This window comes from Paenibacillus sp. 3LSP (genome assembly GCF_032465655.1).
Taxonomy (GTDB): domain Bacteria; phylum Bacillota; class Bacilli; order Paenibacillales; family Paenibacillaceae; genus Fontibacillus; species Fontibacillus barengoltzii.
Genome location: NZ_JAWDJI010000059.1, coordinates 1 through 56,433, shown reverse-complemented (window position 1 = coordinate 56,433; position 56,433 = coordinate 1). Strand labels below are relative to the sequence as shown.

Here is a 56,433-nt window from a genome sequence, read left to right as displayed (position 1 = left end):
TAATTGAACCTCTATTTAGAACGGTAGTTCAAAAAGATATCTCCCATTCACGCCTAGTCGATGTCTGATTTTGAGTACAGCCGGTTCCTTACTGTATCGCTTCTTCTTCGATCTCAAAGTCATGCTGATTATTACATAGGCATTGCTTAAAGCCGGTTTCAATATGGTCGCGCTCTTTTTTGCCGCGTAACACAAACCGCTCGCCGCACGCTTTACAAGTAATTCGCACCTTGACGCGCACGAAAAAGGCACCCCTTTCTAACGATCCTGCAGCCTACCTTGGCGTAGACATGCAAATGTTAGAATCAGGATGCCCTATTCTAAAGCAAATTAATCTTGCCCCTTCGCCCCCGGCGTTAAACGGAACGGGGAACGGTTGTTGGCCCGATACATCTTCCCGAGCCCTCCATACCAGAGGAAAGCCATGAGGGGGACGATAAACCAAATCCAATACTGCGTCGTATTGTTAAGAATCCAATCGTATACCCCATGCCAGAACAGCGGGAAAGCTAACGAAAAAATCAGGAACTTTCGAGATTGCCCGCCGCTCGAGAATTTAGCCCGCCCCAGATAGTACCCCATCATCACGCCGAACATCGCATGGCCCGATACGGGGAGCAGAGCTCGAACGAGCATGGTGCCAATCGAAGCGTGACTCGCAAAAGCGTACAATACATTCTCAACCGTTGCGAATCCCAATGAAATGGCCGCCGCATATAATATTCCATCATACGGCTCATCAAATTCGGTATGGTTGTAAATCATATGAAACAATACGAACCACTTCAGCACTTCCTCCACACCGGCCGAAATGCCAAAAGCTGTAACCAGCGGTCCTTCACCCAGCCACATCGTTAACCCTCGCTGGATGATCAGGACCGGCAATACGATCAAGAAACCAAGCAAAAACACCTTGATGACCATATGCAGCGGTTCCGCATCATACTTGTCCTTGAGATAAAAATACGTAAGCAGTGCAATCCCGGGAGCAACCGCTGCGCTTAAAATCGAGAAAAAGAGCAACGGTTATCCCCCCCTTATTGGCTGCTTCCGTTCTTTGTCTCTCTCTCTTCTGATTTGACATGGGTCTGCCTTCATACGAGACGTCATCAATCCTGGCGTTTGAAGTGGTTGCAAATCGTATCCACCGCATGATCAGCCATGATTAATTGCCCGTACTCCTCCAGCATCGCCGTCGTTACGGATGTCGCTTCGCCGAATTCAGCTAATACTGCGATCAGAGCAGGATGTTTGCCATCCTCAATTTCCTCCGGCTCCAGCTGAAGAACCCATTTCCCATTATATTTATACAGTCTGCCGGCTTCGTGAAGCATCGACTTCAGCACGTGTGCCGCTTCGATTACATTCTCGAAATCGTCAAAGGAATACAGAATCGTATCGCTTTGCTCCAGCGTAACTTCCATCTCATAAACTTCTTCCGGCAGTTCATCCTCATAAGGCGAGCCGATCCCATGTTGATGGTGATCGTATTTGCCGCGCGTAACGATGACGACCATTCCTTGTGCAGGAAGGGCGAACACTTCCACAGCCAATGGCCCGGTGGCGTCAAAGCCCACTTCATTATAAGCCTGATCCATCATTTCAGTGAACAGGTCATGGACTTTGGGAATCTCCTGCCACATGTCCTCTTTCTGTATACCGCGTTCGCTTAAATCGTCAAACGTGAGGAAAATCCGTATCTTATCCTGGCCTAGTCTTTCTATCTTCATACAGGATCCTCCTCTCTCTATACGTTGTTATAAAACAGATTATGAAACCTGCTGTCAAGTGTGCTGAAAATGGTTCTTTGTATGTATGTTATCACTTATTTTATCTAAATGCACGCTTTAAAATAGAACAAAAAAGAATCATTTTCTGCGGCCCTGTCAAGGGGGCAGAAAATGACTCTTGGAATGGGGGTTTGAGTCGAATTACAACCCTGGAACCGGGGTTTTCGCCTCTTTGAGAATGTTCTCAACTTCACGGCGCACATCCGGATCGCCTTTAATGAAGTCGGTCAGCTGCTTCAGACTGTATTCCTTCGAATGATTCGAACCGGACGTTGATACCGTGCCGGAACTGGGATACACCTGGGCGTTGTCTGCCCCTTTAGCCTTTGTGACAGATGCAGACCCTGTATCCTCTGTTTTCAGCGCTGCTGAAATATCTTCGGTAGGGCTGTCGTTACGCTTCGAGGTCATCCCTGCAAACTTCAGGGCCGAGCCTGCACCGCTCATCACGGACATCAGGCTTTGCTTCCGTCGCGAAGCCCACATCGCGGCGAAGACACCAACCAATAAACCGCCTAAAAATGAGGAAGATTTCACGTAAAAAACCTCCTTGGTTATGTTAAAATCATCTGTAGTGTTCGCGGATTTCCTTGAACTCATGCGGCATAAATACAGGAAAGCGAGTTGACTTCTTTGCTCCACAAGAAACTCCTGCCCATCGCCGCCGCTTGTCTTATTCTTAGCTCATGCGGCCAAACTGATGCAACCATGACACCAACCACATCTAACCAAAACACCAACGCATCTTCCGAAGTAACCGCACCGGATGGCACCAACGATGGCACCAATGAATCCGGTCAGGTAGACCTGCAGCCTGAGGACCCTTCAGATGATGAGCCAACCTCAACCGAAACGGCTGCCCCTCCCCTGCTGTACCACATTAATAAGGCATATAACGTAGTGCCAAATGATGACACTGTGAACAAGAAGGTGGTTCTCCTGACGTTTGACGACGGGCCGAAGGAGAAGGAAATGATTGACGGACTGATCGATACGTTGGATAAACACCAGGCCAAAGCGATCTTCTTCGTTAACGGATATCGGGTTAAAGCCCATCCCGAGCTGCTGCAGCTGATCCATGAGCGCGGGCAGATCATCGGCAACCACAGCTGGGATCACATCGATTTAAAGAAAGAGTCCGCTGCGAATATGCGCAAGCAAATTGAAGATGTGCAAAGTATCGTAAAGGAAACGATTGGCGAAGCCCCGCGTTTCTTCCGTCCTCCCTTCGGTTCAGGGAACGATACAACGCATCAAATCGCAGACGACAATGAGCTCATCTACATGACTTGGTCCAACGGATCTCTTGACTGGGACAGCAAAAACAAAAACAAGCCCGAGGCGGTCATCGCCAATGTGCTCGAACAGCTTCACGCTGGAAGCAATATCTTGATGCACGAGCTTCCTTGGACTGTTGAGGCACTGGATGAATTGCTCACCCAACTGGAACAGAAAGGGTACGGCTTCGTTGACCCTCGAACTATCGGACCGGCTCCTGAACCTGCGGATGCCGAATCATCAAAATAATTTTGAATCCAAAAAAAACCGTCAGGAGATTTCCTGACGGTTTTAATGTTGCAACCTGTTTTTATAATCCATGGCTTTTTCCCCACGGCGAATCGCTTAAGCCCCACCATAACAGATAAATCAAAATAATAACAAAAGCATAAAGAAGCGAATTATAAAACCACCGGGTCATTTTAACACGTTGTGACGGATATAACTCCTTGCGCGTAGGCAGCTTAGCCAAATCGGGTTCTTCTTCCAGCATGGTTGATAATGGCCCCTGCTCATCCCCAAAATGGTCGAGTTCACTCCGAGGTGGAGAACCCTTCGTTGAATGGGATGGTCGCTGAACCGGCTCTTTAAGTTTCGCCAATGCTGCAACCGCCGCAGACTCAAACTTATTATCATCCGCCGCAACCGTCTTGGGAGATGTCGGCTCCGTTGCCGCTGGAAGCGTCTCCGTCCCTTGCCGAACCGGCTCCTCCGATTTACGCGGAATCAGCAGCCGAACCATCGTCTCATCGCCAATGACCGGCTTCTTCTTAACAGGTGTTGCGTAACGCTCCTCATCCGCGATCAGGGGAAACGGCTCCACCTTTAAGCTGCTCCGGGATCGGACAGCGGCATACGTCGGTTCGGCATTCACCGCCGCAGGTTCCGGCTTGAGTTCAGCCGCCGCCATCCCGGAGGCCAGATTCCGCGATTGTATGGAAGCACTTTGCTTCGTTCGATTTTGCTGACCATATCGGTCCAATCGGCTTAAATGCTCGTTCATGACTCCCTCCGAAATTTAATCACCAGGCCTGATACGAGATCGATCAAGAAGTGACATAAGATCGGCGCCCAAAGCGTCCCCGTTTGAACATAAATGAATCCGAGGCCGTAGCTGCTTGCAAACACCCATGCCGTCGGAATCCAATGCCGAAGATACCGGACATGGATCGCTGCAAACAGGATGCTCGTCCAATACGAACCCAGCCCATACTGGATTGCCCCACGGAACAACAGCTCCTCGCAGACGGCAACAACCGCCGAAATCACGACGATATGCCAAATCGGTCGATGACGGAAGAGCAGGGAATTAATGCCCCCATCATCCATACTTTCCTCCGAGATGAACCGGGACAAAAGCATATCCGCTCCGAACATCACCGCAGCAAATCCTGCTCCCCAGTACACAAATTCGACACTATTCGGAAATTGGAACAGGTGAAATGGGTTTCTTTTCTGAAATAACAAGATCACAAGACCGATAAGTAATGTAAGCCCTTGCGTGAGATATAAATTAATGAGCAACAATCGATCGTTTAACTGACCGGGGTCGACTTTTTGTATTTTTACATCGCGCAATTTGAACTTTTTCATAGTTTTTGTCAAACCCTGTCCTTTATAATATTTTAACGCATTCAAACCAATATAGTAAGGAGCATAAGTATGATTCGGAAAAATAACACCAAATTTGAGATGCTGTTCTCACTCGGATTTCTCGCCTTGCTGATTACTGCGTTTGGGACGTTCTTTCTTGGACTTAATCTTGGCATCGACAAGACGGAAGCCAAATACGCGAATCTCAAAGCGATCACGATTCGAGAGGAAAACGAAACCTCCTACCAGCAACAGGATTTGGTCACATTTTACTATGTGGTTTTTCAGCCGTATCAGCAATTTAAAGAAAATTATCTCACGCTGATCGAAGACATCACCCACAGTTCCAAGTCGGTATCATCGGATAAGCTGAAAGACATCCGTGATCAAGCTAAAGCCAGCTATGAGCAAATTGCCGTACATTCCATTGCCGACTCCTCCCCGTTGCTTAAGGAGGCCCAGACCGACTATTTAAAGAGCCTGAAGCTGTTTGAGGAAAGCATGGACCAGATCAAATCTAAGGCAGGAAACAGAAAAGGCATGGAACTCGCCAAAATCGTCAATCAAGATGAGTTCACGGTAAACGCCAAAAAGTACGGGCTGCAGGCGCAAAAGAAATATTATGCCTCGATGCTGAAATGGACCGCTAAAACCAAGAGCGGCGTTTCTGCTGACTATACATACAAAGAGAACATCGGAACTAAAGAATGGTCCGGTTATACGCTTGCGGTAAAAAACAAAGCCGTCACCGATATGATGGTGAACGAGCAGCTTTATGTATCCTATTTGCCGCAGGACTTCACGGCCAAGATTGATCAGTTAATCAGCAGCGGAAAAGCTGAGGCGCTTCAATTGAACTCCATCGGCTCCATTGTTAAGGTTTTAATTGAAACGGATGCCGTGAAGAGCAAAGAATTTGTAAAATGGAAGTCAACGTATTACGCCTCCGAATCGTTGCCGGAGTTGCCGTTCTTTGCGGAGTACTAAGCTCTTTCGCTGTCCGCCGTTAAAAGACGCTTTTCGACATTAGTAAAATCATAACCAAAATTTTAGAGGGATTCAAGTTTGGGCAAAATCCGAACGACAAACACCTAACTTTGTAAAAATGTTCAGGTTAGTGTTGACACTTGGCCAAGGCCCGTGTTACATTATGAAAAATTACATCTCATGAAACACTTTGAAGGAAAGAAGCCTTCGGAAAGCTTCCAGAGAGTCGGTGGTGCTGCAAACCGGCAGCGGAACGAATGGCTTTAGCGCTCCTGAGTCGCTGCGTCGAAATGAAAGTAGGCGTAGCCGGTGAACCCGTTATCGTTCTTGTCAGCAATGACAACTGAGGCTGCTTTCTGCGAAGGGGCAGCGAATTAGGGTGGTACCACGAATAACTCTCGTCCCTTACTACGGAAGTAGTGTGCGGATTGAGAGTTTTTGATTTATTTAGCGACGCCAACTGCCTCCCAGGCGTCCTTGGTACCTTATTCTTTGGTGCGGTAATCGGGCACAGCGTCAATGAAGAAACTCAACTTAACCACATCAGCTTATGCTTCCGAAGATAGCCACACTTGCTGTCTTTCAAGGAGGCCTTGCTATATAAAACTTTTAGGAGGGTCAAATCAACATGTTTAAAGTTTTAGTATCGGATCCGATCAGCGACTTGGGGATTCAGCAGCTGATGGATGCAGCCGACGTTGAGGTCGATAAGAAGCCAGGTCTCAGCGAAGATGAATTGGTGCAGATTATTCCGCAATATGACGGTCTCCTGGTCCGCAGCCAAACGAAAGTCACCGAGAAAATCATGGAAGCTGGAACCCGCTTGAAAGTTATCGGCCGTGCTGGGGTTGGGGTCGACAACATCGATCTGGAAGCGGCGACGAAACGCGGAATTATTGTCATTAATGCTCCGGACGGCAATACGATTACGACTTGTGAACATGCCTTTGCCATGATGATGGCGCTGGCCCGTCATATTCCGCAAGCCTATGCGAAGACGATCAAAGGCGAATGGGATCGCAAATTCCTTGGCGTCGAGCTGCGCAACAAAACGTTGGGCGTGTTGGGGATGGGCCGGATCGGCAGCGAGGTTGCGAAGCGCGCCAAAGCGTTTGGCATGGACATTCTCGGCTACGACCCTTTCCTTACTGAAGATCGGGCGGAGAAGCTGGGCGTGAAGCTAGCCACGGTGGACGAAATCATCCGGAATGCGGACTTTATTACTGTTCATACGCCGCTCACGCCAGAGACGAAGCATATGATCGCCCGTCCGCAATTTGAAGTGATGAAGAAAGGCATGCGCATCATCAACTGCGCCCGCGGCGGTATCATTGATGAGTTGGCGCTGGTGGAAGCCATTGATCAAGGCATCGTAGCTGGGGCTGCCTTCGACGTATTTGAGAAAGAGCCGCCGGAAGCGGATCACCCGTTCCTTCATCATCCGAAGATCATTGTGACACCGCACCTTGGTGCTTCTACCGTGGAAGCTCAAGAGAACGTGGCCATCGACGTCTCCGAGCAAGTGCTTCATATCCTGCGCAACGAACCGTTTAAAAATGCGGTGAATATGCCGCCGGTTGCAGCCAGCGTCATGAACAAGCTGCAGCCTTATTTCGGGCTTGGTGAGAAAATTGGGGTCTTCCTGTCCCAGCTGAACAATCAGGCCGTCAAAGAAATCCATGTGGATTATGCCGGTGACCTGGCGGAAGTGGATACGCAGCCACTGACTCGTTACATTATCAAAGGCGTGCTGTCCCGTCATTTCGGCAACGACGTGAATATCGTTAACTCGATGCACCTCGCGAAGGTCCGCGACATTAATGTCGTGGTATCGCAAGCCTCGGCTACCAAGGGCTTCACCAACCTGATTTCCGTGACTCTCAAGGCTCAGGACGGAACGGAGCGCCGGGTCGCAGGTACGCTGCTGAACGGTTACGGTGCACGGATTGTGCAAATCGACAAGTTCCCGGTTGACGTCGCGCCAGAAGGCCACCTCATCTTTATCTCGCACAACGACAAACCGGGGATCATCGGGCATGTGGGTACCTTGCTTGGGAAGAACGATGTCAACATCGCCTCCATGCAGGTTGGACGTAAGCTGGTTGGCGGTGAAGCAATCATGGTACTCACTGTGGATAAAACCGTAACGAAGGAAGTTCTGGACGATTTGACGAAGCTTCCGGAAATCAATAAAGCCCAACATATCATTTTCGCGTAACGGCGCGAACCACGAGATCACGAATATTCATTCCGCCGTCAGATCAATCATTGTTCCACGATGAACAAGATTTATCTGCGGCATTCAACAAAAAAACATCCTTCTTCGCGAAGGATGTTTTTTTGTGATTACGTAGTTTGTCCCGATTCGACAGGAAGCAGAAAGTGAAATACGGTGCCCTTGCCAATTTCACTATCGGCCCAAATGGAACCTTGATGAGCTGCGATGATATTTTTGACGATCGAAAGACCTAATCCCGTCCCGCCGTTCTCACCGCGAACCCGTGCTTTGTCGGCTTTATAGAAGCGGTCGAAGATATACCGTAAATCTTCGCTCGGAATGCCTACACCGGTATCCGATACGGCGACGTGAAGCTGCTTGCCCATTTCGCCGGTTTCCATGGAAGCCTTGACCGTCACCTTCCCTCCTTCCGGCGTATGCCGGAAAGCATTGTCCAGCAAATTGGTCAGCACCTGTTCCAAACGGTCTTCATCGGCTTGCAGCTGCAGCTCCCCGTCTTCCAGCTCCAACACAAGCTCAACCCCGTTATCCTTGGCTCGGACCTGAAATTTGCGGTCCACCCTCTCTGCCAACTCACGAAAGTCGACCCTGCGCATAACCATATCCGTATGACCTGCCTCCATCCGAGCCAAGTCTAACAAATCACGAACGAGCCGTCCCATCCGCAGGGACTCTTCATAAATAACTTGGGCGAGCTCCGCGCTCTCTTCCGGCGAAGAAGCCATACCGTCAAGCAGCGCTTCACTGTACCCTTGCATCATCGAGAGCGGGGTCCGAATTTCATGAGACACGTTCGCCACGAAATCGCGGCGCATCTTCTCCAAGTTCACTTCTTCGGTTACATCCCGAAGTACGGCAACGGCTCCGCGAACCTCACCGTCTGAGGACAGCGGCGCCATATGTACGGACCATACCCCTTTCATAACGTGGACGTTCATCTTCTGGTCGCTCTCTTGATCAAGCAAACGACGGAATAACGGAAAGAGCGGCTTCGGTACCATCTGTTTTTCGTTAGCAGAGGCAGGTATTTCTTCCTCGCTCTCCTCTGTCAGATCTCCCCAAAGCTGTAATAACCGATCACCCGGCGGGTTGGTTAAAATGACAGCACCCTCGCGGTCCAACGTAATTACCGCATCATTCATGCTTCTAAGCACACTGGAAAGATGTTCCTTCTCGTGCTTTAAGCTGCGGATCGTATTTTCCAGTTCTTCCGCCATATGGTTAAACGTGATGGCAAGCTCACCGATTTCATCACTCGTGCGCAGAGACAGACGCGTGTCGTATTTGCCTTTGCGCACCGAATCCGCAGCCCGAATCAGCTGCTGCATCGGCTGTGTAATCTTCGTGAACAGAAACAAAGCAAAAAACGTTGTGAGCGAAAACCCGATCATTGCGACGATCACAAATAACCGTTTGACCGCTCCGGAGTTTGTAAAGTTCGTATCGATGTAAGGCAGCAGGAACAGTCCCATTAACATCAGGACGCAAGCTACCAAGCAAATAATCGTAATCCACAGCTTACCAACGAGCGTTCTCCAGAAGTTCACTTACTTTGGAACCTCCAGCTTGTATCCGACGCCCCATACGGTCGTGATCATCGCAGCGGACTCCGGCGACACCTTGTTCAACTTCTCCCGAAGCCGTTTCACATGGGTATCCACCGTACGCAAATCACCGAAAAACTCGTAGTTCCATACATCCTTCAGTAACTCTTCCCGGGAAAACACCTTATCCGGCGAAACAGCCAGATAATGCAGCAGTTCATACTCCTTGGGAGTCAAGCTGACCTCCTGCCCGTTAGCAGTTACCCGATGGGCATCATGTTCAATCACGAGATGAGGGAACACAATATTGTTGCTAGTTCCGCTTTCCTTCGTCAAATAAGCCGTAGCGGAAGCACGGCGCATGATCGCTTTGACCCGATAGATGACCTCGCGTGGGCTGAACGGCTTCACGACGTAATCGTCCGCTCCAACTTCAAAGCCCTGTACACGGTTAATTTCCTCGCCCTTGGCCGTCAGCATCAGTACCGGTGTTGCTTTAACTTGTCTCAATCGATTACAGACCTCGACCCCGTCAATCCCCGGAAGCATGACGTCGAGCAAGATCAAACCATAGTCGTTGGAAGTCGCCAACTTCAGGGCAGTCTCTCCATCCTCGGCTTCATCGATTTCGTAGCCTTCTTTTTCCAAGTACATCTTTAGCAGCCGGCGAATCCGCTCCTCGTCATCGACTACCAGAATGCGGTTTGCTTGATCTGACATTTTAACAACAACCCCTTCATCATCTTACCCAATCAGTTGAGCAGTCCATATGGTATTATTGCCTGAGTTAATCGGTACCCGCGTAAGAGTGCAGCCCCGCTATGATCAGATTTACCCCAACCAGCGTAAACATCACCACAAGAAATCCAAGTACAGCCAGCCACGAAGACTTGCGTCCCTGGAAGCCGCGCGATAAGCGCAAGTGGAGGTAAGCACTGTAAAATAGCCAGGTAATCAGCGCCCATACTTCCTTCGGATCCCAACCCCAGAATCTGCCCCAAGCCTGCTGCGCCCAGATCATGGCAAATATGAGCGCCCCCAGCGTAAAGATGGGAAATCCGATCGCAATTGCCCGGTAACTGATCTCATCCAAATCATCTGGGTCGATGCCCCGTACTGCAGGAGATAACGCGGTGCCAAGCGGCTTACGCAAGATTAACCGGAGCAGCAAATAAAGCACGATACCTGTTAGTATTGCCCAAATTATTGTATTCAGTTTACGGCCGGCCGTTTCCCCTCTCATCCAGGAAGGTGCATCAAACAAAGGCTTCTTCATCCCGAGGAACGGCTGAATGTGCTCCGGCTCACTTTGATGCGGACCAACGATCGGTGGCAGATTATAAACTTCTTTATCTTCTATTGTACTATTCTGCTCCACTTGGGTGTCAATCGTTGTCTGATTTTGTACGAACACAGCTTCATATCCGGCTGCCCGGAAGGCAAAGACGGAAACAATGAAGCCCAATACTATAATAATAGAAAAAAGCGTAAATTCAACCCACCATTTTTGACGGCGGCCTGCCTTGTCCGTCGCCTTAAAATCAACGGCCCGCAGCAGGTACATCAACCCGGCCACAAAACCAACGGCGAAGAACGCCTCGCCGGTAGCCGCCAGCGTCACGTGGATATAAAGCCAAATGGAACGCAGCGATGGAATCAACGGCTGAACGTCCCGCGGGAATACCGCAGCGTACGCCATAATAATAATCGCCAGCGGGAGGGCGAACATTCCCAGTAATATTTTGCGATAAATGATAAAAACGATGGTGAAAGCCACCATAATCATCATAGACAAGAACGTCATAAATTCGTACATGTTGCTGACGGGTACATGTCCGCTGTACGCCCAGCGGGTTCCGCAATAGACAAAATGCGAGAGCAACCCAAGCGAGGAAACGGCAAATGAAATGCGTCCCCATTTTTTCTCATGGCGCTTCGGGTCGCGATTGCGCCACGTCTTGCCGGTTACAGCCACCACATAAAAAATAAAAGCCGCACAATAAAGCAAAAAGGCCGTCATAAATGCGACTCTGCTGATTTCCAAAAAGTTCATGGATGTTTCCCCCTATTTTCCAATGACTTCTCATCCGCTTCAACCCCCATCGATTGGAGGAATGCGGAAACTTCGCGGCGCATGCCAAACCAATTCTTGGTCGTATGTCCGCCCAGCGTCAGCTGGCGGCCATCAACACGCAGCCAGATGCGGCGATGCTGCCAGTAAAATCCAATGACCAGTCCAAGCATCACGATCCCAAGGCCCACCCAAACGAACGGCATCGCCCGGTCGACCCGGATGTTCAAATAACTGGACGCTTCGATAAAGTCGACGTCTTCCATCCCAAGGACGTCCAGCCGCAGCTTCGATTGCACGCCTCCAAGCTGCTCGTTAATCGCATCTTGCTGGAACCGCTCCTTGTCAATCTGTTTAGGGAAATAAATGTACTGTGCGCCATCCTCCGGAAGATCCGGTCCTTTGATCAAAAATAAAAAGGCAGGCGCGTTCGGCTCGCCGGAAATGGATACCGGCTTTCCCTCGTCGTTCAGGGAAAAATCCATATACTTATTTTGCAGCGTTAACCGGTAAGGGCCTACTTTATACTCACGCTCTGGATTTCTCATGTCCAATTTGAACTTGCCGTAGGATTCTCCGGTCTTGACATCTACTAAAGCGGGCTGCACCGATCTAAGCTTCGGGGTGAGATCAAAATCAAATTGATACGCTTGTAGTCCTTTGTAACTGAGCGGATCGTTCACCCGAATAGCATGTCGCTTGACTTCGCGAAGCTGCGGCTCTTTGGAAGGATCGTCGCAATCCGCTGTACATTCATACAGCACGGCTTGGGTTTCAAACAGCTTAGGTACGACCTTCCCTCTCGCTTTAAAATCCTCGGACATTTCGTCCTCGCTGTAATATTCAACCGAAAACTTCTCGTTTTTCAAATAAAGGTTCGTATCGGGAATATGCGTAATTTCGCCTTCAGGGAACCAGTAATGTTTGTCCAGATGCAGCCCCGGCAATCCGCGGAACAGTACCGCCAAGAGAAAAACGATCAGCCCGATATGAATAATGTAAGGGCCCCAGCGGCTAAACCGCTGTTTCTCTGCCAGCAAGGCGCTGCCATCTGTATAAACCCGGTAATGCTTCTTCCGCAGCGGTTGAACGGCACGTTGCACCCATTCCTCGCCATCTTCATTGATTTCCCCTTGATACACGATTTTCTGACGGGTGAGGAAAGCCAGATGCTTGCGCACTTTCTGTTTTGAAAGCGCTTTGTAAAGCGGAAGCACCCGATCCAGACTGCAGATGACAAGCGAAGCACCGATCATCACCAGCAGCAGAATAAACCACCAGGACTCATACGTATGGGACAAACCCAGTCGGTAATAAATCTCGCCGATCGTTCCATACTTGTTCTTGTAATAGGTTGAAGGGTCAAAATTAATGAAGTTGCTCTCCTGCTCGAAGATCGTCCCTAACATCGCACCAATCAAGGTGATGATGATCAAATAAATCGCGACCTTGACGGAGGAGAAGAAGTTCCAGACCCGATCAATAAAATTGGGATTGGCCCGCTGCGAGCGCCGAGCAACCCCGTCATAACGCATCTCCAAAAGCCCGCCCTGCTGCTGATCCTCCTCAAGCAGCGGTTTGCCGCAGGCTTCGCACAATACGGTCCCCACCCGGTTCTGGTGGCCGCATTCACATTTTGTGTTTTCAATCACCGATTATGTCCTCCTCTCGACGTCAAAGCCCCACCAGCTGCCTGATTTGGTCATCCAACGTATCCAAATTCAGCTCGCCTTGATGAATGGAGGTAATTTTGCCGTTCTTGCCGATAAAGAACGTCGTTGGCATCGGCACGATGCCGTAATCGCGCGTTGTCGTATTGTTGGAATCATATAAAATGGGAAAATCCACACCTGTCTGCTTGACGAAATTTTGTACGGTCATCTCGTCTTCGCCCGTGTTGATGCCTAGAACGACGACGCCTTGATCGCGCCATTTTTCCCATTGGGCTTGTAATGCAGGCATTTCTTTGACGCAATAGGTGCACCAGGTAGCCCAAAAGTTTAAGACCACCGATTTGCCCTTATAGTCGTCTAACGTATGTACCTGTCCATCCAAACCGAGCAGTTTAAACGCCGGCGGATTCCCGCCTTGCTTAGGTTTATCGGCCTCACCGCCGGACACTGCAGTCCCGATCGCATATCCGCCCAGGATGACGATCAACAGCAAGATGACGATTTGGATCGGCCGTCTCGCCTTCCCCATAGTTAACTTCCTTTCTATGAAAATTGTCATGAAGTGTTGAACAATTCGTGAACACTCTATGAACATTATAACGAAAAATGCCGCAGTTTCAGCCCGGGGAAATATGAATATTATGTGACGCGCAAGAAATGAGGGGGATATCTTCGGATGGATAATTTCAGATTGAACTAAGGAGCTCATGGGTTGGGGCGACGTGTGAAATGTTCTTACGATCGCTGTTGCTCGCGGATTTCATTGATATCCTAAACTCATACTAAGGGTGAAATCCGCTCACAAAGGCGACCACTGCCGTTTCTCCAGAATCATTTCACACTATGCCATTTTCCACTCTTATGAAGGTCAACGGATACTGATCGTTCCTTAAAATCTACAGTTGCTTCATCTTCAAATTCACCGCTTCTTTACCACGATTCACCACATTTCTAGCGCTTAGGAGTGTGGGGAGTAGTAGTGCGAGCGAGTTTGTAGAGGCTGTCGACTTCTTCTTTGGTTAAATGGCGGTACAGACCGCGTTTGAGGTTGCCCAGAACCAAATCACCAAAAGAAATTCGCTTGAGCCGTGTCACCGGGTGCGAAATTGCATCAAACATGCGGCGCACTTGACGGTTTCGGCCCTCATGAATCGTGATCGAGATGGTTGCGTACTTCTCCTCCGGGTCAATGTCATAGTACTCGACCTCGGCTGGTGCCGTCATCCCATCCTCCAGCATCACACCTTGCTTCAGCTTGTCCAGCGCGGTACCATGCGGTACCCCTTTGACCGTTGCCAGATACGTCTTCGGTACATGATGCTTTGGATGCGTCAGCAAATGCGCAAATTCGCCGTCATTGGTCAGCAGCAGTAGACCTTCCGTATCGTAGTCGAGCCGGCCTACTGGATAAACCCGCTCCTTGATTCCTTTTAAGTAATCGGTGACGATTTTCCGGCCTTGGGGATCGGAAGCGCTCGTGATGACGCCTTTCGGTTTATTGAACATCAGGTACAGCTTCTTCTCCGCGCCGATTGGCTTGCCCTCAACGGTAATCACGTCCACGGACGGATCAGCTTTCGTGCCCAGCGTCGTAACGGTCTCACCATTGACTTGAACCTTGCCGCTTAGAATTAATTCCTCGCATTTACGGCGCGATGCCACACCGGCAGCGGCCAAAATTTTCTGTAATCTTTCCATATTTGCATTAGTCACCTCATACACATGATACCCACCTCATGGAAAAATCACAATAGCAGCCCCCATAAACCGCAAAAACCGCCCCATCAGCGAAGTGCTGCAGGCGGTTCAACGATCATAAAAGGTATGTAGTTATTTAACCGAATAAGAGCAAGCAAACGACGATCGCAGCGATAAAGCCAACGACATCCGAAAATAATCCAACCTTTAAGGCATAACGGCCGTTCCGGATCCCCACGGCCCCGAAATACACCGTCAAAACGTAGAGCGTTGTATCGGTACTTCCTTGAATAGTGGAAGCGATCCGGCCGATCATCGAATCTGGACCATAGGTTTTGATCAGGTCAGTTGTAAAGGCCAATGAGCCCGTCCCGGTCAAAGGCCGAAGAAACCCAAGCGGCAGCACTTCCGGCGGAACATGAAGCCAGGATAGAAAGGGCGTCATCCAACCAACAAAGAAATCGAGCGCTCCGGAAGCGCGGAACACGCTGATCGCCACCATCATGCCAACCAGATGCGGGATGATCCCTATGGCGGTTGAGAACCCATCCTTCGCTCCGTCGACAAACGACTCATAGACCGGTACTTTTTTGAAATAAGCATAAAGCGGAATAAAGGCAATCATCACCGGTACGGCCCAAGCCGAAATAAGATTCACCCAATCGAGCAAAATGCCTCACCCTTTCAGCGAAATATCGGGTGGCGCCGAGATCTGCGGTGGTGTACGATACGTGTTCCGTCTGCGATACCAGCGATCGGCGATGATAGCCGCCCCGGTGGCGATGGCTGTCGCAAGTAGCGTCGACCCCACGATTTCTGCCGGATTCGCAGAATGGAAGTTGATGCGGATCGCAATCAACGTGGTGGGAATCAACGTAATGCTGGCAGTGTTCAGGGCCAGCAAGGTACACATGGCCGGGGAGGCCGTTTGTTTGTCTGGGTTCAGCTCCTGCAACGCCTGCATGGCGCGGATTCCCATCGGCGTAGCTGCGTTCCCAAGGCCAAGTAAATTCGCGCTCATGTTCGATAAAATATACCCCATCGCCGGATGGTTCTTCGGCACGTCGGGGAACAAATAAGCAACAATCGGTCCAAGCAGCTTGGAGATCGTCTTCACCAGGCCAGAATCCTCCGCCAGTCGCATGATCCCAAGCCAAAACACCAACACGCTGATTAATCCAAAGCATACGGTTACGCCGGTCGCAGCCCCGTCAAACGCCGCTTGCGTCACCGTACCGATATCCCCTTTAATAGCTGCAAAGAGAAACCCAATCAAAATAAGTGCAAGCCATATTTTGTTGACCATTCGTTCTGCCCCTCCTTCGCCCAGTCTTGCCTCTCTCCCTTTACCCCACATCAAATATCAAACAACAAGGTTTGCAGCACCTTCTTTAACGCCGCAGACCAATCAGAAGGCCATTGAATCACCTGATGTTCCGAGGCGGATCCATAGGCTCCGCCGACATTCGGCTCGTTGCCCCTCTCCAGGATGGTCGGGTTAAAGCTGGCCTTATCGTACACCGGCACCGTGCCGATTTCTTCTCCATTTAATCGAACGCTGATTCGCCCGCGATAACCAAACGAGCCTGTACGCGCCTCCACTAACTTCAGCCTTCTCTCAACTTTGCCGACTTCCTCCGGGGCCAGCGCATATTTGAAATCCGCCCCGGTCACCAGACCGTTTTCAATCGCTTGCCCTTTGCCTATCAACGTTGTCAGAGGAAAGTTCGCAAAACCGTAATCCAGCAGCTTGCGGTGATCATTCCAATCATCCCCGTCGTTTAATGTGACGACGGCGATTTGCTGTCCATTGCGGGTCGCGGAGCTCACCAAACAACGTCTTGCCGTCTTCGTATAGCCGGTTTTCACGCCGTCTGCCCCGTCGTAGAAACGCAGCATCTTGTTCTTGTTTAACCACTTATAATCCCACGGATCATTGGGGTTTGGCGCGGTTTTGCTGGGTGTTCGAACGATCTCCTTAAAGTGCGGATTTTTCAATGCATAGCTTGTCAGCTTGGCCAAATCGTTGGCTGAAGAATAATGCCCTTCGGCATCTAAACCATGCGGATTTTGAAAATGGGTATGCGTTAATCCGAGAAGCTTGGCCTTTTCATTCATCAAATAAACGAAGCCTTCCTCCGAGCCGCCCACATGCTCTGCAATCGCGGTCGCTGCATCATTGCCTGAACGGAGCATCAGCCCGTATAGCATATTTTCCAGACTCATCTCTTCCCCTAAATGGAGATAGAGGGATGAGCCCTCCTTCCCGTATGCGTTCTTTCCAACCGTAACCATATCCGACAGTTTGCCGTGCTCGATCGCGACGATGGCGGTCATGATCTTGGTCAAGCTGGCGATGGGCAACTCGTCATCTCCGTGCAAGCTGTACAGCAGGCGACCCGAGGTCACGTCAATGACCGCAGCGGCCTGAGCATGGATCGAGGGCGCATCGGGAGCAGCTTGTACAGCCTGCGGATTCAACCAGGCGAACAGCAGAACCGCGGCCAATAAGCAGCAAAAGGAGTGTAATCTGCGGTCATGTGAATCTTTCTTCATAAGTTGATTCCTCCGGTAACAGGTACTATAGCAGGTACTTGTTTACTTATATGCAATTTTGCAAGAGAGTATGTCCCACCTAAAATCAAGAAAAAGACCCCTCCCGGCAGCCCGGAAAGGATCAACGGTCAAAAGGCAGTTATGCAAAAGGATTGATGCCGGTTCGGACGGCCGATTCCTGCATCTGGGCAGCTTGCGCTGTTGCCATCGCTGCATTCGCAGTTGCATTCTGGTTCGGGAACATGGACTGGATTCGGTCGATAATACCAGGTACGGTATCGATGATTTTTTCGACAAGATGTGTTTGGTTATCCAGCGGCACAATGTGTACGCCCGGCTTTCCTACGACGAGGAACGCGATCGGATTAATCGAAACCCCGCCGCCGCTACCGCCGCCAAACGGGCGGATATTGCTGTTCTCAGAAGAGCCTGTGGTCGATTTATTGTGTTCGTCATCAACAATAAAATCGCTCCCCCCGGCAGCAAAACCGAAGCCCACGCGGCTGATTGGCAAAATCACGCTGCCGTCCGGCGTTTCGACCGGTTCACCCACGATCGTGTTGACATCAACCATTTCCTTGATGTTTTCCATAGCGGTTTGCATTAGCCCTTTAATAGGATGGTCAGCCATTTCTTAACTCCTCCCTTCACTTTTAGCACGCGAACTATAAGTACCAGTCCAGCATAGATAGCATAACCGCAGCGAATTTGCGCTATGCAGCGCAATTCCGTGGAAAATAACGGCTTGCTGCCGAATACAGGAACGACAAACAATTTAGGTCTCTGCTTCAAAGAAATATAACGAGTAAGCCAGCCAACAATCGTCGCTTTAACTCCCCATAGTGCCCCCGTTAACGTCGCGGTATGGGCCGCATCCTCTAACGCGATGTTCGTTGACCATTCCAGCTTGCGGAAGGAGACGCGGCGAAGTGTGGATTGAAGCCAGACCCGCAGCCCGCTGGTCGCTTGAAGCAAACGTTCGAACTGATCCATCCATTGCTCGACCTTGTCTTTGTTCACCTCGTGGTCGACGCTGGTGGATTCCTTTTGCAGCACGTTCTCTGGCTGATTTTTCTCGATCTGCACACCGTCACGCCAATTTTTAATCCGGATCGTAGGTACCTGGTAACGTAAGCGAACAAAGCCATAGAGCATCGTAACTTCCAGCAACACCATGTCATCCCGATTTTTCTTGCGCAGGGTCAAATTGAACGTAATGGTAGACAGCAAAATCAAGGCAGCTATTAGCAGCAGCAGGATCAGGATGCCTCCGAGCCAAATCCACACGGGAAAGCCCTCCATACCTATCAGATAAAATACTCCATCGTAGTATGGCTATTCCAAAAGGAAATCATTCGATACGTTTCACGTTTTAAGCAAAGTGCTCGATAACGAACTGTTTGGCCGGTTACCGGCAATTGCGATGACTTAATTGAGCGAAAAAATTACCCGAGCACACTTGGCCGGGTGATGGGGGTTATGTAAGCGGCAATGCGGTGGGAGGCTTTTTAGAGAGATTGGTGATGAGCAGGTGGGGTCATGGATTGCCATATGGTTTGTAAAATGGACGGACACTGCAACACTGGTGATTACATCGCGAAGTCAGGCGAGGCTGGCGCCTCGCTCAACCGCCTACCAGGGAAATGTCCTCATAAATTCCCTGGTTCCATATCATCGGGATTTTCCCCCGGTGACTCCTCCTCCTTTGCAACAAAATCCTGATTTACATCATCAAACGTCAGCTGTTGTTCCTCTAAGCGTTGGAACAGGAGTTGCGTTTCCTCCTCCAGCTCCTCGGCACTTTCGAAATCGGCCAAATCCGGCAAATCCTTTAAGCTGGCCAGTCCAAAATAGTCCAGAAACGCCTTGGTTGTCCCATAAAGAATCGGACGCCCGATCGCTTCAGCGCGGCCAACCTCCTCGATCAAATCCTTGTTCACCAGGGAATGAATCGCCCGCTCGGATTTCACCCCCCGGATTTCCTCAATCTCCACCCGAGTAATCGGTTGACGATAAGCGATAATCGATAACGTTTCAAGCGCAGCCTGGGATAAGGTCGAACGCGAAGGCGAATAAGCCAGCCGTTCGAAATAAGGGGCATGCTCCGGAAGCGTCGCCAACTGGTAGTTGCCGGCGATTTGCACGATTTGCAGTCCTCTGCCGGCTCGCTCGAAGGACGATTTCATATCCAGCAAGGCATCGGACACCACCTCTTGCCGCTGCTCCGTCACTTCAGCCAGCTGTTTGAGGCTTAAGCCTTCCTCACCTGCCAAGAAGAGCAACCCCTCAATAATCGATTTCAATTCCTGAAAATTCATCGATACTTCCTTCCCCTCTCCACTCCATAACAATATCGTCGAAAAGCCGGTTCTGATAGCAGACGATTTGCTTCATCTTCATCAATTCCAACACGGCCAAAAACGTGACGACGATTTCGTGCCGACTCATCTCCGTATGCAGCAGCTTGGAAAAGAGCAACCTGCCGCCTTTCCCCACATGCTCGAACGCGGACACGACTTCCTTCAGCCGGTCCTTAACGGAAATTTCGTCGCGGTGAATCCGCGCCACCGTGTTGCGCTTGGCTGCCCGACGCATCGCCTTCTGGAAGACGGCAATCAAATCAGCAGCATGCAGCCCTTTCACAGGGTTCTCCTGCACCTCCGGCATAAACGGCGTCAGATCCTCCGGTTCTTTCGAGAAAATCAAGCTGCGCTCCCATTCGCGTTCATGCAAATGCGCAGCGATCCCTTTATATTTACGGTATTCGATCAGCTTGCGGATGAGCTCGTCCCGAGGATCCTCTTCCTCCTCAAACAAGTAATCGAAATCATCGTCCATTTCGATGACGGGTGGTTTCGGCAGCAGCTGCTTACTCTTGATCGACAGCAGCGTCGCAGCCATGACCAGAAACTCGCTGGTGACCTCCAGCTCAAGCTCCTGCATGTCTTGCAAATATTCGAGGTACTGATCGGTAATCTCACTGATGGAGATTTGATGGATATCAATCTCGGCTTTATCGATCAGGTGCAATAGCAAATCCAGCGGCCCCTCGAAGGTTTCCAGCTTATACGTTACTGTCGTCAATGAACATCCTCCACCCGTAAGCAAACATGTATGTACATAAGTTTACCTTAAAAATCGGTTGTTGCAAAAGAAAAATGTAGTACCCCTTCGGCTCAGGGGTACTACATTAAGATAAGCATTATTGCAGCTGTTTCGTCAAGTTCGCCATTTCGATAGCTGCCAGTGCGGCATCCCAGCCTTTATTTCCGGCTTTCGTTCCGGCACGTTCGATCGCCTGCTCGATATTTTCGGTCGTTACGACGCCAAAGATCGTAGGCACGCCGGTTTTAAGGCCAACGGCGGCAACGCCTTTGGAAACCTCGTTGCAGACATAATCATAATGAGTGGTGGAGCCGCGGATGACCGTACCCAGCGTAATGACTGCATCGTATTTGCCGCTCTCCGCCAGCTTCTGTGCCGCAAACGGGATTTCGAACGCCCCCGGTACCCAGGCAACGTAAATTTCTTCCTCTTTGGCTCCATGCCGTTTCAATGCATCCAAGGCGCCGGAAAGCAGCTTGCTTGTAATAAATTCATTAAAGCGGCTGACCACGATCGCATATTTTAACCCGTCCGATACTAAATGCCCTTCAAATACGTTTGCCATGATTCATCAAACCTTTCTATTAGTAGAGTTAGATCATTGCTAAGAGGGAGTTTGCTTCGCCTTTAAACGCGAGTGGAGGATTCATCCTGCTCCACATCGTCAAATTTGAGCAAATGCCCTAATTTCGCTTGTTTGGTATGCAAGTACTTGGTGTTATCCTCGTTCTCTTTCATTTGGATAGGTACCCGTTCGACAACCTCCAGGCCATAGCCCTCCAAGCCTTTGATTTTACGTGGATTGTTGGTCATCAAGCGAATTTTGCGGACACCCAGATCCTTGAGAATCTGCGCCCCAATTCCGTAATCGCGCAGGTCTGCCGGAAATCCAAGCTTCAGGTTGGCGTCCACCGTATCAAAGCCTTGTTCCTGCAGTTTGTAGGCTTTCAGCTTGTTAATCAAGCCGATGCCGCGCCCCTCCTGTCGCATATATAGCAGCACGCCTCTGCCAGCTTCCTCAATCTGGCGCAAAGCGGCTTCAAACTGCGGACCGCAATCGCAGCGGTGAGAGTGGAACACGTCCCCGGTCAAGCACTCAGAGTGCACCCGCACCAACACCGGCTCATCGCCGTTGATTTCTCCTTTGACAAGCGCAACGTGTTCTTTATTATCCACATCATTTGTATAAGCGACAGCGCGGAACTCGCCGTAATCCGTTGGCATGCGAACTTCCACTTCGCGATTCACCAATTTCTCTTTCTCATTGCGGTAATGGATCAGGTCTTTGACGCTGATCAGCTTGAGATCATAAGTTTTGGCGATCTCCACCAAATCCGGCAGCCGGGCCATCGTCCCGTCTTCCTTAATAACCTCGCAAATGACGCCAGCAGGATAGGCCCCGCACATCCGGGCCAGATCAACCGCGGCTTCCGTATGTCCAGCGCGGCGCAGCACGCCGCCTTTCTTGGCGATTAGCGGGAACATATGTCCTGGACGGCGGAAGTCCGACGGCTTGGCATTGGGATCCATGATCGCCTTTACCGTTAACGACCGCTCATATGCCGAGATCCCCGTCGTTGTATCTTTATGGTCAATGGAGACGGTGAACGCCGTCCCGTGATTATCCGTATTTTGCGCCACCATCGGCTGCAAATCCAACTCTTCTGCCCGTTCCGCTGTAATCGGCAGGCAGACCAGTCCGCGGCCTTGAGTGATCATGAAGTTAATCACTTCGGGCGTCGCCTTTTCCGCAAGTGCCACGAAATCTCCTTCATTCTCCCGGTCTTCGTCGTCGACGACAATAACGACCTTCCCGCGCATTAGTTCGTAAATTGCTTCCTCGACCCGGTCTAATACAATGTCACTCATCACATTCCCCTCCTTAAAATAAATGTTGATCGTCCGATGTAACGGAACTTAGAGACGTTATTTCGTAGGTTCACACGAATCCGTTCGCAGCCAGAAACGGGAGATTAATTCCCGACTCGCCGCCGCTCGCTTCATCCGTATCTTGGCCGCCTCTGCCGTACTTGAGGAGATGATCCACGTATTTTCCCAGCACATCGCATTCGAGATTCACTGTATCTCCTGCCCGCTTAAAGGCGAGCACCGTCTCGGCTAACGTATGCGGGATGATAGATACCGTAAACGTCCCGCCTTCCGCTTCGACCACCGTTAAGCTGATGCCATCCACGGCGATGGAGCCTTTAGGAATAATGTATTTGAATAAGGAAGGCTTGCTTGGTCGAATTTCAAACACAACCGCATTCTGATCCTGACTCGTACCAACAATCGTGCCGACGCCGTCGACATGACCCTGTACGATATGTCCACCGAAGCGTCCATTCGCCGCCATGGCCCGCTCCAAATTCACACGGCTGCCGGGTTTCAAGTCCTTCAGATTGGTGTTGCGGAACGTCTGCGGCATCACGTCAACCGAGAAGGAGGAAGCATCAAACGACGTGGCGGTCAAGCAAACGCCGTTCACTGAGATGCTGTCACCCAGCTTAATGCCTTCGGTAACTACCTTTGCCGCAATGTTCAGAATCATCGCTTCCCCTTTGCGGCTGATCGATTTCATAGTGCCGATTTCTTCCACAAGTCCTGTAAACATTAGTGATCTCCCTCCTTCACCTGCACCCAGACCGGTACTCCTCTGATGCACACATTATCCCCGATTTGTTCGACTTCCATGTCGCGCAAGGTCACCGCATCCCGCATGAGATCATATCCGGCGAAGTTAAAACTTGCAGGGGCATCCACGCCTCCAATCAGCTTAGGGGCTAGGAAAAGTACGATCTCATCCACCAGTTGTTGTTCCAGCAGCGAACCGTTAAGTCGTCCGCCACCTTCAACGAGGATAGAAGATATCCCGCGTTGACCGATTTGAACAAGCGCATTCCGCAGATCAACCTGCGGGCCGCTGCCGCAGCGGAGAACTTCCGCCCCAAGGTGAGTGAGGCGTTCAACCTTGTCCGGATCGGCCTGTTCCGTCGTCACAATCCAAGTGGGAGATTGCCCGTCCCGCAGGACTTGGGCCGTCTCAGGAATGCGGAGCGTTGAATCCGCAATGATGCGAATGGGCGACAGCCCCGGAACGGATAATCGGGTAGTCAACTGCGGATCATCCGCCAGGATCGTCGAAACGCCCACCATTATGGCTTGGTGTTGATGGCGCATCGAGTGGACGATTTCTCTCGCTTTCTCATTGGAAATCCACTTGCTGTCCCCTGTCCGGCTTGCCAGCTTCCCATCCAGCGTGCTGGCGGATTTGATCGTCACATAAGGCATGCCTCTCGTGATGAACTTAATAAAGCGGCGATTCAGCTTCAAAGCTCGTTCACGCAACACACCCACTTCAACTTCAATTCCGGCAGCACGCAGCATTTCAATGCCTTTGCCGGCAACCAGCGGATTCGGATCTTCACAGGCAACTACGACGCGCCGCACCTTCTCCTGAATCAATCGCTTGGCACAAGGCGGGGTCAGTCCGTGATGGCTGCAAGGCTCTAAGGTGACATATACGGTGCTCCCTTCTGCTTGGGAATCGGCCATGTTCAAGGCATGTACCTCGGCATGCGGAGTCCCCCGCTTCAAGTGCGTGCCCAGCCCAACCAAGGCCCCATCCTTCACGACAACGGCACCAACGACTGGATTGGTCCCGGTTTGTCCTTGTGCGCGCTCCGCCATATCTAACGCCAGCGCCATGTAATATTCGTCGTCAATCACCTTCATCCGCGGTCCTCCTTACGCCAATCCGTGAAGCGAAGAATACAAAAACAACCCTGCCGCAATCCGGCAGGGCTGAACATGAGAGTAGTTTTACGCCTATCAAAAAGAGCACTTTCGTCTACCCACTGTCGCCAAAACACGACCCTAAAATCGTACAAAACGACAAATAGACCAAAACGAAAGCTTGGCAACGTCAAGACTCTTCACCACCCAAGGTATGTGAAAAATATAACTTGATCGTTTGAAGCTCTTTAGGTACGAACACCTTCGCAAATAAAATAACGTATGTGCTCTCGCGTTTCCTTCTCCCATCCAGACTATACTGTCGGTCCCGGAATCTCACCGGCTCAGCCGCATGCTTACGTAAGCACTGCGGGTCACGGACTTGTGCTTCATCGAACGGACCGTCCAATGAGCCATCACCGTCGGTAGGGAATTTCACCCTGCCCCGAAGGATTGCTAATTATTAGATTTTGCATGACTGCAAGACGAATGTTAGCACTAATTTTGTAAAAAATCAAGCACACCTGTCACAGCACCAATCCCCTTCTTCCTCGCGGTTCTTGCAGAGTGCATAAAAACTGGCCCAAAGAGCCAACCTTAAGAACGATATCGATAACCAATTCTATTTCTCAGGAGGAATGAACGTGGCAAAACCGGATAATCGCTCCGACAATGTGAGAAAGATTCAACGCAACATCCAAAACACGATTAAGAACTTCCGTGAAGGACAAGATTATCTCAGCGAGCATGCTGATGAAATCTCCCCTCAGGAGAAGCAGCAAATCGAGGAGAAGAACGAGAAACGACTGCGCGCCATCGAGGGCTTCCGTGAAGAAGTGAAAGACGAAGCCGCCCACCAAAGAAATTCCTAAACCAACGAAAAAGGGGCCCCGCTCATGCCAACTTGGCATAGCGAGGGCCCTTTTAAGTTTGCGAATTAAATTAAGCTTCGTCCCAGACGGTAACTTCTTTCATTTTATCCCCGGGACGAATTTGATCCACGTACTCCATCCCCGATGTCACTTTACCGAAAACGGTATGCACGCCGTCCAAATGCGGCTGCGGTTCATAGACGATAAAGAACTGGCTGCCGCCGGTGTCTTTGCCGGCATGGGCCATCGATAAGACCCCGCGCTCATGCTTCGTCACATTGGTATCCGTTTCGCATTTGATCGTATACCCTGGGCCGCCTGTGCCGTTGCCGATCGGGCAGCCGCCTTGTGCAACAAACCCTGGGATCACGCGATGGAACGTAAGTCCGTTATAAAATCCGGAGTTGGCCAGCTTCTCAAAGTTTGCGACCGTTCCAGGAGCTTCTTCAGGCAGGAACTGAATTTCGACTTCTCCGCCTTTTTCCAAAACGATTTTACCTTTTTTCATATCGTATACACACCCTTCTTCATCAACGTCTAGGACAAACCTCTTACAGTTTACTAGAAAATCCGCATACAAGCAAAGCAAGGCCTGATAGGAAACGACAATTCGCTCCCTCTCAGGCCTTGCTGTTTCATAAGTTCCTGCTTATTTCAGCGATGGCTGCTTTGCAATCCGTTCTGGAATCACGTCACAAGCGAGCAGATCCTGCAACGACTCGCGCTTCACGACGAGATCGCTGCGTCCGTCTTGCACGAATACGACGGCCGGACGGCGAATCCGGTTGTAGTTGCTGGCCATCGCGTAGTTGTACGCACCGGTGCAAGATACGGCGAGCAGATCGCCGCTGTTCACCTTCGGCAGCTCTACGTCCCAAATCAGCATATCGCCGCTTTCGCAGCATTTACCGGCGATCGACACGGTCTCCTCATTGGCATCGTTGGCGCGGTTGGCTAACATTGCCTCATATTTCGAACCGTACAGCGCCGGACGTGGGTTGTCCGTCATCCCACCATCAACGGCCACATATTTACGCACGCCAGGGATATCCTTGCTTGTACCTACCGTATACAGCGTTGTGCCGGCATCACCAACGATGCTCCGACCCGGTTCAACCCAAATTTCCGGAAGCTGCGGATAATTCGCGAACTCCCGTTTCACTGCATCCGTAATCGCTCCTACGTAATCAGACACCTTCAACGGCGTGTCGCCTTCCGTATAACGAATGCCAAAGCCGCCACCTAGGTTAACCACCTTGAAGGTCACACCAAGCTGATCCTTCACCTGCATTGCAAAAGCCGCAACACGCTCAACGGCCAACTGGAACCCTTCCACCTCAAAAATTTGCGAGCCGATATGCGAATGCACGCCAAGCAATTGCAAATTCAAGCTGCGGTTAGCCAAATCAACGGCTTCCAATGCCGAACCGTTGCCGATATCAAACCCGAACTTCGAGTCCGTCTGACCCGTTGAAATATATTCATGCGTATGGGCTTCCACCCCTGGTGTTACGCGCAGCAGGACATTCACCGTAACGCCTTTCTCAGCGGCAAGCGCCTGCAGCATATGCAACTCCGTAAAATTGTCCGCTACGAAACAGCCAATCCCGGCGGAAATTGCCATCTCCAATTCATCTGGCGTCTTGTTGTTGCCATGAAAATGGATTCGCTGCGCAGGAAATCCCGCTTGAAGGGCCGTATACAATTCACCCTCGGAGACAACATCCAGGGACAAGCCCTCCTCCTCGGCCAGCCGGCACATCGCCATGACGCAGAATGCTTTGCTGGCATAAGCGACCTGGAAAGACAGGCCCGATGCACGGAAAGCATCCATATATTCACGGCATCTTTGCCGCACAAGAGCTTCATCTACGACATACAGCGGCGTTCCATAGGTTTGCTTCAACTCGACCGTATCACAGCCGCCGATTTCGAGATGGCCTTTTGCATTAATTTTGCTGGTACCGTGTAAATACATCTATGCAGTCCTCCACTTTCACAATTTTACACCAGTATAGCAAACAACCGGGAAACTGAAAAATGGATTTTTCGGATTATCATTTGTGTTATTTGTTAAACAAGCCTAGGCCTACTTTTTGCCCGGCATTCGCGTGTTGTCCCGCGGTTTGTTGGAGGACGGTCTTTGCTTGGAGGTCAAGACTGGAACGCGGAAAATTACCCCGGCCATCGCCTTTGCATTAAAAGGTATAAACGGCCACAAGTAGGACGAATTATTCGAGCGGCGCAGGGTCAGCCATACGATAAACGCCGTAACCCCTACTACAAACCCAGGTGCGCCGAATATCGCCACGGCCACAAGCAATGCGAGCCGCACGATCCGATTGGCCAGCCCCAGCTCATAGCTTGGCGTTGCAAACATCCCGATAGCCGCTACCGCCATGTAAAGAACAACCTCGTTGACGAATAACCCCGTCTGTACGGCGATATCGCCGATCAAGATCGCAGCGATCAAGCCCATCGCGGAGGCCAGCGGCGTTGGCGTGTGCACAGCCGCCATCCGCATCAAATCAACACCAAACTCGACTAATAGGAATTGGGCAATAAGAGGGATTTTACCTTGTTCCTGAGGTCCGATAAAGGCAAGCCCCGCCGGTTTGAACTCGGGATGAACAACGATCAGCAGCCAAATGGGCAGCAGAAAGAGCGAGGCGAATATCCCAAAGAAGCGAACCCAACGTAAGTAAGTCCCCATGAATGGGGTTTGCCGGTTCTCTTCCGCATGCTGGCAAAGATCAAAAAAGGTCGTCGGCAAAATCATCACGCTGGGCGATGTATCCACGAACACGACAACCCGGCCTTCAAGCAAATGCGAAGCAACGACATCCGGCCGTTCCGAGTAGCGTACCAGCGGATATGGATTCCAGCCTCGGTGAATGATCGCTTCCTCCAACTGCTTGTCCGCGAGAGGTATCCCGTCGATGTTCACGGCTTTAATTTTTTCTCGGATTGAATCGACTTGCGTCTTATCGACGATATCATCGATGTAGGCGATGCAGACGTCGGTGCGGGTCCGGCGGCCGACGCTGACCATTTCCAACTTCAGTCCCGGGTCACGTAGCCGACGGCGAACCAAGGTAATGTTGGTCACCAAGGTCTCCGTGAATCCGTCCCGCGAGCCGCGGACGACGCGCTCCAGCGAAGGTTCCTCCGGACTACGAGTTGGGTACTGCCGGGTATCCATAATCAGCGCGGTTTGCTCGCCTTCAATAAACAGCACGCTCATGCCGGCTAACGTTTTATTGATGGCATCGCTGAGCTTCTCTGTTTTTTCTACCTGAACATGAGGTATATAGAGTTCGAAGAAGGAGCGGAGCGCTCCGGTTGTTAAATTCTCCGGCGTCAAATACGTCAACCGCTTAATGATCTCCTGCATGGCTTCGGTGCTTGCAAATCCATTAATGAAGACCAAGCAGGTGCGTTTGCCGCCATAAGTCATTTCACGGAATACAACGTCAAAGCTCTCCCCCGCCCCGATGACTTCCTTCAGCGTATGCTTGGTTGTCGTCAGACTGCGGCTGATCGCATCGCTTTGCTGCCAATAGATCACCGACTCCTCAACGTTGTCGGACCGCTCCGATTCGCGTTTTCGTCGAATCGCTTCCTCTTCCGGATAATTCTCCTGCAGAAAATTTTCTTCTTCCTCAGGTACGAAATCCGGGATCGCCTGCGGCTGATCCATTCCGTCCTGCATCATATCCTGCGTATCTTGCTCCATCCAGATCTACCTCCGTTTCTTCAAATCACGGTCTGTAAATAAACCACTCAAACAGGGAGCCTGCCATTTTGCCAAACACCATCGCGAGCAAGAAGCCAAACAGGTATCGCTGCATATGCAGTCTCTTGGCAAGTATGGGAAGCACGTTCAGCACCTCGGTCAAAGCCGCCGCCAACATCCCGACAAAAACGCCGTTAAACAAACCAACGATGCCGGTAATCAGCCATGGCCCAGCCACCTTCCAGTCCCAGAAGTCCGCTACCGTACCAATCACCGCTCCGGCGATCATCGCCCCTTCGTACCAATGCACCTTGTCATAGGAATTTGTCACCTGGGCTAGGCGCGGAATCATGTCCAGCACGATAAATAAAGCGATCACGCCGCTGCCAATGGCCACACCGCCGGCCAGGCCCAGGAAGATCGCCAACCCCGCAGCTAGTGGTGACATCAGTTTCGCTTCGCCGACGAGTCGGCACGGTGCATTTTCTTTAACTCTTCGGCAACGACGTATTGGTTCAGGTTCTCCTGGTAGAGGAACATTTCGACTTCAAGCGGGGTGGGTTCCTCGTTCCATTTTTTCTTAAATAAATGATTAAAGAAGACGATCATCCCAAAACCGATGCCTACGGAATAGGCCCCTTGAAACAGGTAAGGATGCTCGTCCTTCTCCCCCGTGATCATCTCCACGATTCGGACCTGAACCTCGGGCATGCTGACGTCGGCGTGAAAGTTCATGATGGTCAAGGCCGCTCCGAAGAAGAGCAGCAGCCAAACTAAGGCAAACAGCAGCAAAGACGGTTTCTTCTCGGCTTTGATCATTTCCACGAGTACATGGGGCTCGCCAAGCAACTCAATCCGCAGCCCGGGAAACTTCGATTGAATCGCCGAAATGACCCGCAGCGTATCAATCACGATCAGATTCCCATCCCGTTGCTCCGGCCGGTCCAACTCCAGCTCCAGCAGCTTGCCCTCCAGCTCCGGCTCTGCCAGCACACGGGCTACGTCCCGCAGCCGAATCGGCGCCCCAGCGGGAAGCCCGACTTGCTTGCGCAGACGCAAATAGACGATGGACGCAGACTCATTCTCCATGCTGACCACCCTTCCACTAGCGTATTGCCCATAGTATGCCAAGCGAGGGGGGGCTTTACTCTTACTCTTACACGCAAAAAAAGCATGGGACGTATGCTCACGCATCCGTTCCCATGCTTAGTTCGATGGTTCTGAGATTACAGCGATGCTGCCGTATCCAGAGCCACTTCCATCATTTGCTTAAACGTCGTTTGCCGTTCCTCCGCCGTCGTCTCCTCGCCTGTCAGCAGATGGTCGCTGACCGTCAGAATCGTCAATGCCTTCACGCCGTATTTGGCAGCCAGGGTGTAGAGCGCGGTGGTCTCCATTTCAACGCCTAACACGCCGTATTTCATCAGCAGCTGGGTTACGCTGGTATCGTCGCGATAGAACATGTCCGAACTGAAAATGTTACCGACATGCAGCTTCAACCCTTTTTCCACGCCGCGTTCATAGGCCGCCTTCAGCAGCTCGAAGTTCGCAATCGGCGCAAAGTCGTATCCGCTAAAGACATGGCGGTTCATGCTGGAATCGGTACAAGAAGCTTGAGCCAAAATCACGTCACGCACATGTACATGCGGCTGCATGCCGCCGCAAGTTCCCACGCGGATCAGATTTTTGACACCGTATTCCTTCAACAGCTCATTCACATAGATTGAGATCGATGGGATGCCCATACCGGTCCCTTGAACGGAAATTCGTTTTCCTTGATACGTTCCGGTAAAGCCGAGCATGCCGCGCACTTCGTTATAACAGATGACATCGCTCAAATACGTCTCGGCGATAAATTTAGCCCGGAGCGGATCTCCAGGCAGCAGAATCGTTTCGGCAATTTCTCCCGGTTTGGCTGCGATATGTACACTCATGTTCTGGTATCTCCCTTGCTTCCAATTTTGGTATTGTTATCAACGCTCTTTATTATATAGGATGCAACAAACCACGTACATGGATGCAATCACCGCAGAACCGTATTGATGTATTAATGCACATTTTTCACCGCGTTCCTCCCCTTGCCTCTATAATAGGATTGATTGGTTATTCTAGGATTGGACGAAGTCGGGTAACTTAAGTACAAAGGAGGGAACCGCTTGAAACCTCATCTGAAAGATTATATGGACTTAGGTGTATCCATGGTTAGAACCGGCGTGTTAGGTTACGGTGGCGGGCCTTCCGTCATCCCCTTGATCCGGCACGATGCCGTCAAGCGTTATCAGTGGCTGGGTGATGAAGAGTTTGGCGAAATTCTCGCCATTGCTAACGCTTTGCCCGGCCCTATTGCAACGAAGATGGCTGCCTACCTGGGCTATAAACGCAGGGGGATCCTGGGCGCGTCCTATGCAGTGATCATGCACATCTTACCTAGTGTCCTGGCGATGCTTCTGCTGCTCTCAGCTGTAAATCTTCTAGCGGGGTCTCGCGTCGTAAAAGGCATGATCGCCGCTGTCTCGCCCGTAATCGCCGTCATGCTCGGAGTGATGGCTTATGAGTTTGCGAAAAAAGGAATCAAAGGCCTCGGCATCATCGCCGGCATTCTGTTTATGCTTCTGGCTCTATTGCTGCTGGAGATCTTAGAAGTTCATCCAGCGCTCGTGATCGTGCTGTTCCTTGGCTATGGGGCTGTACATTTCCGAGCGATCGCACGTTTCCGCAACAAGCGGAAACGGCCGGACCGGGAAGGAGATCATCTATGATTGATTGGCTGAACTTGTTGATTGGCTTCCTGATCGCCAATCTGTTGGGCTATGGTGGAGGCCCCTCCTCCATCCCGTTAATGTACCAGGAGATCGTGCCCCACTACCATTGGTTGTCGGATGCGGAATTTTCCAATATGCTTGCCCTCGGCAACGCCTTACCAGGCCCCATCGCTACCAAAATCGCCGCCTACGTAGGCTTTGAGGTCGGCGGTTGGGTTGGCCTTGGACTCGCGTTGATAGGCACCGTGCTGCCCTCAGCAATTGGCCTCATTCTGCTGCTGCGCCTGCTTGCCAAATACCGCCAATCCAGCATCGTCAAAGGGATGACCTTGCTCGTGCAGCCGGTGATTGCGGTTATGATGATCACCCTCACGTGGCAGATGGCCAAGGAGCCCATGGGCACGATCGGCATCTGGCAGACGCTGGTGATCGCAGCCATCGCGTTCTGGGCAATGGAGCGCCGTAAAATCCATCCAGCCATTGTCATCGTAGCGGCGTTCATTTACGGTGGAGTAGTGCTCCAGCATTATGTTTAAGCGCGGTCTGTATCAATACACAAGCCCCTCGGTTCAGCGCGCCGTTGAAGGCTGACGCTGTCCGAAGAGCTCGCCCTTTCATTGCGCGATCTGATCGCGAATGCTTTGTAATATTTTTTTCTCGAGCCTGGACACCTGAACCTGGGATATCCCAAGCCGGGTCGCCACCTCTGATTGGGTCTGGTCGCGATAGTACCTAAGGTACACGATAAGACGTTCCCGGTCGGTTAAGCCGTCGATCGCTTCATGTAGCGCCAGCTTGTCGAACCAGCGCTCCTGGGTCTCGTCAGCAATTTGATCCATCAGTGTGATCGGATCGCCATCATTTTCAAATACGGTTTCGTGAATGGATGCCGGCGGTTTGTTCGCCTCTTGGGCAAACACGACATCCTCGGGTGTAACACCCAGCTCATCGGCAACTTCCTTGACGGTTGGAAGCCGGCCCAGCTGTTTGGACAGTTCATCCTTCTTCTTGCGAACCTTGTTCGCCATCTCCTTCAATGAACGGCTGACCTTCAGCGTCCCGTCATCGCGCAGGAACCGCTGAATTTCCCCGATGATCATCGGCACCGCATACGTAGAAAACTTCACATCATAGCTGAGATCAAACTTGTCCACCGACTTCAGCAGGCCGATACAGCCGATTTGAAACAAATCCTCGGGTTCGTATCCCCGATTCATAAACCGCTGCACGACGGACCAGACAAGTCGAATGTTGCAGTTCACCAGCCGGTCTCTAGCAGCGTTGTCCCCGGATTGACTCAGGGCGATCAACCGTTTCACTTCCGTGTCGTCCAAAAACTCTCTCGAGATTTGCTTCACTTCGGCATCCATAGCTCCAACCCCTAATTGTATAAAGCTTTCTTGGATACAATCCTCTTCTTCATCCGAATGCGCGTGCCCCCGCCAATCTCGCTGGTCACATCGAATTCATCCATAAAATTTTCCATAATCGTAAAGCCCATCCCCGAGCGCTCCAGTTCCGGCTTCGACGTATAAAGCGGCTGCTTCGCCAATTCCACATCCTCAATACCTCGGCCTTGATCCTCGATGATCAAGGTCACCGTATCGCCCTCAATGGAAGCAGAGATGGTGACAATCCCTTCCGGGTTCCCGTCATATCCGTGGATGATGGAATTGGTGACCGCTTCCGAAACCACCGTCTTCAAGTCGGTGATTTCATCCATCGTAGGATCCAGCTGAGAAACGAAGGCAGCGACGGTCACCCGGGCAAACGATTCATTTTCGGACTTCGCGGCAAATTGAAGTTTCATGAAATTCCCGGCTTGATTCGCGTTGGTACTCACAGGGCCACCTCCAGTTCCGTCAGCGCCAGATCCTCGTTTTCGAAGATGGACATAATTTTAAACAATCCCGACATTTCCAGCAGTCGATATACCGGCGGGTTGACGTCACATACGACCATCTTCCCGCCCTTTTGCTTGATCAGCTTATATCTTCCGAGGATGACGCCGATGCCGGAGCTATCCATAAACTGCAGCTCTTTGAGGCTTAACACCAGATTGCGGCAGTTCCCGCGGGCGATTTCTTCATCCATCCGCATGCGGACGTTGTCCGCCGTATGATGATCCAATTCCCCGCTCAAGCGTACAATTAATGTCTCGCGGTGTCTTACCATTTCCACATGCAAATTCACGCCTGTTCACTCTCCTCCCTAGACATGAACACAACAATTCTACGACCTCAGGCCGGATTCCTGCCGCCTGACAAAACTAGAAGAAAAGCCCTATGAATCTACAAAAAACAAGTGTGCCGCGGTTCGCTTGAACAATGTCCACCAGCCCGCTTTATCAATGTCCGCAGGGGCGGTCAGCTCGAACTCTGTCAACGTGCGGCCATCCTGATAGACGACCAGCTTGCCGATCGTTTGACCGGCTTTAATCGGTGCTGCAAGCTTTTCTGGTGCGATCAACTTATGCGTGATGCTGTCTTGCTTCACACCCTTTTTGACCAGTACATTCAGCGGTTTGGCGGCGGTCAGCTCCAACTGGGCGCTCATCCCCTTCTGCACCTTCACCTTGCCAATCGTTTCCCCGGCTTGATAAATCGGCAGCAACGCGTATTGCGAGAAGGCGTAATCGAACATCGCCGAGACTTCGCTGTTCCGCGTTTTAGTATTCGGCTCGCCCAGCACTACAGCGATCAGGCGAAGTCCGTCACGTTTTGCGGTAGCGGCCAGGCAGAACTTCGCTTCCGAGGTATAGCCGGTTTTCAGGCCGTCTGCCCCGCTGTAGAAGCGCACGAGTTTGTTCGTATTCACGAGCCAGAACGGCTTCTCGGTGCCTTGGCGCAAATAATCCTGATACGCCCCGGTATACTTCGTAATCTCCTCATGCTTCAGCAGCTCCCGGCTCATAATGGCGATATCGTAAGCTGAGCTATAATGGTCCGCCACCGGCAAGCCGTTGCAGTTCGCAAAATGCGTATCCTTGAGTCCCAGCTGCTGCGCTCGCTCGTTCATCATTTTGACGAAGGCTTTTTCCGAGCCGGCGATCTTCTCGGCAAGCGCCACGGACGCATCGTTCCCAGACGCCATAGCCACGCCCTTCAACAGCTCATCCACAGTCATCGTTTCGCCCGGCTCCAGAAAGATCTGCGAGCCGCCCATCGATGCCGCATATTCGCTTGTCGTCACCTTATCGGTCAGCTTCAGCGTGCCGTTATCGATCGCCTCCATGGTCAGCAACATCGTCATGATTTTGGTGATGCTGGCAGGTGGCAGCTTCTCATGACTCTTCTTCTCGTAAATTACTGTGCCGGTATCGGCATCGATTAAGACGGCGGACAACGCATTTTCCGCCAATGCGATTTCATCATCCCCGTCATGCGGACCGCCATGATTAGCACTGGTGTAGGTCGGCCACACCGATACGGCCAATACGAACGCGGCAAACCAGGTCAACATCCGTCTTTTCAAGGTTTATCCTCCTTCTAGACATAAGTCTGGATTCTGCTAACCTAGTATCGGCATGAAAGAGGAATAATATTCCTGTGCAAAAAGAAAAAACGCCTTTTAGGCGTTTGATTTCTTTGGCGTAAATGCCCCAATCCTCTAAAATAAGAGAAGTTGATGGCCTTATTTTGATCATTTGAGGCGTATGTCCACACCCCGTCGTTTAGCCAAAATAAGGCCATATGATTCCGTTATCTTATGAATATGACTACGTCGTCTGCGTCCCTCGCTTAGAATCGCTTAATCCCGTCTGGCGTTACCAGTGCGAACACCAGCGGGCGACGCGGCACCTTCGTACTGGAAATGCCATACGCGTTAAGAATGCGCCGCTGTGCCTCCGCGAGGCCCGTCTCATGGCTGCGGTTCAGATGCAGCACCGCCAGCGTTTCGCCTGCCTCAACCGGATCGCCGATTTTCTTGCGCAGCTCTACGCCGGCAGCCAGATCAATGACAGATTCCTTCGTCTCCCGGCCTGCTCCGAGCATCATGGCGGCGAGGCCAATCTCCTCGGCCTGAATCGATTCAACATATCCGCCCGCAGTTGCCTTCACATCCACCTTCAGCTCTGCTTCAGGCAGCAGCTCCGGGCGGCCGATTTGCTCCGTGTTACCGCCCTGCGCCGCAACCATTTGCTTCAGCTTTTCCAGCGCTTGACCGCTCTTAATCTGCTCGGCTAGCATCGCCTTCGCCTCTTCCTCGCTTGATGCCTTGCCGCCGAGAATCAGCATATGGGACGCCAGAATCAGGCAGACCTCCTCGAGATCGGCCGGTCCATCCCCGCGCAGCGTTGCCACGGCTTCCTTGATCTCCAGCGCGTTGCCGATTGCATGGCCCAGCGGCTGGTCCATGTCACTAATCACGGCAACCGTGCGGCGTCCGACCTGCGTGCCGATATCCACCATGGCCTTGGCTAGACGGATCGAGTCCTCCAGCGTCTTCATGAACGCGCCGCTGCCGGTCTTAACGTCCAGCACGATGGCGTCCGCACCAGCAGCGATCTTCTTGCTCATGACGCTGCTGGCGATCAGCGGGATGGAATCGACCGTCGCGGTGACATCCCGCAGCGCATACAGCTTCTTGTCGGCTGGTGTCATATTGCCGCTTTGGCCGACGACCGCAAGGCCGATTTCGTTCACCTGGCGGAAAAATTGCTCCTTCGTAAGCTCCACAGAGAATCCGGAGATCGCTTCCAGCTTGTCGATCGTCCCGCCGGTATGCCCGAGCCCCCGGCCGGACATCTTCGCAACCTGTACGCCGGCGGCCGCCACAAGCGGGCCTAAGACGACGGTGGTTTTATCGCCAACTCCGCCCGTTGAATGCTTATCGACCTTAATGCCACGGATGGAGCTAAGGTCAATCGTATCTCCGGAACCGGCCATTGCCATCGTCAGGTCGGCCGTCTCCCGGGCGCTCATCCCTTGATAATAAACGGCCATCGCCCATGCGGACATTTGGTAATCGGGGATTTGCCCCTCGCTGTACCCTTTGACCAAGAAGGCGATTTCTTCGCTCGTCAGCTCCTGGCCGTCCCTTTTTTTACGGATCAGATCTACCGCTCTCATCGCTCCTTGCCTCCGTTCTTCTTAAGCTTCGCCAATCTCCGGGATAATGGACAACACAAGGCTTAGAAACTTCTCACGCACGCGCTCGGTCGTCTCCATAACCTCCTGATGGGACAACGGTTGGTCCAAAATACCTGCCGCCATGTTGCTGATGCAGGAAATCCCCAGCACCTCGATGCCAGCATGGTGGGCAACGATCGTTTCCGAAACCGTGGACATCCCGACGGCATCGGCACCCAGCGTCCGCAGCATGCGGATTTCCGCTGGCGTCTCATAGGTTGGGCCCAGCAAGCCGGCATAGACGCCCTCTTGCAGAGGCACTCCTTTGTTTGCAGCGACTTTCCGTGCGATCTCGCGCAGACGGCGGCTGTACGCTTGGGACATGTCCGGGAAGCGCGGTCCCAGCTCCTCGTCGTTTGGCCCTACCAACGGATTACGGCCTGTGAGATTCAGATGGTCGGAGATCAGCATGAGATCCCCTGGCTCATAGGACGTGTTCACCCCACCAGCCGCGTTCGTGACCAGCAGCGTTGTAACACCCAGCTCCTTCATGACCCGTACCGGGAAAGCAGTCATTTCCGGCCCGTATCCTTCGTACATGTGGAAGCGGCCTTTCATCAGCACGACCGGCGTGCCTTGCACCGTCCCGATCAACAGTTCACCCGCGTGGCCTTCTACCGTCGACTGCGGAAAGAACGGGATATCGCGGTAGCTGATGCTGACCGGCTCCTCAATATGATCAGCCAATACGCCCAATCCAGAGCCCAGAATTAATCCTACCTTTGGCGTAAGCGTCGACCGGGAACGGATATAATCCGCTGCCTCCCGGATCATGCCAATGTTTAATGTCGTCGTCATATCGTAATCCTCCTGGTTCACAAGCTATAGATGACAGTTGAACTTCTACTCTTAAACGAGTTGGTGTAAGAAGCTCTTTCCGTGCTCGGTTGCATGCACCCCGAAATTGTCGGCGATCGTCGCGGCCAAATCGGCATACGTTGCCCGGATGCCCAGGCTGCCCGGCTTTTTCAGGCTTGGCCCGTAAACAAGCAACGGCACGTATTCGCGGGTATGGTCCGTTCCGGCATGAATCGGATCGTTGCCGTGGTCGGCAGTAATGATCAGCAAGTCGTTCTCACCCACATTTTTCAACAAATCCGGTACCGCCGCATCAAACTCCTCCAACGCACGGGCGTAGCCCTGCGGGTCGCGACGATGGCCGTACAAGGAGTCGAAATCCACCAGGTTCGTGAACAGCATGCCGGTGAAATCCTGGCCGATCCGCTGCAGCGTTTCTTCGATCCCATGCTGGTTGCTCTTCGTTGGATACGAAGCGGTAATCCCTTCCCCGGAGAAAATATCGCCAATCTTCCCGATGGCTACCACTTCCTTGCCGGCATTTTTCAACGCGTTTAGTACTGTTGGTTCCGGCGGTTTTACCGCATAATCGTGGCGGTTTGGCGTGCGCTGGAAGTTGCCCGGTTGACCGATAAACGGACGGGCGATTACGCGCCCAACGGAATGCTCCGGCTCAAGCGTCAGCCGACGAGCGATTTCGCAAGCCCGGTACAGCTCCGGCAGCGGGATAATCTCTTCATGGGCCGCAATTTGAAATACGCTGTCCGCCGAGGTGTACACGATCCAGCTTCCGGTTTTCATATGCTCTTCCCCGAGCTCCACCAAAATTTCCGTACCGGAAGCCGGCTTGTTGCCGATGATTTTACGCCCCGTTTCCTGCTCGAAGCGAGCGATCAAATCACGCGGGAAGCCATTGGGATATGTTTGGAACGGAGTCTCGATCTTCAGACCCATCAGCTCCCAGTGGCCGGTCATCGTATCTTTGCCCGCAGAGATCTCAGCCATTTTACCGAAGTAAGCCAACGGCTCGTCCACTGGATCCAGATTCGGCAGCTCCGCGATATTCCCCAGTCCTAATTTTTGCAGGTTAGGCAGCTTAGTACCCGGTACGGTTTGCAAAATATGCCCCAGCGTATGCGCACCTTCGTCACCGAATTTTTTGGCGTCTGGCAGTTCGCCGATCCCCACGCTGTCGAGGACGATGACGGTCATTTTTCTAAAACGATTTCCATTTTCCATCTTCTATCACTCCTTTAATCTATGCAGCTATAGTTATCCCTTCCCAGAAGGAAAACCATTCTGACGATCCTTCGGGTCCCCTTCTTGTGCGGTTTCCGGCGCCATAGACTCCCGCATCGCCCGCGGATGAAAAGCGTCGTAGACCGTCTTCAGATTGGACCTTGAACGGCTTACATACATTTGAATCGTGGAAGCATCAGAATGCCCCAGCAGCTCCTGTACCGATCTCACGTCCGCCCCCCGCTCCAGCAGATGAACGGCGAAGGAATGGCGCAGCGTATGCGGCGTAATATCGGACGTAATCCCTGCTTCCTGGCCATACTTCTTCATCAGCTTCCAGAAGCCTTGGCGGCTAATCCGCCCGCCCCGACGGTTCGGGAAAAGAGCCGGGTTCTCCCTCTCATCCAGAATCAAATGGCTGCGTCCTTCCCTTAAATACAAATCAAGCCATTCCGCCGTGACTCCTCCAAACGGAAGAATGCGTTCCTTCCCCCGCTCCCCGGTGCAGCGGAGAAAATGAAGCTCCAGGTTCACGTCGTCCTTGTTCAGCGAGATCAGCTCGGATACGCGGATGCCGGTTGCATAGAGCAGCTCAAGCATGGCCTTGTCCCTTAAACCTAATGGCGTGTCGGGCTTTGGGGCTTCCAGCAGCCGTTCAGTTTCCTCCACGGTGAGGGTTTGCGGCGGTTTTTTTTCGACTTTGGGCATTTCCAGCATGATGAAGGGATCCTGCTCAATCCGCCGTTCCTGCAGTAAATACCGAAAGAAAGCGCGAAGGGTGACAGATACGCGTTGAATCGTTGCCGGCGCCTTGCCGAGATCTTTCAAGTAAGCGAAATAGAGCAAGATGCCCGCACGAGTCACTTGGCGGTAATCGCTGACCTGCTTCGATTGCAAATAGCTTATGTACTGCTTGAGATCCCGCGCATAGGACTCCCGCGTTGCTTCACTTAATGCCCGTTGCCCGGCCAAAAACGAAATAAAAGAGGCCGCATCCCTTTCCATGCGCTGCGCCTCCTTTCCTGGTTATCAAATGCAATATCCTCAGCCATCCGCCTTGATTACTATTTCCACACTCTTGCTAAATTTCCCTGCTGTCCAGCTAATAAACTACTCTCCATACCAGAAAAATAACTTCAGCCGCTCCGTCATGTTCTCCATCATGTTATTTCCGGGTACGCCTTCATAAAATACTTTCACCGCAGAGCCTTCGGGTACGCGGTACTTGTCCTCACGAAAGAGAACATCGTCCAGCAGTCCTAACGCCTTATAAAAAGTATACGCAAGAGCAACAAACAGGATCAAATATTTCCCTGTTCTGAGCCATTTTCGAAGCGAGATGACCATGAACCCCATCCTCTCTATCATTGGTGGAGGCGCCTGCTTGTCTGCTAGGACACCCTATGTATTAAGTATATAGAGAGAGACTAGGGAGTATGCGGAAATGACTTCATAGATGATGCGGCTTACGCGGCGTTCCCTCGTGCAAGGCAACGTAAAAAGCTCCCTACGGCAGGGCCGTAAAGAGCTCGGCTTAACGAAGTTATTTCTTATTGTCTGTTCCAGGCGAATCGTTGTTCTTGTCCTTGCATCGGTAACAAATGCCTTGAAAATCCAACCGGTGATCGAGCACCGTAAAATTGAATTCCTTCTCCAAGCGTTCCTCGAGCGGTCCAAGCCAATCCTCGCGAATTTCATCCATTGCCCCACACTGAACACAGATCAAATGGTGGTGATGATGTTTAGTCGTATCGGTACGCAAGTCGTACCGGGCTACACCGTCGCCGAAGTTGATCTTCTCCACAACGTGAAGCTCGCTGAGCAATTCCAATGTTCGATAGACCGTGGCCAGGCCGATCTCCGGTGCCTTGTCTTTGACGAGCATGAAAACATCTTCCGCACTCAGATGATCATCTTCATTTTCGAGCAAAACGCGTACCGTGGCTTCCCGCTGGGGCGTCAATTTGTAACCGTGGGATTGTAACTGCTGTTTGATTTTTTCGATCTTTGCTTCCATGTTATCCCTCCCCCAGCCTTGCCGCACATCCAATAAGTTCATGACCACTTCTTTCATTATAGGGGGAGATATTCAACAAAGTCAAACATTTTGGTAGAGTCGTCCCATCCTAGGATATTGGGTTTAGGTCATGTCAAATCATAAATCTAATCTATAAATGAAGTAAATAAAAAGAATAGTGCCATATCAACAGCATGAGTAGTCAACCAGCTTGTCCTACATATTTACACTTTTCTTGCTTGAGTTCCAGAATTTTAACTTTAGCTTGTCCGGTTTATTATTTTTTTTATCAGAATAGACATAACCGTTCATTTCAAAATTATAGAGACTTTTTAGTATATCGTTTTTGTATGTTGTAAATTTGATTCTTAATTCTTGCTCAGCTAAAGAAAATTGTTCTTCTGGACATGTAAAAACCTCTTCGAGTTGTACCGTAAAAAAATCTTCGAGATCATCCAACATATTATGAAGTTTTTCGCTTATTTTTGAATCGATCATCCTTAAAGCATCAAATAAAGAATGACCAAGAATGCGTTTATTTCCTTGAAATTGTTCAATAATGCTCATCATATAATTTTGATCTCTGCTATTTACGCTGATCTTAGAAACATTTCTTAACACTATATCAAGATTATTAAGATTCTCAAAATTCCTAGTTAAAATAACATCTCTAAACCAAAAAGATTTCCTATCCAAAATTGCATCTTTTTTGCGTTTTTCTGTATCAATAGATCTGAATGAAACAACGAATAGTATATTGAAAATAGCAACAATAGCGGTAATCGCTCCACTAAATTCCTTTATTTCTTTACCAAATCCTTTAATGTAATCAAGATAAGGATAATAAGAATCAACAATAAAAGCGGCAAAAAACAGTATCAATAAAACAATACATATCCAAAATAATCTCCTCATTTTGTTACCTCAAAAGTCCAGAGGGCCAGATGTTTTTAATGCTCTTTGTATTCCGTCCTTCACACTCTTTAGAATTGACTCAGAGCATCTAAACTGATATTTTTTCTCAAACCCTTGTTCTCCTAATTTTCTAACACTTTTTCCGAACAAACCGAGAAAAAAAGAGCTATTTAAAGAAATCGTATCATCAGGAAAGACAATGGTGACAATATCCTCGGTTAAATTATCTTCATGATCTAAATCTAATTTTGCTCGAGCAATTTCCCCTCTATCTCTACCGGAAAAAACTCTAGATTTGCTGTTAGTTTTAAATTCATTTAGGTTAAAAGTTTTCTCCACCTTTTTTCACCCTTTCAATATACTTCTTATCTAAGAAAAACCTCATTGTTATAGCAGTGCCAGGGAAATAATTTTTTAGTTTTCGAACATGTTTGTCACTAGGTGGTTTCCTAATATCATTCGTTTCATTAAAAGCAACATGATATCTTTCCGTTCCACCAACGTTCACTTTATTTAATTTAGAAATTGGATCCGTATTAAAATATATATAGGAGTTGCCTGATATTATACTCATCTCAGGGATCCCCCCATTCATATTCCCTCCAATGCTTTGAAAAGCGCTAATTAGCTGAATTGTTCCATTCCCTCTATCCACACCTGAATCATCCGTTTTTTCTTTAGAGACACCGTCTTGAAGTGCATACAAAGTCCAAAGTGTTTCCTCATCCCATTTATTAATTCTGAAAAAACCGCTATGCTCATTCGATAAATTGGTTAATTCATCCTTAGTCTTTTGTGATTTAGAACAATACTTTAATCCCTCATATATAGTCTGACCAAAATTGACAATTGACAAATGTAATTCCCCGCACTGATCATTTGCATGAGAATAATAATATCCAGATGCAAACCATTGACAAAACTCACCTGAGTGTAACTCACAATTATTGATTGTTTCGCCCACAATTTGAGTCAAGTATGCTTGGCCTTCAGCTTCAAGACCAAATCCTTGCGTTTCTAAACACTCCAAGAAATAATCGACTACCTTGGTTGCCGCTAGATCTGAAACCGATGCTCCGTCGGACGATTTTAGTGTGGTGCTATTTCCTACCCTAAACGTAGAAGTATGCCTCCCACCACTAAGCAAGTTAAATGGTTTAGTAATTCCTGCATCAATTAAATTTTTACGTGCATCGTTGTCAACACCTAAATGACTCATAATACCACTCGAAATCAGTAAACTTTTTACTTTAGTGTCCTTAGGATAAGCCCCTTCAAAATCCAGTGTTTTTCTGTGTCTAAAATAATTATTCAAATTCAAGGCAAAAATATCCATTACAGTAGATGCGCCAATATCAATTTCGGTGCATGCAGAGTGATCAAAATAAACCCCTTCAATATCTAACTTGTGTATATAATTTAATTCCTCGAAAACTTCAATTGCTGATTCTGGATTATGAATCAAGGAAAAATTTTGAGGTACTTTAATAACTACTTGCCTTTTATGATTAAATTTTATTTTTCTTTTATGTGAGCTAAATTTAGACTTTTTTAAAAAAGTATAGAAGGACTTAGCGTTGAAGACTGTATTACTGGGCTTATTTCGTTTTGCACGGACTAGTTTTTTGTTTCTTCTTCTCTTCTTTTTCAAACTTCTTTGATGTCTTTCTAGCACAGGTATTACTATATTTTCCATATTCCTATCCCCTCATAGGACATACTTGTATGTTATATTCTAACCATGAAGCGAAAAAAAATCTATCTATAGCATTACTGTTAATTGAATATTTATAATTCTATGCTTGTTATAATTACACACTTTTATGGAAATTATTTTATTTTTGAACTATAACTTCTCTATCTAGATATTACAACACATAGAAAAGGATGCTCCCGAGAAAGTGAAAATTCACTTTGGAAACATCCTCTCACGATGACATTCTGCAGTAAATGTGACTTTTGCGTTATTTTTCTGTATTTAATCAATCACGAAAAACTCAAAATCAGAGAAACAAGCGTTGGTTTACACTATCAACGGCGTCACCCAACTCATCATCACCGGCGTCACCCATGTCTCGAACGAGGAGATGGCAAGCAGCGCCACTGCCATGGCCAACGTCAGCCCTGTATACGACAGGAAAGGCCGAGTAGCCTGGCCGGGACGGCTCATCAACACACGTGAGCGAATGATGTTGAGCGAGAAGCTCACCGCTGCGACGCTGGCGATCAGCAGGGCTGGAATCACAATCAGATTATGCGGCGCTACGGAAACGAGGGCAAACAGCAGCCCCTTCCATGTATATTGGCCAACCAAATAGCCGACGGTGAAGCCAATTAATACCCCTTTTAGAAAATCGAGAATCAAGATCCCCGGAAGCCCAATTACGGATAATCCCAATAGCCAGATCAGACCTAGCCATTTTAGATGTAAACCGGCAACTTGCCAGAACGTCATCGGTTGAAACTCGGACCCGCCTTCGTTGATCGATAGAAAGAAATCACCTAAAAATCGGGAGATATCCTGTTGTTGTTCCAATGTTAATGCGTTGACCATGAGCGCACCGAATACGACGCCCATTAAAAACAGCACGGAAACAAAAACATATAGCGGCGTTTGATCTTTAAGCGCATGGCGAATTGGGTGCAGCATCGAATTTTGCCTCCTAGCTTGTTCTATAAGGTCTTATCTTATCCCTATGAACTAGCCTCCCTGCTTATGCCTTCCGCATGTCGAGACCGCCGCCGCTAGATTAAGATTTTTTCACTTTGCCGTATATTCCCCCGCCACCTGCACTAAGTTCGAGCCTGCCGCTGCGGGCCATGCCAATAAGCTGGGCCAGATCCGTTCCCACCGCCTCAGCCAGTTCCTCCTCTGGCACGTGATGCAAAATGTTCATCTCCGTGCCGAACCTGTCCAGCAGCAGCTCTAATTTTGCCGGTCCCAGGCCCGGGATAAACTCCAGGGGAACTTGGTAATGATACGGCGGACGATACCGCGGTACACTGGGTTCCGCGCGATCGGCAATCGAGCGAATGCGGTCCAGCACGCCTCGCACCAGCTTCGGGCTGCCGCAATAGGGACATCGTTCTACATTAGCTTCGGCCTCATCGATGATATAGTTACAGTTGCTGCAGTATGTTCGATGATATTTGCCAAGACGCGGATTTAGTCCGTAGTTGCCGGCCACCAACCGCCCCTCTTCACGCCGAAGAGCCTTCACGAATTCATGATAACTCGCTTCCTTCAAGCGCAGTTCATTATACTCCCGACCGATTTTGCCCAGCGAATGTGCGTCGGAATTGGTTAAAATCGGAAAAGGATCAAGCTCACTGATCAATCCGGCCATCTCCGTATCCGCGCTGAGCCCCAGCTCCACCGCGCTGATCAGGGAGAGATCCAGCACATCTGACATTCGAGGAGCGCAGCTTCCGTAAATGCTGCGATGCGGCGTGAAAATATGGGCCGGAATGATCATACCGCCGCGGGCATACACCTCTTCCTGCAGCGTAACCGCCGGAGCGTACACGCGCTGCGAGCTTAACCCCACATTTTTCATTCTTGCTTTCAGCCATTCAGTAAAGCCGCGAATCGTCTCCAGGTGTGGGAAATAAGCAAGCAAATGCGCCGGCCCCATCCCCGGTTCTCGGATTTCCAGTTCACATCCCAGCAGAATCGTCGTCCCTTGATAGGCGATGCCGCCCTCCTTCAGCTCCTGCATTTCCCCCTGCTCCAGGCACCGGTCGATATCCTCTTGCACCCCTGGGGCATGACAGTCAATGATACCAACCAACCCGATCCCTTTGCGCTTTGCAGCCTCCTTGGCGATCCCGGCAAAGGTCAGATCACGGCTGCCGCTGATCTTCACCGGCTCCCCTCGCCCGGTTCGTCCGATGTGAATATGCAAATCGGCGAATACGGTCGTAAGCTCGGCCGAGGTGGTCGTGGAACTTGAGATCATAATCTTGCCCCTGCCTGTTCGCGCACAACCTTCAGCTGCCAGATATACACTGCCAGAATCGTTTTGGCATCCGCAATCCGCCCCTCCGAAATGAGGTCAAGCGCCTCCTCCAGCGTCACTTCCTGAACTTCAAGGAATTCGTCCGCATCCAGCGACATCTCTCCCGGACTCAACTGCTCGGCCAAGTAGAGATGAATGATTTCATCTGCGAACCCCGGCGAAGTGTAGAAGGAGTGCAAATGAATCAATTTATCGCAGCGATACCCGGTCTCCTCCTGCAGCTCACGGACCGCTGCCTCCGCAGGATCTTCGCCTGGCTCCAATTTCCCCGCCGGAATCTCTAATTCACATCGGCCCATCGCTTGGCGATATTGGTCCACCAGCAACAAACGTCCCTCATGCACCGCCAGCACAGCAACCGCACCCGGATGCTTCACAATTTCACGGGTTGCCGTCGTGCCGTCCGGCAGTTTGACAGTATCCAATTGCAAGGAGATCACTCTCCCCTGGAAGATCGACTCTGTGGAAACCGTGGTTTCCTTTAATTTATCGTTAGCCGCCATTTCTTGTTCCTCCCTTAATCGTGTCATCAACCGTTCCAATCATACATAACTTGTCCACACGAGACATATGGTGTTATTATACCAAACCGTTCGGAAAGGAGCCCCCTTATGAAAAGCTATTTTACGGAAGACCGTGTACGCGCTCAGGGTAAAGCTTGGCAGATTCGCCTTCTGCTGTCCCAATGGAAAAAAGAATCAGGACGTGACGTAAAAATCACGGATTTGATTCATTCCTATCAAAATAGTTATTCAGTTAAGGGAAAATCGGTTAATAAAAGGAGGGGGTGAAAATGCGCAGTCCTAACGGACAGCTTAAAAATATGGGAAAACTCGTAGAAATGATCCAGAATGCCGTATCCACAGGTCGGATTGACGTTGCTGAACAGCTAGCGGGGCAGATGGACAACTATTTGCTTAGCGAGCTGATCCAGTCTTTATATAAAGAAGGTTATGTCGCACTAGCCAAAGAACGGCTGCTGCAGATCGAACCTCGGTTGCTTTGCGAGCCCACTCCCCCCTTCTTGGAGCTAAGTCTGATTTGGGCAGAGATTTGTTATGATGAGAGAAATTACGAAGAAGCCGCTCCCATCTTTGAAGCACTTGCTGAGCAGAATCCCGATTTCGCAGCAGCTCGTTTCGGTGCAGCCTCCTGTTACTTGCAACTGGCGATCACCAATCTCGAGCGACGAATCCAACTGTATCACCCGCCAAAATATGAGCAGGAGAAAATATGCAAATATTTAGACGATTTCCACCAAGCTCTGAACTTGATTCAAGCTTCAGGCTGGCATACCAAGTGGAGTACTACGCAGGTTCGTCACTTCCCGGCCAAATCGTCTACTCGGCTGCATTAATGTGAATTAATGGTAGAGAATATACAAAATAAAACCCGGTGCGCATTGGTCGCACCGGGCATTCTGACATTCTTTAAGGGATCAAGAGGAGGATACCGATTGGCGTACGATCTCCAGCGCAAACTGCGCTGTTTTTACGAGATCGTCCTTCTTGATTCTTTCGCTGGTCGTATGGATGTCCTCATAGCCGATCGCCAAATTCACCGTTGGAATCCCCAGGCTATTAAAGACATTCGCGTCGCTGCCGCCGCCGGTCGTAAACGTCGTTCCCGCAAGCCCGAGCGCAGCCGCCGCTTGCTTGGCGATCCGCAGCACAGGGGCTTCCTCCGGGATCCGGAATGCCCGATACAGCACCTCGCTGCGGAATTCTCCCTTGGCTCCAAAGTCGCGGCATGCGGATTCCATCGCTTCCTTCATGTCCTGAAGCTGCTTGTCGACCTTCTCTTGGGACATGCTGCGTGCTTCGCCATATAAGATGACGTGATCCGGTACGATGTTCGTCGCACCGCCGCCTTCAAACTTGCCGATGTTAGCGGTTGTCTCTGCGTCAATACGCCCGAGCTTCATACGTGCCAACGCCTTGCCCGCGACCTGAATTGCGCTGATGCCGTCTTCCGGATTGACACCGGCATGAGCCGCTTTGCCGTAAATCTCGATTTCTACTCGCGCCTGTGTGGGAGCGCCGATGCAAATCGTGCCTACTTCACCGCCGGTGTCGATCGCGAACCCGAACTTCGCATCAACATACTGTGCCTCCAGCGCCCGTGCCCCGCGCAGGCTCGATTCCTCGCCAGCCGAGATGACAAACTGGATTTGTCCGTGTGGAATTTGCTTCTCCTGAAGAACTTGAATCAGCTCCAGCAGCACCGCTACACCCGCTTTGTCGTCCGCTCCAAGGATCGTCGTGCCGTCGCTGCGAATCCATCCGTCCTCCCCAACAATCGGTTTAATCCCTTTGCCCGGAGTAACGGTATCCATGTGGCAGGTGAACAGGAAGGGTTCCGCGGACACGCCTTCACTAGCTTTCAGCGTAGCGATCAGGTTCCCGGCGCCATGTCCCGTCTCTGCCGCCGAACTGTCCTCTACAACGTCCAGTCCCAATTCACTGAATTTCTGTTTTAACACATCGGCTATTTGACGCTCGTGTTTCGTTTCGCTGTCCACCTGCACCAGCTCCAGAAATTGTCCGATGAGGCGTTCCTCGTTAATCATTGGACTTTCCTCGCTTTCTTCGATACGATAATAAGAGTGAGAATAATATACGTTTAAGTCAAAGGAGTTATCATGATGCGCAAAAATACAATGAGAATCGTCGTATATTTGATGTTGTTTGCCATGCTGGCTTCAACGCTGATCGCTTTCCTAGAACCCTTCTTCATTCGCTAACCAACCCGCTTTGGGGGCTGCTTAAGCCTCGACCCAAGCCCCCGAACGCCCAAATATCGCGTTAAACTTCGGAACGATCTCCCTTGCGACTTGCTCAACCGTAAATGAGCGGCCAGTCACGTCTTCGAGTGAGGTCACCCCGTATTCTTGAATCCCGCAAGGTATTATTCCGCGAAAGCCTTCCTCTTGAATACCAGACTTCACATTAAAAGCAAAGCCGTGGCTCGTAATAAAACCTCGATGATGCCTGCATTTGTTGAACTTGACGCCAATCGCACAAATTTTCACGTCACCAACCCACACTCCGGTATATTCCGGTTTACGTGAGCCTTCGATGCCAAACTCGGCCAAATAATCGATAATCACCTGCTCCAGCTGGCGCAAATACCCGTGCAAATCCAGCCCGCGCCCGGCCTCTAACCGAAGCAGCGGATAGCCAACTAGCTGCCCGGGGCCATGGTATGTAATATCTCCCCCGCGATCGATTTCAAACACAGCAATGCCCCGCTCCTGCAGTTGCTCAGGGCTTAGGAGCAAATGTTCAGGATGGTTTTGGGAGCCTATCGTATAGGTCGGCGGATGCTGCAACAGCAGCAGGTGTTCTCCCTGCTGCTGTGCATCCATCTCTTTAATGAGCCGTTTCTGCAAATCCCAGGCTTCCCCATATTCCATCATCGGATAATAGCGTACTGTCAAGCCTTCGTTCATCGCATTGTCGCCTCGATTCTTATGTTACGTTCAATATACCTGCGTGTCCAAATTGTAGCTTTCCATATTTTCCTTCACCCGCTGCATAAAGCGGCCGCAAATTACGCCGTCCAAAATCCGGTGGTCCAAGGACAGGCACAGATTAGCCATCGAACGGACGGCAATCATATCGTTGATCACAACCGGCCGCTTCACGATAGACTCAAACGTCAGAATCGCGGCTTGCGGGTAATTGATAATCGGTTGCGTCAAAATGGAACCAAAGGAACCGGTATTGTTCACCGTAAACGTGCCGCCCTGCATGTCTTCCAGCTTCAACTTGCCGGAGCGGACCTTCGTTGCCAGCTCCTCGATTTCCCGTGCCAGACCTGCGATATTTTTCTGATCGGCCTTCTTGATGACCGGCGTCAGTACCGAATCCTCGGTCCCAACGGCAAGGGAGATATTGATATCGCGTTTGACGATGATCTTGTCCACAGCCCATACCGAGTTCATGATCGGATAATCCTTGATGGCTCCTACAACCGCCTTCAGCAGGAAAGCCAGGTACGTCAGATTGACGCCTTCCTTCTGCATAAACTCCTGCTTGATCTTGTTACGCAGCTGGACCAGGTTGGTCACGTCGACCTCGATCATCATCCAGCCGTGTGGAATTTCCGACACACTTTGGCGCATCCGGGTTGCGATCGTGTTGCGGATCGGGGTTACGTCGATAAAATACTCGGAACGGTCGCCCCCTTCCACCTCGATGGTTGGGATCGGCGGGTTCTCCGTCAAGTGCAAGCCGGAATGACGCACCGGACCCGGAGCATCGTTGATCACGGCCGGGATCACGCGCTGCGACACCGGTGTAGCTGAAGACGCTGTTGGCGCTGACTGCAGCGGCACGGACGGTGCAGCAGCCGTCGTTGCTGCCGGTGCTGGTGGCGCAGCAACACTGCCGCTGCCTCCTTGCTCGATGTAAGCCAGCACATCCTTCCGCGTAATCCGTCCGCCAAGCCCCGTGCCCGTAATTTGCCGCAGATCAATCCCGTGTTGGGCAGCTAACGTCTGCACGGCCGGCGAATACCGGTGGCGCTGCGACTGATCGGGCTGTTCCCCCGCACTTGCCGCGCCGGCAGCAGAACGGGCAGCTTCATTCACCGCTGAGTCGCCGGCTGGCGCATCAGCAGCCGCGTTCGCCGTCTCGATCCGACAGATCACGGCACCAACCTGAACCTCTTGCCCTTCTTCTGCTAGCAGCTCGCCCATTACACCGTCGACCGTCGAAGGGATTTCCGCATTAACTTTGTCCGTAATAACCTCAAGGATCGGCTCGTATTGTTCAACGGGATCCCCCGGCTTCTTCAGCCATTTCCCGATCGTCGCCGAGACAAGCGATTCGGCGAGCTGGGGTAATTGCACGTCTATCAATGTTTTATTGGATGACATTCGTATCCTCACTCCCAATCAATAAAGCGCCAATTGAAGCATCGCTTCTTTGACCTTATCTTTGCTAAGCATAAAGAACTTCTCCATCGGAGGGCTAATCGGCATCGCCGGAACGTCCGGTCCGCACAGTCTTGCAATCGGAGCATCCAACTCGAACAAGCACTCTTCAGAAATAATCGCCGATACTTCTGCACCAATACCGCCGGTTTTATTATCCTCATGGATAATTAGGACCTTGCCTGTCTTGCGGGCAGCCTCAATAATAGCTTCGCGGTCCAGAGGCTGCAGCGTGCGCAAATCAAGAATGTGGGAGCGGATCCCTTGCTCTGCCGCCAGCTCTTCCGCAGCCTGCATCGCAAAATGCAGCGGCAAGCTGTAGCTTATAACCGTAATGTCATCGCCTTCCCGCAGCACCTTCGCTTTGCCGATCGGAACGATATAATCGTCCTCCGGCACCTCTTCCTTGATGAGCTTATAACATTTCTTATTCTCAAAGAACAACACCGGATCGGGGTCGCGGATCGCTGCCTTCAGCAAGCCTTTGGCATCATAAGCGGAATAAGGGGCAACGATCTTCAGCCCCGGGGTACCGAAGAAAATCGATTCCGGACATTGGGAATGGTACAACCCGCCAAAAATCCCGCCGCCGATTGGAGCGCGGACCACAACCGGGCAATTCCAGTCGTTGTTGGAACGATAGCGAATTTTCGCCGCTTCGTTAATAATCTGGTTCGTCGCCGGCAGCATAAAGTCCGAATATTGCATTTCTGCGATCGGCTTCAGACCATACATCGCTGCACCAATCGCAACACCGGCAATGGCCGATTCCGCCAGCGGCGTATCGATGACGCGCATTTCACCGAACTGCTCCTGCAGCCCTTTCGTTGTGGTGAACACGCCGCCCTTAACGCCGACGTCTTCCCCCAGAACAAACACGCTTTCGTCCCGCTCCATTTCTTCCTTCATGGCCAGACGAATCGCGTCGATATATTCCATCACCGGCATGATTACTGCTCCTCCCCTTCGCTGGCATAGACATGCAGCAGCGTGTCTTCCGGCCGTGGGAACGGCGCATTGTCAGCCGCTTCCACCGCTTCCTTCAGCTGTTGTTGGATATCCCGCAACAGCGCTTCGTCCTGCTCCTCGCTCCAAATGCCGGTTTCGATCAGGTACGACTTCATTTTAGGGATACCGTCTTTTTTCCAGTTCTCTTCTACTTCTTCCTTCGTCCGATACGCCAGATCATTATCCGATGTCGAGTGCGGAGACAGGCGGTACATCATCGCTTCAATCAGTGTAGGCCCTTCGCCGCGAATCGCGCGTTCCCGCGCTTCCTTCACAACTCGGTACACCTCCAGCGCATCATTGCCATCGACACGAACCCCAGGGAAGCCATACCCTTGAGCCCGATCCACCACGCGACCGCCCAACTGCTTCTTCACCGGCACAGAAATGGCATATTGGTTATTCTCACACAAGAAGATGACCGGCAGCTTCTGAACACCGGCAAAGTTTAACCCTTCGTGAAAATCCCCCTGATTGCTGGAGCCTTCCCCAAACGTGACATAAGAAACAATGTCTTTCTTCTGCATTTTGGCCGCCAAGGCAACGCCTACGGCATGGGGCACCTGCGTGGTTACCGGACTGGAGCCGGTCACGATACGCAGCCGTTTGCTGCCGAAATGTCCTGGCATCTGACGGCCGCCGCTGTTCGGATCATCCGCTTTGGCAAAGGCTGAGAGCATTAATTCCGTAAGCGACATGCCCACGGCCAGTACAAAGCCGTAGTCCCGGTAGTAAGGCAGGAAATAGTCGCGCTCACGATCAAGCGCAAACGCCGCAGCAACCTGCGTGGTTTCTTGACCGATCCCGGAAACGTGGAAATTAATTTTTCCGGCCCGCTGCAGCAATAGGTTACGCTCATCGAATTTGCGTGCGGTCACCATATATCTGTACATCTCAATGACTTCTGCATCTGTTAGTCCGAGTTGCTTATGTTTTGGCTCGGTTTGAACTACACTTTTGGCATTCATGGGAGTTACCTCCTTTGATTGGGGCGTTACATACCTTAATCTTAACACCAGGTACTAAGACTTGGAATAAGTTTATTATAATCGTTTTGCAGCGAAAAGGAAAATATTCATCATTTTGCCCGTTACCTCAAGCGTTTAAGGAGTTCCCGTCCACGGCCAGCGCTGCTTCCCCGATAATTTCTGCCAGCGTCGGATGGGCAAAGGTGACTTGTCCAACTTCCCAAGGCGTCGCATCCAGCACCTGGGCCAGTGCCGCTTGGCTGATCAGCTCCGTCACATGCGGCCCGATCATCTGTACGCCAAGAATATCATTGGTGCGGGCATCGGCCACCATTTTCACAAATCCTTCCGTTTCGCCATGCACCAGTGCCTTGCCAATCGCCGAGAACGGAACTTTGCCAACTTTAACCTCCAGCCCTTTAGCCTTCGCTTCCTTGGCGGTGATTCCAACCGATGCGACTTCAGGACGGGTGTACACGCAGCGCGGAACTTGGCTTTCTTGATAACCATGCGAGGCTTCCCCGGCCAAATGATGGACGGCAGTTAACCCTTCATGGCTGGCGGCATGTGCGAGCTGAAGCCCGCCGATGCAATCGCCGATGGCGTAAATATGCGGTTCCGTGGTTTGCATATATTCATTTACCCGAATGAAGCCGCGTTCTAACCCGATGTCGGTATTTTCGAGCCCAATATTCTCCACGTTGGCCTGACGTCCGATGGATACGAGCAGCTTGTCCGCTTCGAGCCGGATCGATTCGTCCCCTCGTTTTGCGGAGATTTGCACCCGGTTATGACCAACTTCTAAAGAACTCGGATCAACCGTAACCCCAGTGATGACTTGAATGCCGCGCCGTTGCAACTGCTTCTGTAATTCACGGGCGATATCCTCATCTTCTGCCGGCAGCAGCTGATTCGCGGCTTCTACCACAGTCACCTGCACCCCAAAATCATTTAATAGGGAGGCCCATTCAACCCCGATGACGCCGCCTCCCACAATCAGCATCGAGCCGGGAAGCTCGGATAGCTGCAGCGCTTCATCGCTGCTAAGAATATAATTCCCGTCCGGCTCAAGCCCTGGCAGCATGCGCGGCCGTGAGCCTGTGGCGATGATCAAGTTCGTAGGCACGACCGTCTCCATTTCACCATCCGGAAGCTCCACGGCAACGGCTCCGCTTTTGGGAGAGAAAATCGACGGCCCGATCACTCGCCCATTTCCTTCAATCACGCGGATTTTATGTTTACGCATCAAATATTGGACCCCTTTATGCAGTTGATCCACGATGCTTTGCTTTCGTTCCTGCACTTTCGGGAATACGAGCGTCACACCGCTTGTCTCGATGCCGTAACTTGCACTGTCCTTCATTTGCGCGTAGAGCTCCGCACTGCGTAGCAGCGCTTTGCTTGGGATACATCCGCGATGCAGACAGGTTCCACCCAGCTTGTCCCGCTCAATAATGACAACGTCTTTCCCCAACTGTGCCGCGCGAATGGCTGCGATATATCCGCCGGTCCCTCCGCCAAGCACCGCTACATCACAAGTAATTGCCATAATTCATCTCCACCCATTCTATCAATTCAGTCACTTTCCCCTATTTTACCTTGTTTTTCCGTTATTACAAATCAAAGCCGTAAATAGACATCCCCTCAGGAAAAAGGTATGATATTTTTAACAATACATAGCCATTTCGAGAGGGAAAGGAAGATCAAGCGCATGAGGCTCAAGTTCTCCCGGTTTATTGCGATTATTTTGCTGGTGATTCCCGGCATTGCAGCGATGATCGGATTTATAAAAATCAAAGACACCTTATTTGATTATATGTCAGCACACGGCGACGATTCGTTAACCCGAGTCACATTTGACTGGTTAAACTTCGGGCTAGGCGTTGTTCTGTTTGCAGCCGGCGCCGGATTTTTGGGCGGGTGGATCTTCTTCCGGGATCGCAAGCGGAATTACCTAGGTCCCAGATTTCGCAAGAAAGACGAGGCCTCTCAGGCAACTGCGAAAGAACCAGAACCCGCTGTGGTACAGAACGACTAAACTCCTCGGATCATATGAAAAAACCTCTTTCGCTTTGTCTTCAGCGTAAAGAGGTTTTTTAGCTTATTCATATAACGCTTCCTTCAGTTTGGTCGACATCCGCGAACCTTGATGGGCATTTGCACGAAGCAATGCCTTGCGTAACCTAGCGTTCTCTGCAAGAAGCTGTTCGTAACGTTGGATTAGTTCCAGAAGGGCCTGCCGTTGATTTTCTTCCAAATTCGTGCCCTCCAGCAATTCCCGGTAAGCTGCCGGCTCAAGATCGTTCGTCATATTAATGCTCATCCTTTCTCCTGATGGCACTATACCATAAGCTCCCGATGCTGGATGTGCGAGGTTTCCACCTGAATGGTGGTATGACCGATGTGGAACGTCTTCTCCAAGGCAGTAATTGCTTCCTGTAACACGGCTTGGCTTTGACTGCCATCCTCTATTGTTAAGTGACAGCTTAACGCATCCATCCCCGAAGTGATGGTCCAAATATGCAAATCATGGACTTCCACAACCCCAGGAATCCCTTCCAGACACTGCTTCACCTGACTTTGATCGATCGATGCGGGCGAGCCTTCCATCAATATGTGCACCGATTGGCTGATGACGCTCCAGGCACTGCGAAGAATTAACAAAGCGACCAGAACACTGATAATCGGGTCAAAAATATACCAGCCAAACAACGACATCACGATTCCCGCGAGAATAGCGCCAACCGAACCCAAAGCATCTCCAAGTACATGCAGATAAGCGCTTTTCAGGTTTAAGTTGCCTTTGACGTCGCCTTTCTTCAGCAATACCGCTGCGCTAGCTAAATTCGCAAATAAACCGATCACTGCAATCACGATCATCGTATTGCTGGACACGGTTGGCGGATCAAGTAATCGCCCGTAAGCTTCCCAAAAGATAAACCCGGCGATCACAAACAGGGCTCCCCCATTCAGCAGAGCCGCCAGGATCTCCATACGGTGGTATCCGTACGTATTTCGCTTAGAAGCAGGTCGAGCGGCAAACCAAAAGGCAATCAGGCTAAGCAGCAGCGAGCTGGCATCGCTTAACATATGACCGGAATCAGACAATAAAGCAAGGCTGTCGGTAATCAAACCGCCGCAAAATTCAAGAACCGCGATCGAAGCCGTGATCAATAAAGCGATCCACAGCCCCTTCTTGTTTCCAGAACGCGCCGCATGATGATCGTGGAAATGGCCGGCATGGCTATGGTCATGGCCGTGATGATGATGAGCGTGATGATGTCCCATGAATCTCCCTCCTATTCGCAACAAGCGTGTTGAATCGCCTGTTTCAAGAGTGAAATCACATGCTCGTCGTCACAACTGTAGTACACCGTATTGGCCTCTCGCCGGAACTTGACCAGCCGCAAATTTCGCAGCAAACTGAGTTGGTGGGACACCGCCGACTGCGACAAATTCAACACCTCCGACATATGCGTCACGGAACATTCTTCTTCCGACAGCAAATGAAGAATTTTGATTCGGGTCGGATCAGATAATGCTTTGAATATCGTAGAAACCTTCTCCAGTGTATCCGGGCTCAGATCAACGTGTAATTTTTTATCCACTTGGTCGTTCCCCTCTCGAAATAACTGTATATGAACATATGCTCATATACAGAATAATCCTAAAGGTCCTATATTGTCAATCAACAAGTGCGGATTGTCAGTGTCAAGCTAGCGTGGGCAGTCATTTAAGATGCCTGGAACGCGAACCCCG

General features: G+C 50.8%; 64 protein-coding genes, 1 riboswitch and 1 other annotated feature. Of the genes, 10 read left to right on the top strand and 54 right to left on the bottom strand.

The window, feature by feature from the left end:
- Positions 1–88 precede the first annotated feature (88 nt).
- From RW092_RS04455 to RW092_RS04440, 4 genes are all read right to left on the bottom strand, one after another.
- A complete protein-coding gene (locus RW092_RS04455) occupies positions 89–241 on the bottom strand; it encodes a hypothetical protein (protein ID WP_164744058.1) in 153 nt (50 codons plus the stop codon).
- Between the two features lie 89 nt (positions 242–330).
- Positions 331–1,023 carry a glutamic-type intramembrane protease PrsW gene (prsW, locus tag RW092_RS04450; RefSeq protein WP_016311772.1) on the bottom strand — a complete coding sequence of 231 codons (693 nt, stop codon included), beginning with the start codon at positions 1,021–1,023 and terminating at the stop codon, positions 331–333.
- Between the two features lie 86 nt (positions 1,024–1,109).
- Positions 1,110–1,730 (bottom strand): genetic competence negative regulator, encoded by a 621-nt coding sequence (locus RW092_RS04445; protein WP_016311771.1) that lies wholly within the window; start codon positions 1,728–1,730, stop codon positions 1,110–1,112.
- Positions 1,731–1,931: 201 nt separating this feature from the next.
- Positions 1,932–2,327 (bottom strand): hypothetical protein, encoded by a 396-nt coding sequence (locus RW092_RS04440; protein WP_316009630.1) that lies wholly within the window; start codon positions 2,325–2,327, stop codon positions 1,932–1,934.
- 171 nt (positions 2,328–2,498) lie between these two features.
- Here RW092_RS04440 and RW092_RS04435 point away from each other — a divergent pair, with 171 nt between their 5' ends.
- Complete coding sequence (locus RW092_RS04435) at positions 2,499–3,317, top strand: polysaccharide deacetylase family protein (protein ID WP_316009629.1); 819 nt, start codon at positions 2,499–2,501, stop codon at positions 3,315–3,317.
- Between the two features lie 61 nt (positions 3,318–3,378).
- On the opposite strand, the gene RW092_RS04430 is transcribed toward RW092_RS04435, so the two are convergent.
- On the bottom strand, positions 3,379–4,071 hold the full coding sequence (locus tag RW092_RS04430) for a hypothetical protein (protein ID WP_316009628.1): 693 nt from the start codon (positions 4,069–4,071) through the stop codon (positions 3,379–3,381).
- Complete coding sequence (locus RW092_RS04425; RefSeq protein WP_036624372.1) at positions 4,068–4,661, bottom strand: CPBP family intramembrane glutamic endopeptidase; 594 nt, start codon at positions 4,659–4,661, stop codon at positions 4,068–4,070. The genes RW092_RS04430 and RW092_RS04425 overlap by 4 nt, the downstream gene beginning before the upstream one ends.
- A gap of 69 nt (positions 4,662–4,730) precedes the next feature.
- On the opposite strand from RW092_RS04425, the gene RW092_RS04420 reads away from it, so the two are divergent.
- On the top strand, positions 4,731–5,648 hold the full coding sequence (locus RW092_RS04420) for a hypothetical protein (RefSeq protein ID WP_316009627.1): 918 nt from the start codon (positions 4,731–4,733) through the stop codon (positions 5,646–5,648).
- A gap of 181 nt (positions 5,649–5,829) precedes the next feature.
- Positions 5,830–6,057 (top strand) — a binding site (T-box leader).
- A gap of 219 nt (positions 6,058–6,276) precedes the next feature.
- The gene (gene serA, locus RW092_RS04415) at positions 6,277–7,866 is read left to right on the top strand and encodes a phosphoglycerate dehydrogenase (protein WP_016311765.1); all 1,590 of its coding nucleotides are present in this window, start codon (positions 6,277–6,279) and stop codon (positions 7,864–7,866) included.
- Between the two features lie 128 nt (positions 7,867–7,994).
- Here the strand turns inward: serA and RW092_RS04410 are convergent, their stop codons facing one another.
- From RW092_RS04410 to ribD, 17 genes are all read right to left on the bottom strand, one after another.
- Positions 7,995–9,434 carry an ATP-binding protein gene (locus RW092_RS04410; protein WP_316009626.1) on the bottom strand — a complete coding sequence of 480 codons (1,440 nt, stop codon included), beginning with the start codon at positions 9,432–9,434 and terminating at the stop codon, positions 7,995–7,997.
- Positions 9,435–10,151 (bottom strand): response regulator transcription factor, encoded by a 717-nt coding sequence (locus RW092_RS04405; protein ID WP_009225848.1) that lies wholly within the window; start codon positions 10,149–10,151, stop codon positions 9,435–9,437.
- A gap of 67 nt (positions 10,152–10,218) precedes the next feature.
- Positions 10,219–11,484 (bottom strand): cytochrome c biogenesis protein CcsA, encoded by a 1,266-nt coding sequence (ccsA, locus tag RW092_RS04400; protein WP_016311763.1) that lies wholly within the window; start codon positions 11,482–11,484, stop codon positions 10,219–10,221.
- Positions 11,481–13,154: a cytochrome c biogenesis protein ResB gene (resB, locus tag RW092_RS04395; RefSeq protein ID WP_028538339.1), complete on the bottom strand. Its 1,674-nt coding sequence runs from the start codon at positions 13,152–13,154 to the stop codon at positions 11,481–11,483. Before resB ends, ccsA begins: the two co-directional genes overlap by 4 nt.
- A 22-nt stretch (positions 13,155–13,176) precedes the next feature.
- Positions 13,177–13,704, bottom strand: coding sequence for a peroxiredoxin family protein (locus tag RW092_RS04390; RefSeq protein WP_016311761.1), 528 nt, complete (start codon positions 13,702–13,704; stop codon positions 13,177–13,179).
- Between the two features lie 422 nt (positions 13,705–14,126).
- Positions 14,127–14,873 carry a pseudouridine synthase gene (locus RW092_RS04385; protein ID WP_036624368.1) on the bottom strand — a complete coding sequence of 249 codons (747 nt, stop codon included), beginning with the start codon at positions 14,871–14,873 and terminating at the stop codon, positions 14,127–14,129.
- Positions 14,874–15,009: 136 nt separating this feature from the next.
- Positions 15,010–15,543 carry a spore maturation protein gene (locus RW092_RS04380; RefSeq protein WP_009225843.1) on the bottom strand — a complete coding sequence of 178 codons (534 nt, stop codon included), beginning with the start codon at positions 15,541–15,543 and terminating at the stop codon, positions 15,010–15,012.
- A gap of 6 nt (positions 15,544–15,549) precedes the next feature.
- Positions 15,550–16,179: a nucleoside recognition domain-containing protein gene (locus RW092_RS04375; protein WP_028538341.1), complete on the bottom strand. Its 630-nt coding sequence runs from the start codon at positions 16,177–16,179 to the stop codon at positions 15,550–15,552.
- Positions 16,180–16,229: 50 nt separating this feature from the next.
- A complete protein-coding gene (locus tag RW092_RS04370; protein WP_016311758.1) occupies positions 16,230–17,429 on the bottom strand; it encodes a D-alanyl-D-alanine carboxypeptidase family protein in 1,200 nt (399 codons plus the stop codon).
- A gap of 139 nt (positions 17,430–17,568) precedes the next feature.
- The gene (gene ytfJ / locus RW092_RS04365) at positions 17,569–18,060 is read right to left on the bottom strand and encodes a GerW family sporulation protein (protein ID WP_316009625.1); all 492 of its coding nucleotides are present in this window, start codon (positions 18,058–18,060) and stop codon (positions 17,569–17,571) included.
- Positions 18,033–18,716, bottom strand: coding sequence for a DUF2953 domain-containing protein (locus tag RW092_RS04360; protein WP_085278507.1), 684 nt, complete (start codon positions 18,714–18,716; stop codon positions 18,033–18,035). The genes ytfJ and RW092_RS04360 overlap by 28 nt, the downstream gene beginning before the upstream one ends.
- Positions 18,717–19,078: 362 nt before the next feature.
- On the bottom strand, positions 19,079–19,747 hold the full coding sequence (scpB, locus tag RW092_RS04355; RefSeq protein WP_009225838.1) for an SMC-Scp complex subunit ScpB: 669 nt from the start codon (positions 19,745–19,747) through the stop codon (positions 19,079–19,081).
- Positions 19,716–20,513 carry a segregation and condensation protein A gene (locus RW092_RS04350; protein WP_016311754.1) on the bottom strand — a complete coding sequence of 266 codons (798 nt, stop codon included), beginning with the start codon at positions 20,511–20,513 and terminating at the stop codon, positions 19,716–19,718. Before RW092_RS04350 ends, scpB begins: the two co-directional genes overlap by 32 nt.
- 118 nt (positions 20,514–20,631) lie before the next feature.
- Entirely contained in the window at positions 20,632–21,099 is a 468-nt protein-coding gene (ribH, locus tag RW092_RS04345; RefSeq protein WP_009225836.1) for a 6,7-dimethyl-8-ribityllumazine synthase, read from the bottom strand.
- A gap of 62 nt (positions 21,100–21,161) precedes the next feature.
- Positions 21,162–22,403 (bottom strand): bifunctional 3,4-dihydroxy-2-butanone-4-phosphate synthase/GTP cyclohydrolase II, encoded by a 1,242-nt coding sequence (locus tag RW092_RS04340; protein ID WP_028538344.1) that lies wholly within the window; start codon positions 22,401–22,403, stop codon positions 21,162–21,164.
- A 70-nt stretch (positions 22,404–22,473) separates the two neighbouring features.
- Entirely contained in the window at positions 22,474–23,148 is a 675-nt protein-coding gene (gene ribE, locus RW092_RS04335; protein ID WP_028538345.1) for a riboflavin synthase, read from the bottom strand.
- Positions 23,148–24,269, bottom strand: coding sequence for a bifunctional diaminohydroxyphosphoribosylaminopyrimidine deaminase/5-amino-6-(5-phosphoribosylamino)uracil reductase RibD (gene ribD / locus RW092_RS04330; protein ID WP_316009624.1), 1,122 nt, complete (start codon positions 24,267–24,269; stop codon positions 23,148–23,150). The genes ribE and ribD overlap by 1 nt, the downstream gene beginning before the upstream one ends.
- A gap of 293 nt (positions 24,270–24,562) precedes the next feature.
- A riboswitch (FMN riboswitch) is annotated at positions 24,563–24,726 on the bottom strand.
- Positions 24,727–24,913: 187 nt separating this feature from the next.
- On the opposite strand from ribD, the gene tlp reads away from it, so the two are divergent.
- Complete coding sequence (gene tlp, locus RW092_RS04325) at positions 24,914–25,141, top strand: small acid-soluble spore protein Tlp (protein ID WP_085169679.1); 228 nt, start codon at positions 24,914–24,916, stop codon at positions 25,139–25,141.
- A 70-nt stretch (positions 25,142–25,211) separates the two neighbouring features.
- Here the strand turns inward: tlp and RW092_RS04320 are convergent, their stop codons facing one another.
- From RW092_RS04320 to deoD, 6 genes are all read right to left on the bottom strand, one after another.
- Positions 25,212–25,649, bottom strand: a complete 438-nt coding sequence (locus RW092_RS04320) for a peptidylprolyl isomerase (protein WP_016311749.1) — start codon at positions 25,647–25,649, stop codon at positions 25,212–25,214.
- Between the two features lie 141 nt (positions 25,650–25,790).
- On the bottom strand, positions 25,791–27,119 hold the full coding sequence (gene lysA, locus RW092_RS04315) for a diaminopimelate decarboxylase (RefSeq protein ID WP_028538347.1): 1,329 nt from the start codon (positions 27,117–27,119) through the stop codon (positions 25,791–25,793).
- A 111-nt stretch (positions 27,120–27,230) separates the two neighbouring features.
- Positions 27,231–28,856, bottom strand: coding sequence for a spore germination protein (locus tag RW092_RS04310; RefSeq protein WP_371859485.1), 1,626 nt, complete (start codon positions 28,854–28,856; stop codon positions 27,231–27,233).
- 46 nt (positions 28,857–28,902) lie between these two features.
- On the bottom strand, positions 28,903–29,325 hold the full coding sequence (locus RW092_RS04305) for a stage V sporulation protein AB (RefSeq protein WP_016311746.1): 423 nt from the start codon (positions 29,323–29,325) through the stop codon (positions 28,903–28,905).
- Entirely contained in the window at positions 29,325–29,966 is a 642-nt protein-coding gene (locus RW092_RS04300; RefSeq protein ID WP_085278504.1) for a stage V sporulation protein AA, read from the bottom strand. The genes RW092_RS04305 and RW092_RS04300 overlap by 1 nt, the downstream gene beginning before the upstream one ends.
- 137 nt (positions 29,967–30,103) lie before the next feature.
- Positions 30,104–30,811: a purine-nucleoside phosphorylase gene (deoD, locus tag RW092_RS04295; RefSeq protein WP_009225826.1), complete on the bottom strand. Its 708-nt coding sequence runs from the start codon at positions 30,809–30,811 to the stop codon at positions 30,104–30,106.
- A 246-nt stretch (positions 30,812–31,057) separates the two neighbouring features.
- On the opposite strand from deoD, the gene chrB reads away from it, so the two are divergent.
- Together chrB and chrA are read left to right on the top strand one after the other, a co-directional pair.
- Complete coding sequence (chrB, locus tag RW092_RS04290) at positions 31,058–31,636, top strand: chromate efflux transporter ChrB (protein WP_028538351.1); 579 nt, start codon at positions 31,058–31,060, stop codon at positions 31,634–31,636.
- Positions 31,633–32,175, top strand: coding sequence for a chromate efflux transporter ChrA (gene chrA / locus RW092_RS04285; protein WP_016311743.1), 543 nt, complete (start codon positions 31,633–31,635; stop codon positions 32,173–32,175). Before chrB ends, chrA begins: the two co-directional genes overlap by 4 nt.
- Positions 32,176–32,253: 78 nt before the next feature.
- On the opposite strand, the gene sigF is transcribed toward chrA, so the two are convergent.
- The 16 genes from sigF to RW092_RS04205 form a co-directional block, all read right to left on the bottom strand.
- The gene (gene sigF, locus RW092_RS04280; RefSeq protein WP_009225823.1) at positions 32,254–33,009 is read right to left on the bottom strand and encodes an RNA polymerase sporulation sigma factor SigF; all 756 of its coding nucleotides are present in this window, start codon (positions 33,007–33,009) and stop codon (positions 32,254–32,256) included.
- Between the two features lie 11 nt (positions 33,010–33,020).
- Positions 33,021–33,449 (bottom strand): anti-sigma F factor, encoded by a 429-nt coding sequence (gene spoIIAB / locus RW092_RS04275; RefSeq protein ID WP_036624713.1) that lies wholly within the window; start codon positions 33,447–33,449, stop codon positions 33,021–33,023.
- A gap of 29 nt (positions 33,450–33,478) precedes the next feature.
- A complete protein-coding gene (gene spoIIAA / locus RW092_RS04270; protein WP_009225821.1) occupies positions 33,479–33,832 on the bottom strand; it encodes an anti-sigma F factor antagonist in 354 nt (117 codons plus the stop codon).
- A 90-nt stretch (positions 33,833–33,922) separates the two neighbouring features.
- Positions 33,923–35,113 (bottom strand): D-alanyl-D-alanine carboxypeptidase family protein, encoded by a 1,191-nt coding sequence (locus RW092_RS04265; RefSeq protein WP_009225820.1) that lies wholly within the window; start codon positions 35,111–35,113, stop codon positions 33,923–33,925.
- 266 nt (positions 35,114–35,379) lie between these two features.
- Positions 35,380–36,711, bottom strand: a complete 1,332-nt coding sequence (locus RW092_RS04260; RefSeq protein WP_316009623.1) for a pyrimidine-nucleoside phosphorylase — start codon at positions 36,709–36,711, stop codon at positions 35,380–35,382.
- A gap of 21 nt (positions 36,712–36,732) precedes the next feature.
- Entirely contained in the window at positions 36,733–37,569 is an 837-nt protein-coding gene (locus RW092_RS04255; protein ID WP_316009622.1) for a purine-nucleoside phosphorylase, read from the bottom strand.
- Between the two features lie 51 nt (positions 37,570–37,620).
- Entirely contained in the window at positions 37,621–38,808 is a 1,188-nt protein-coding gene (gene deoB / locus RW092_RS04250; RefSeq protein ID WP_316009621.1) for a phosphopentomutase, read from the bottom strand.
- A gap of 33 nt (positions 38,809–38,841) precedes the next feature.
- On the bottom strand, positions 38,842–39,813 hold the full coding sequence (gene xerD, locus RW092_RS04245; protein WP_316009620.1) for a site-specific tyrosine recombinase XerD: 972 nt from the start codon (positions 39,811–39,813) through the stop codon (positions 38,842–38,844).
- Between the two features lie 105 nt (positions 39,814–39,918).
- Positions 39,919–40,164 (bottom strand): DUF4227 family protein, encoded by a 246-nt coding sequence (locus tag RW092_RS04240; RefSeq protein WP_316009619.1) that lies wholly within the window; start codon positions 40,162–40,164, stop codon positions 39,919–39,921.
- Positions 40,165–40,351: 187 nt separating this feature from the next.
- Positions 40,352–40,825 (bottom strand): ferric iron uptake transcriptional regulator, encoded by a 474-nt coding sequence (gene fur / locus RW092_RS04235; RefSeq protein WP_009225814.1) that lies wholly within the window; start codon positions 40,823–40,825, stop codon positions 40,352–40,354.
- Positions 40,826–41,041: 216 nt separating this feature from the next.
- Positions 41,042–41,740: a hypothetical protein gene (locus RW092_RS04230; RefSeq protein WP_316009618.1), complete on the bottom strand. Its 699-nt coding sequence runs from the start codon at positions 41,738–41,740 to the stop codon at positions 41,042–41,044.
- Between the two features lie 9 nt (positions 41,741–41,749).
- The gene (locus RW092_RS04225) at positions 41,750–42,079 is read right to left on the bottom strand and encodes a hypothetical protein (RefSeq protein ID WP_316009617.1); all 330 of its coding nucleotides are present in this window, start codon (positions 42,077–42,079) and stop codon (positions 41,750–41,752) included.
- The gene (locus tag RW092_RS04220) at positions 42,063–43,436 is read right to left on the bottom strand and encodes a hypothetical protein (protein WP_316009616.1); all 1,374 of its coding nucleotides are present in this window, start codon (positions 43,434–43,436) and stop codon (positions 42,063–42,065) included. The genes RW092_RS04225 and RW092_RS04220 overlap by 17 nt, the downstream gene beginning before the upstream one ends.
- Positions 43,437–43,763: 327 nt before the next feature.
- Positions 43,764–44,387, bottom strand: a complete 624-nt coding sequence (gene spoIIM / locus RW092_RS04215) for a stage II sporulation protein M (RefSeq protein WP_410055509.1) — start codon at positions 44,385–44,387, stop codon at positions 43,764–43,766.
- Positions 44,388–44,490: 103 nt separating this feature from the next.
- Complete coding sequence (locus RW092_RS04210) at positions 44,491–45,699, bottom strand: endonuclease Q family protein (protein WP_316009614.1); 1,209 nt, start codon at positions 45,697–45,699, stop codon at positions 44,491–44,493.
- Positions 45,696–46,262 (bottom strand): NUDIX hydrolase, encoded by a 567-nt coding sequence (locus RW092_RS04205; RefSeq protein WP_084628835.1) that lies wholly within the window; start codon positions 46,260–46,262, stop codon positions 45,696–45,698. Before RW092_RS04205 ends, RW092_RS04210 begins: the two co-directional genes overlap by 4 nt.
- 108 nt (positions 46,263–46,370) lie before the next feature.
- Here RW092_RS04205 and mciZ point away from each other — a divergent pair, with 108 nt between their 5' ends.
- Entirely contained in the window at positions 46,371–46,550 is a 180-nt protein-coding gene (mciZ, locus tag RW092_RS04200; RefSeq protein ID WP_036699636.1) for a Z-ring formation inhibitor MciZ, read from the top strand.
- A 2-nt stretch (positions 46,551–46,552) separates the two neighbouring features.
- Positions 46,553–47,116, top strand: a complete 564-nt coding sequence (locus RW092_RS04195; RefSeq protein WP_316009613.1) for a tetratricopeptide repeat protein — start codon at positions 46,553–46,555, stop codon at positions 47,114–47,116.
- Positions 47,117–47,197: 81 nt separating this feature from the next.
- Here RW092_RS04195 and RW092_RS04190 read toward each other — a convergent pair whose 3' ends face one another.
- A complete protein-coding gene (locus RW092_RS04190) occupies positions 47,198–48,328 on the bottom strand; it encodes a M20/M25/M40 family metallo-hydrolase (protein ID WP_316009612.1) in 1,131 nt (376 codons plus the stop codon).
- A gap of 75 nt (positions 48,329–48,403) precedes the next feature.
- Between RW092_RS04190 and prli42 the strand changes: the two genes are divergently transcribed.
- A complete protein-coding gene (prli42, locus tag RW092_RS04185; RefSeq protein ID WP_127575074.1) occupies positions 48,404–48,502 on the top strand; it encodes a stressosome-associated protein Prli42 in 99 nt (32 codons plus the stop codon).
- A gap of 21 nt (positions 48,503–48,523) precedes the next feature.
- On the opposite strand, the gene lipB is transcribed toward prli42, so the two are convergent.
- The 5 genes from lipB to lpdA form a co-directional block, all read right to left on the bottom strand.
- Positions 48,524–49,210, bottom strand: coding sequence for a lipoyl(octanoyl) transferase LipB (gene lipB, locus RW092_RS04180; protein WP_028538361.1), 687 nt, complete (start codon positions 49,208–49,210; stop codon positions 48,524–48,526).
- Between the two features lie 30 nt (positions 49,211–49,240).
- Positions 49,241–50,641, bottom strand: coding sequence for a dihydrolipoamide acetyltransferase family protein (locus RW092_RS04175; protein WP_316009611.1), 1,401 nt, complete (start codon positions 50,639–50,641; stop codon positions 49,241–49,243).
- An 18-nt stretch (positions 50,642–50,659) separates the two neighbouring features.
- Positions 50,660–51,646: an alpha-ketoacid dehydrogenase subunit beta gene (locus RW092_RS04170; protein ID WP_085278501.1), complete on the bottom strand. Its 987-nt coding sequence runs from the start codon at positions 51,644–51,646 to the stop codon at positions 50,660–50,662.
- A gap of 2 nt (positions 51,647–51,648) precedes the next feature.
- Positions 51,649–52,674 (bottom strand): thiamine pyrophosphate-dependent dehydrogenase E1 component subunit alpha, encoded by a 1,026-nt coding sequence (locus tag RW092_RS04165; RefSeq protein WP_028538363.1) that lies wholly within the window; start codon positions 52,672–52,674, stop codon positions 51,649–51,651.
- A gap of 127 nt (positions 52,675–52,801) precedes the next feature.
- On the bottom strand, positions 52,802–54,223 hold the full coding sequence (lpdA, locus tag RW092_RS04160) for a dihydrolipoyl dehydrogenase (protein ID WP_016311724.1): 1,422 nt from the start codon (positions 54,221–54,223) through the stop codon (positions 52,802–52,804).
- 162 nt (positions 54,224–54,385) lie between these two features.
- Between lpdA and RW092_RS04155 the strand changes: the two genes are divergently transcribed.
- Positions 54,386–54,712, top strand: a complete 327-nt coding sequence (locus RW092_RS04155) for a DUF2627 domain-containing protein (RefSeq protein WP_316009610.1) — start codon at positions 54,386–54,388, stop codon at positions 54,710–54,712.
- Between the two features lie 63 nt (positions 54,713–54,775).
- On the opposite strand, the gene RW092_RS04150 is transcribed toward RW092_RS04155, so the two are convergent.
- From RW092_RS04150 to RW092_RS04140, 3 genes are read right to left on the bottom strand one after another with little or no spacing between them, the layout of a single operon-like run.
- Positions 54,776–54,997 carry a hypothetical protein gene (locus RW092_RS04150; RefSeq protein ID WP_316009609.1) on the bottom strand — a complete coding sequence of 74 codons (222 nt, stop codon included), beginning with the start codon at positions 54,995–54,997 and terminating at the stop codon, positions 54,776–54,778.
- 17 nt (positions 54,998–55,014) lie between these two features.
- Positions 55,015–55,962, bottom strand: coding sequence for a cation diffusion facilitator family transporter (locus tag RW092_RS04145; RefSeq protein ID WP_085169686.1), 948 nt, complete (start codon positions 55,960–55,962; stop codon positions 55,015–55,017).
- Between the two features lie 11 nt (positions 55,963–55,973).
- The gene (locus tag RW092_RS04140; protein WP_016311720.1) at positions 55,974–56,282 is read right to left on the bottom strand and encodes an ArsR/SmtB family transcription factor; all 309 of its coding nucleotides are present in this window, start codon (positions 56,280–56,282) and stop codon (positions 55,974–55,976) included.
- Positions 56,283–56,433: the final 151 nt, after the last annotated feature.

Excerpts from the sequence above, each read along its gene's own strand:
- RW092_RS04445 (WP_016311771.1), bottom strand. The coding sequence starts at position 1,730 with ATGAAGATAGAAAGACTAGGCCAGGATAAGATACGGATTTTCCTCACG.
- RW092_RS04435 (WP_316009629.1), top strand. The coding sequence starts at position 2,499 with ATGACACCAACCACATCTAACCAAAACACCAACGCATCTTCCGAAGTA.
- RW092_RS04430 (WP_316009628.1), bottom strand. The coding sequence starts at position 4,071 with ATGAACGAGCATTTAAGCCGATTGGACCGATATGGTCAGCAAAATCGA.
- RW092_RS04425 (WP_036624372.1), bottom strand. The coding sequence starts at position 4,661 with ATGAAAAAGTTCAAATTGCGCGATGTAAAAATACAAAAAGTCGACCCC.
- RW092_RS04420 (WP_316009627.1), top strand. The coding sequence starts at position 4,731 with ATGATTCGGAAAAATAACACCAAATTTGAGATGCTGTTCTCACTCGGA.
- serA (WP_016311765.1), top strand. The coding sequence starts at position 6,277 with ATGTTTAAAGTTTTAGTATCGGATCCGATCAGCGACTTGGGGATTCAG.
- RW092_RS04405 (WP_009225848.1), bottom strand. The coding sequence starts at position 10,151 with ATGTCAGATCAAGCAAACCGCATTCTGGTAGTCGATGACGAGGAGCGG.
- ccsA (WP_016311763.1), bottom strand. The coding sequence starts at position 11,484 with ATGAACTTTTTGGAAATCAGCAGAGTCGCATTTATGACGGCCTTTTTG.
- RW092_RS04390 (WP_016311761.1), bottom strand. The coding sequence starts at position 13,704 with ATGGGGAAGGCGAGACGGCCGATCCAAATCGTCATCTTGCTGTTGATC.
- RW092_RS04385 (WP_036624368.1), bottom strand. The coding sequence starts at position 14,873 with ATGGAAAGATTACAGAAAATTTTGGCCGCTGCCGGTGTGGCATCGCGC.
- RW092_RS04375 (WP_028538341.1), bottom strand. The coding sequence starts at position 16,179 with ATGGTCAACAAAATATGGCTTGCACTTATTTTGATTGGGTTTCTCTTT.
- RW092_RS04370 (WP_016311758.1), bottom strand. The coding sequence starts at position 17,429 with ATGAAGAAAGATTCACATGACCGCAGATTACACTCCTTTTGCTGCTTA.
- ytfJ (WP_316009625.1), bottom strand. The coding sequence starts at position 18,060 with ATGGCTGACCATCCTATTAAAGGGCTAATGCAAACCGCTATGGAAAAC.
- scpB (WP_009225838.1), bottom strand. The coding sequence starts at position 19,747 with ATGAATTTTCAGGAATTGAAATCGATTATTGAGGGGTTGCTCTTCTTG.
- ribH (WP_009225836.1), bottom strand. The coding sequence starts at position 21,099 with ATGGCAAACGTATTTGAAGGGCATTTAGTATCGGACGGGTTAAAATAT.
- RW092_RS04340 (WP_028538344.1), bottom strand. The coding sequence starts at position 22,403 with ATGAGTGACATTGTATTAGACCGGGTCGAGGAAGCAATTTACGAACTA.
- ribE (WP_028538345.1), bottom strand. The coding sequence starts at position 23,148 with ATGTTTACAGGACTTGTGGAAGAAATCGGCACTATGAAATCGATCAGC.
- ribD (WP_316009624.1), bottom strand. The coding sequence starts at position 24,269 with ATGAAGGTGATTGACGACGAATATTACATGGCGCTGGCGTTAGATATG.
- RW092_RS04320 (WP_016311749.1), bottom strand. The coding sequence starts at position 25,649 with ATGAAAAAAGGTAAAATCGTTTTGGAAAAAGGCGGAGAAGTCGAAATT.
- lysA (WP_028538347.1), bottom strand. The coding sequence starts at position 27,119 with ATGTATTTACACGGTACCAGCAAAATTAATGCAAAAGGCCATCTCGAA.
- RW092_RS04310 (WP_371859485.1), bottom strand. The coding sequence starts at position 28,856 with ATGATGCAGGACGGAATGGATCAGCCGCAGGCGATCCCGGATTTCGTA.
- RW092_RS04305 (WP_016311746.1), bottom strand. The coding sequence starts at position 29,325 with ATGTCACCACTAGCTGCGGGGTTGGCGATCTTCCTGGGCCTGGCCGGC.
- RW092_RS04300 (WP_085278504.1), bottom strand. The coding sequence starts at position 29,966 with ATGGAGAATGAGTCTGCGTCCATCGTCTATTTGCGTCTGCGCAAGCAA.
- deoD (WP_009225826.1), bottom strand. The coding sequence starts at position 30,811 with ATGAGTGTACATATCGCAGCCAAACCGGGAGAAATTGCCGAAACGATT.
- chrB (WP_028538351.1), top strand. The coding sequence starts at position 31,058 with ATGGACTTAGGTGTATCCATGGTTAGAACCGGCGTGTTAGGTTACGGT.
- chrA (WP_016311743.1), top strand. The coding sequence starts at position 31,633 with ATGATTGATTGGCTGAACTTGTTGATTGGCTTCCTGATCGCCAATCTG.
- sigF (WP_009225823.1), bottom strand. The coding sequence starts at position 33,009 with ATGGATGCCGAAGTGAAGCAAATCTCGAGAGAGTTTTTGGACGACACG.
- spoIIAB (WP_036624713.1), bottom strand. The coding sequence starts at position 33,449 with ATGAAACTTCAATTTGCCGCGAAGTCCGAAAATGAATCGTTTGCCCGG.
- RW092_RS04260 (WP_316009623.1), bottom strand. The coding sequence starts at position 36,711 with ATGAGAGCGGTAGATCTGATCCGTAAAAAAAGGGACGGCCAGGAGCTG.
- RW092_RS04255 (WP_316009622.1), bottom strand. The coding sequence starts at position 37,569 with ATGACGACGACATTAAACATTGGCATGATCCGGGAGGCAGCGGATTAT.
- deoB (WP_316009621.1), bottom strand. The coding sequence starts at position 38,808 with ATGGAAAATGGAAATCGTTTTAGAAAAATGACCGTCATCGTCCTCGAC.
- xerD (WP_316009620.1), bottom strand. The coding sequence starts at position 39,813 with ATGGAAAGGGATGCGGCCTCTTTTATTTCGTTTTTGGCCGGGCAACGG.
- RW092_RS04240 (WP_316009619.1), bottom strand. The coding sequence starts at position 40,164 with ATGGGGTTCATGGTCATCTCGCTTCGAAAATGGCTCAGAACAGGGAAA.
- fur (WP_009225814.1), bottom strand. The coding sequence starts at position 40,825 with ATGGAAGCAAAGATCGAAAAAATCAAACAGCAGTTACAATCCCACGGT.
- RW092_RS04230 (WP_316009618.1), bottom strand. The coding sequence starts at position 41,740 with ATGAGGAGATTATTTTGGATATGTATTGTTTTATTGATACTGTTTTTT.
- RW092_RS04220 (WP_316009616.1), bottom strand. The coding sequence starts at position 43,436 with ATGGAAAATATAGTAATACCTGTGCTAGAAAGACATCAAAGAAGTTTG.
- RW092_RS04210 (WP_316009614.1), bottom strand. The coding sequence starts at position 45,699 with ATGATCTCAAGTTCCACGACCACCTCGGCCGAGCTTACGACCGTATTC.
- RW092_RS04205 (WP_084628835.1), bottom strand. The coding sequence starts at position 46,262 with ATGGCGGCTAACGATAAATTAAAGGAAACCACGGTTTCCACAGAGTCG.
- mciZ (WP_036699636.1), top strand. The coding sequence starts at position 46,371 with ATGAAAAGCTATTTTACGGAAGACCGTGTACGCGCTCAGGGTAAAGCT.
- RW092_RS04195 (WP_316009613.1), top strand. The coding sequence starts at position 46,553 with ATGCGCAGTCCTAACGGACAGCTTAAAAATATGGGAAAACTCGTAGAA.
- RW092_RS04190 (WP_316009612.1), bottom strand. The coding sequence starts at position 48,328 with ATGATTAACGAGGAACGCCTCATCGGACAATTTCTGGAGCTGGTGCAG.
- prli42 (WP_127575074.1), top strand. The coding sequence starts at position 48,404 with ATGCGCAAAAATACAATGAGAATCGTCGTATATTTGATGTTGTTTGCC.
- lipB (WP_028538361.1), bottom strand. The coding sequence starts at position 49,210 with ATGAACGAAGGCTTGACAGTACGCTATTATCCGATGATGGAATATGGG.
- RW092_RS04175 (WP_316009611.1), bottom strand. The coding sequence starts at position 50,641 with ATGTCATCCAATAAAACATTGATAGACGTGCAATTACCCCAGCTCGCC.
- RW092_RS04170 (WP_085278501.1), bottom strand. The coding sequence starts at position 51,646 with ATGCCGGTGATGGAATATATCGACGCGATTCGTCTGGCCATGAAGGAA.
- RW092_RS04165 (WP_028538363.1), bottom strand. The coding sequence starts at position 52,674 with ATGAATGCCAAAAGTGTAGTTCAAACCGAGCCAAAACATAAGCAACTC.
- lpdA (WP_016311724.1), bottom strand. The coding sequence starts at position 54,223 with ATGGCAATTACTTGTGATGTAGCGGTGCTTGGCGGAGGGACCGGCGGA.
- RW092_RS04155 (WP_316009610.1), top strand. The coding sequence starts at position 54,386 with ATGAGGCTCAAGTTCTCCCGGTTTATTGCGATTATTTTGCTGGTGATT.
- RW092_RS04150 (WP_316009609.1), bottom strand. The coding sequence starts at position 54,997 with ATGAGCATTAATATGACGAACGATCTTGAGCCGGCAGCTTACCGGGAA.
- RW092_RS04145 (WP_085169686.1), bottom strand. The coding sequence starts at position 55,962 with ATGGGACATCATCACGCTCATCATCATCACGGCCATGACCATAGCCAT.